The sequence below is a fragment of the Neobacillus sp. Soil_C_43 genome (assembly GCF_057656715.1).
Genome location: NZ_JBDGJV010000018.1, coordinates 1 through 57,671 on the forward strand (window position 1 = coordinate 1; position 57,671 = coordinate 57,671).

Consider the following 57,671-nt stretch of genomic DNA (forward strand, 5'->3'; position numbering starts at 1 on the left):
TTCTTGGTCGAAAACATTGTAACACGGGTCATGATGATGACCTATTTTCTTTTTACACAATTATATGGACTTAATCGGCAACTTTGGACAGTGTTAGCAGAAACCAGAGAAACACTGTCAGAAGGTAAGGCAACTTCGGACAGAGTTGGCGAAAACCAGAGAAACACTGTCAGAAGGTAAGGAAACTTCGGACAGTGTTGGCGGAAAAAAGAGAAACACTGTCAAAAGGCAAGGCAACTTCGGACAGAGTTGGCAGAAACCAGAGAAACACTGTCAGAAGGTAAGGCAACTTTGGACAGTATGGAAGAAATTAATCAAGTCAAAAGTCGGCAATGGAAAAGCTAAGTAATGAATAACAACAATTTTTGCGAAAAAAGCCTTATATGACATACAAAAACACAGAGAAAAAATGTGCCAGGCTTCCTAGCAAGATAAAAATATGAAAAATTTCGTGGAAACCTAAGTATTTCGTTTCTAGGAACTTCGGTTTTGCCCCGTATATTACCCCGCCAATTGTATAAAAAATCCCCCCGAGAATCAGTAATACTAAACCCATTGGATTTAAGCTTCCTGTTAAGGGAGAAAAAACAAAAACAATCATCCAGCCCATGGCAATATACAATGCAGTAGAGATCCAGCGCGGGCAAGTAAACCACACCATTTTAAAAACAACCCCACTAATGGCAACACTGGAGATGATCGAAAATAGAATGGCACCCGTTTTTCCGTTCAAACTGATAAAACAGAAAGGGGTATATGTTCCAGCAATCAGTACAAATATCATTGAGTGGTCGAGCCGTCTCAAAAAAGCAATTACTTTGTCATGAGCAATAACCATATGATAGGTGGCCGAAGCGGAATAAAGGAGGATCATGCTAACCCCAAAGATAATGACTGCTGTAATAGCCAGTGGGGAGGGATCCGTCATTGCGGTTTTGATGACCATTGCAAGGAGTCCAACAAAGGCTAAAATTGCTCCAGCTAAGTGAGTCAGTCCATTAATGGGTTCACGAATATAATTGTTCATATATTAATTCCTCCTAACGCGACATGTAGTTTTAATAACTACTTATAATGATACTCGTGTAATTACACCTAGTCAACAACTATTTCTTTATGTATAATGAAAATATAATGAAGATGAGCGGGGTTTACGGAATGGAACATATTAACCAAATTATTAACCAGCTTGGCTTGGAGACGAACTTAACTTTTGATGAGATTCCAAAGATTGATTTATATATGGACCAGGTCATTCAATTATTTGAAAGTAAATTTAACGAAACAAAACGGAATGAGGACGAAAAGGTTCTCACCAAGACAATGATCAATAACTATGCAAAAGGGAAGTTAATTTTTCCAATTCAAAATAAGAAATATTCCAAAGAGCATCTCATTCTAATTAGTCTGATTTACCAGTTAAAAGGGGCGCTTTCGATCAATGATATTAAAGTTACCCTTGATGGGATTAATAAGATGATTGTAAATGAAGAGTTGGATGTTGAATCTTTTTATACAAGTTATCTTCATTTGACCAGCCAAAACGCGGTTGATTTTAAAGAGGATATCGAGCAAAGGGTAATGGAAGTAAAAGGAGAAATTACGTCGTTACAGAGTGAGGATTCTGCTTATCTTGAACAAGTGTTGATGATTTCTTCGCTTGTTCATATGAGTAATTTATACCGTAGAGTGGCAGAAAAGCTTGTCGATGAATTAGAGGTTGAAAAAAGGCATAAGAAATGACGTGTACAATGGGTACACGTCAGTTTATTTATTTAATCTCTTTCACTCATAAATAGATTATTCCTTGTTATTTGTCATAGTATTTTCACCATTAACTGGGTGCGGTTGGCCGTAGCCTTCAACATTACCCGCATGCTCTCTGTGATATTCTGATCCGGAGCCTTGACGATTATTTTTAGCCTGTTGCTTCTCATTTGCATTCAATTGATGTGACAAAATTTTCACCTCCTAAACACATCTTAGAATGCTTATTATTTGTTAAATTATTCAAAGGTTGAAAAACTTTGATATTTCCGAACTTGATAGAATCAGCACGATTGCCGCCATCATAAACTTTAATATTTTTTCCAGCATGAGTAAAATCTTTAAACGAAATGTTGTTTAGAAGCACATTTCGAGCACGATATTGAACAGCAATTACCGGATTTCCTTGATAGTCGTAATTAGCTTCTCCGATTAAAGTAAAATGGTTAATCACCACATTTTTATAAGCAGAAATCACCATGCCGCGGGGTGTGGAATCTTCGTATAACGTTGAAAAAACAGGTGCAATGGCAGCAAGATTCACTGCCAAAATGTTAAAAGCAGTCAGTGATTCAGCATCGGAAGCTTTATGGTGACCGATATGACGGAAGTTAAAGGAACGGTTATCATTGACAGAGATATGACCCACGATTACCACATTTGAGGCTGCTGAGGAATTTTGATGGGCTTTAATTTCTACACCGCCAAAGCATCTAGCAGATGAATTATTCACTAACAGCACATTTCTTGATCCATCATCCACTTCGATTCCATTTGAATTGGAATAGCCTTTTTTGTGGGCTCGTCCACTAGGGTCGCACATATGCGAATGAGAAATCCAAACATAATCACTATGGTGAGTGGTGATTCCGTCATCACCAAAGCCATAGCCGGTAACATTATCTAGCCAAACGTACTTACTGCCACCACGTGCACGGTATCCATCACCGGCGTAATTGTAAAGGGTGGAGGAGATGTCAAAGCAATGAAGTCCAGGATTGATTCCTTCTACATCCTTTACCCAACCATAGGTCACATTTGCGTATGTTAAGCAGCTCGAATGGTTCCCCCAGGAACTTGTTTTTGTTACTTCCCCGAGCCTTTCAACATTCCAGTCTAAACTTAAGCCCTTAATGAAAAGATGATGGTTGCCCCGCCAATGGTTAGCGTTGGTTACTAATCTTGTACCTTTTGGGGCCTGTTGGTTGAGCTTAATCGTAGTAACCCCTTTACCGGAACCTTCAAGCCATGTCCATGAGGGCAGTTTGATCCCTTTTGTAAGAAAAACTCCAGGTGGGACAATGACTTTTACCCGTCCATTACCAATTGCTTTTTGAAAAGCAGCACTGGAATCTGTGATACCGTCCCCAACTGCACCAAAATCCATGACATTTACTTCACGGGTTATCTGCTTTTTCAATCGCATGTATTCTGTATCAAGCGTATCCTTCCAATCTGGGAATACCATTCCTTCATCATCAACTAAGATTCTCGTGGGTTTTAAAAGACGTGAAGGTTTTGCTAGTAGACGAAATAAGCCTTCTGTTACTTTTTTAAAAAAGGGTGACGGTTGGAAAGGTTTCTTAGTAGCTATAGGGACAACCGCTTTGTTTAAACGCTGATCAAATAATTCTTCTGTTTCGCTGACCGCCTGCTTTATATCCAGTTGTATTCCTGTGATTCGTGCAAGCATCTCAGCATTATTTCGAGGGTCGTGCGATTTATCTAGAGAAATCATTCCTCTCACTCCTAAAAATATCCTTATTTACTAGTATACCCACTGAACAAGGGGAATCACGCTAATAGGTTTAGGTTGGGGTTCGAAGAGAATTATTTTCTCAAGAAGAGAAATTTGAAAGCCCTTCCATTTATGGTTATGGAGGGCTTTTGTTTTTGAGATTATGATGGGTGGATTTTTTTGTTCAATCATTCACAAAATAATTTACTTTAGACGATCAGTCCAGCGACTAGTAGAGAAATCGGAAACAAACTGACGAATACGATCCGTGTGAAACTTACGTTGCCGTATAAAACGACTGTACCTATCTGATTGTCCCATGTGGACCTTCCATTTTTTTTAAGATCGAAATAAGAAAAATAAAAGCAAATGAAATTTATTAAGGGGATTCCAAACCCCATTCCGGCTGCTGTTACAAAGATACTTCGCTTAAGGGCCGTAAAAAAGTCAATATGTTCGCCATTGACCATTCGCAGCCTTGCATGAAGTATGGTCTTACCTAAGGTATTTCCAAAAATAGAGAGAATGGCTGCTTCTACTAAAATATAGAGAACCAGACTGAACATGAAAATGGCGATTCCTGAAGATTCAACGATAAATCTTGGAGAGAAGACGGATACCAATGTAATGAGAAACAATGAAAACAAGGAGAGATCAAAAAATCGTGCCAGGTAACGGACAACGGGTCTTCCATTTGGATAGGTTTCTTTTTTGATTTCCTCCCATTCACCTGCTAAGTTAATCGGAGATTCATCCTTCTCTCCGGACTTCAAGATAGTGTCAGGAAATAGGTTAAGGCTTTTCACCCTTTGCCAACCTTCTAGTTCCTTTGTCCATATAAACGTTTCAGCTGTTAAAATACCTTGTTCTAACAATTTTTTTAATTCAAATATACCTACAGGTCCCTGTTGTTGATGATCTCGAATGTAAAACCATGCATTTCCTTCTGACGGTTCCATTTTATCACCCCGATTAGGTAAATTATACCACGTGAGGTTTGAGGTGAAATTTATTAGGGGAATACAAGTGTGAACAGTTTTTGACAATTTCAGGACGAGGGATAATTTTATCAAAAGGAAAAATACTAACAAATGTTCGGAGGTGGAATTAATGGAGCAACAGGATTTTGAAAAAATTTATCAAGAATATAAGCAGCAAAGTGAACAAGAAGCCATGCTTGAGGCAAATCAGAGTACTTCTGATAGTAAAGAAGCGTTTGTTGCCGTTAGAAAAAATGAGGATGGAGATATTATTGCCTTTAAAACAAACACTGGACGAGAATTGGACTATGTAACAGCATTGGATGAAGCGAAGGCTGGAAATGTGGCGCACGTTGATGTCTTTCATAAATATGGTAGAGATATTATCCGAAGTGAACCTGATGGTATCAAGGAAAATAATCTCGATCAGTTACCTGAATTTTAGAGTAAGTGAAAGAATGAAAGGGGAATCCCATGCATTGGTATGAAAAGTTGAATCAATATTTTCCTGTCGAAGAGATGAAATCACGAGAGCACATGGAGACCCTGCTGAAAGAACGTTCCGAAATCTATCATAAAGATGAAGGGCCTAATCATGTCTTGATGTATGTTGAACTAGATAATTTTATTTTTATCGATTATTTATTTGTATCAAAAAATGCCCGGGGTCAGAGACTGGGGCATAAACTTTTAGAGAAGCTGAAACAAAAAGGAAAACCAATTATCTTAGAAGTAGAACCTGTAAACTATGAGGACAGCGATACGGAGAAAAGGCTCCATTTTTATAAACGGGAAAAATTCGAGCATGCTGTGTCGATTGGTTATGAGAGAAGGTCATTGGCAACGAATGAAATTAACAGGATGGAAATCCTGTACTGGGCACCAAATGATGAAACAGAAGAAATGATTTTTGAAGCGATGAAAAAAACATATGACATGATCCACACCTATAAGGATAAGCATTTCTATGGTGAGTCGTACCAGCCGGTGGAGGATGTACTTTCCTTTGATGAGGAATCGGATAATAAAAATATATTAGAAACACTATAAGACCAGGGCTTTTCTCCGAAAAAGGGGATAAGCTTTTCTTTTTTATTGAAAAAGCTCTGTTTTGTATGATTGTTGATATTCGTGAAATACTTTTCATCTTATTTGGCGGTCTTTTAACAAAATAGCTATAGAGTAAGCAAGCGGTCACATAGAAAGGGTCAACGAACCCGAACTGGTTGAAGGAAAGAGGAAACGGTCACATAGAAAGGGTCTACGAACCCGAACTGGCTGAAGGAAAGAGGAAACGGTCACGTAGAAAGGGTCTACGAACCCGAACTGGTTGAAGGAAAGAGGAAACGGTCACATAGAAAGGGTCTACGCGACCGAACTGGTTGAAGGAAAGAGGAAACAGTCACATAGAAAGGGTCTACGCGACCGAATTGGTTAAAGGAAAGAGGAAACGGTCACATAGAAAGGGTCTACGCGACCGAACTGGTTAAAGGAAAGAGGAAACGGTCACATAGAAAGGGTCTACGCGACCGAACTGGTTGAAGGAAAGAGGAAACGGTCACATAGAAAAAATGAGCCTGGACTCCCAGGCTCATTCAAATTAACGTGCCAATTCATATTGCTTAATTTTATCCTCATAGGTTAAAGTAACCCCAATCTCATCCCAACCGTTAAGAAGCATTTGTTTAGGATACGGAGCGATATCGAAAGTCATCTCGAATCCGGAGTTATCAAACACTCTTTGCTCCTCAAGATTGACCGTTAGCTTGTAGCCCTCGGCTTCAGCATTTTTCATAATGGTTTGTACCTGTGATTCACTTGCTTGAACGGCTAGAATTCCATTTTTCACACAATTATTTTTAAAAATATCGGCGTAGCTTGGTGCGATGATTACCTTAAAGCCAAAATCCTGCACGGCCCATGGTGCATGCTCACGGGATGAGCCGCAACCGAAGTTCTCACCAGCAACCAAGATGGAGGCACCCTGATATTTTGGCAGATTCAAAGGGAAATCAGGCCGTAAATTGCCCGCATCATCAAAGCGCCAATGATAAAAGAGGTATTGACCAAAGCCACTGCGTTCAATTCGCTTCAAAAATTGCTTCGGAATAATTTGATCTGTATCTACATTAGGCCTGTTTAATGGGCAAACAAGTCCTTGGTGAATGCGTAGTGGTTCCATATGCTACATAACCTCCTGAGCAGTGAATTGACGGACATCAACAAAATGACCTGCAACTGCAGCAGCTGCAGCCATTTCTGGACTGACCAAATGGGTCCGTGCGCCATTTCCTTGTCGCCCTTCAAAGTTTCGGTTAGAAGTGGAGGCACAGCGCTCGCCTGCAGGAACGATATCATCATTCATTGCTAAACACATACTGCAGCCGGCCTCTCGCCATTCAAAGCCTGCCTCTTTAAAGATGACATCCAAGCCTTCCTTCTCTGCAGCCAGTTTTATACTAAATGAACCAGGCACGACGATAGCGGTAACAGAAGGGCTAACCTTTCTGTCGCGCACGACTTCAGCCGCTTTTCGTAAGTCGCTTAACCTGGAGTTTGTACACGAACCAATGAAAACATGGTCAATTTTAACGTTGGAGATAGGCTCTCCTGCCGTAAGTCCCATATATTCAAGAGCCCGGTTAATTTCGTCCTGCTCGCTTGGTCTATCAACATCATCTGGGCTTGGAACGTTAGCTGTAACAGGAATGCACATGCCAGGATTTGTTCCCCACGTCACCTGTGGCTCGACTTCCGCTGCATCAATTTCAACCACAGCATCATAAGCTGCGCCTTCGTCTGTCGCAAGTGATTGCCACTTAGCAACAGCTTCTTCAAATGCTTCTCCTTGTGGCACATGGCGGCGTCCTCGTAAATACTCAAACGTAGTTTCATCAGGAGTGATCAGACCCGCTCTCGCACCAGCCTCAATCGACATATTGCAGACAGTCATTCGCTCTTCCATGGATAAGGATCGAATCGCTTCACCTGTGTATTCCATCACATAACCAGTTCCAAATTGGACGCCGAACTTGCCGATGATAGCTAGAATGAGGTCCTTTGCTGTTACACCAACCCCAAGTTTGCCGTTTACTTTTACATTAAGGGTTTTTGGCGGTGCCTGCCAAAGCGTTTGAGTGGCAAGTACATGTTCCACTTCACTTGTACCAATTCCAAAGGCAAGGGCTCCGAATGCACCATGTGTAGAGGTGTGACTATCCCCGCAAACGATTGTTTTTCCAGGCTGGGTGAGGCCAAGCTCAGGACCAATGACATGGACAATACCATTATCGGGATGATGAATATCAGCAAGTGTAATACCGAATTCCTGACAGTTTTCCTGTAAGGTATCGATTTGCTTTTTAGAGATTGGGTCATTAATGACAAGACGTTGTCGGGTAGGAACATTATGGTCCATCGTTGCGTAAGTAAGATCCGGACGGCGGACTTTACGTCCATTTATTCGTAAGCCCTCAAATGCTTGAGGAGAGGTCACTTCATGTACGAGGTGTAAATCGATATATAATAAATCCGGTTTTCCTTCCTCTTGATGGACTACATGCTGTTCCCAAATTTTTTGGATAATATTTTTTGGTGTTTGCATAGCTTCCTTCCTCACGTTCATAGATTTTTGCTATTGAAAAATTTGCAGGAAATCCGCCAGGCAATTGTTAAAGAACAAGCCTGACGGATTCTGATTCACCTATTAAAAATAACAGCTGGCGATACACTTGGATGCGTTCTGTGATTTAATGTAATCTACAATCAGTTTTGTCATTTCTACTGTTCCTACAAGGCGCCCATCTGTCACTTGGAGATCCCCCGTATGGAAGCCAGCATCAAGTACAGACTGAACCGCGTCTTCAATGACCTTCGCTTCATCATCCAATTGGAAGGAATAACGTAGCATGAGAGCAGCTGATAAAATCATCGCAACTGGATTAGCCACTCCTTTTCCAGCGATATCAGGTGCGGAGCCATGAACAGGTTCATAAAGGCCCACCCCATCTTCACGTAAGCTGGCAGATGGAAGCATGCCGAGCGAACCGGTTATGACTGATGCTTCATCACTTAAGATGTCTCCGAATAGATTCTCAGTAACGATGACGTCAAAGTGAGTCGGGTTTGTAATCAATTTCATTGCCGCTGCATCAACTAACACATGTTCAACTGCAACATCCGGATATTGAGCCTTTTTCTCCTCGACCACTTCTCGCCATAACTTACTTGATTCAAGGACATTTGCCTTGTCAACAGAAGTTAAGTGACCGCGCCGCTGCTGTGCAGCTTGGAAGCCTTTATCTACAATTCTTTCAATCTCTTTACGTGTGTAAGCAAGTGTGTCTACTACTACGTTTCCGTTGTCACGGCGTTCACTTGGTGTCCCGAAGTAAAGGCCGCCAGTTAATTCCCGTACAATAAGGAGGTCGCTGCCAGATACCACTTCTTCCTTTAATGGTGATGCATGGAGGAGATTTTTAAATCCCTTGATTGGCCGTAAGTTTGCATATAAATCAAGGGCCTTTCGAATGCCAAGCAAGCCACGTTCTGGTCGTAGATGGGAAGGATTCTGATCCCATTTAGGCCCACCTACTGCTCCAAGTAGTACAGCATCTGCCTGTTTACAGGCATCAACAGTTGATTCTGGAAGGGGAGTGCCGTAAAGATCAATGGCTGCTCCTCCGATTTCATGGGTCTCAAAGCTGAATGAATGATTATATTCTTCTGCTAAGGCACTTAATACTTCTCTTGCTGAATGAATGACTTCCTTACCAATTCCATCACCAGGAAGTAAGACAATATGTTTTTTCATTAGAGCAACCTCCTCATTTTTTGTAAGATAAGGGCATTGAAATACACCCTAGCTTTTAAGTAATAGCTTTGTTAAAATTGCCTGTTGATTTCCGCTCCAGACGCTGCGCTTTCCGTGGGTGTCTCGGCGAGCCTCCTCGGAGAAAAGCGCCTGCGGGGTCTCCCCTGAACCATACTCCCACAGGAGTCTTCGCGTCTTCCGCTCCAATCAACAGGGTTTAAAAATGAACATTGTTCCTTATCCCTGCCTATGAAATAGCTGTTTCTTTCACTAATGCTTTGTGGGTATAAAAAACACGGTTGACTGCGTTTAAGAATGACTTGGCTGATGCTTCTAAGACGTCCTGTGCTGAACCGCGGCCGCTTACTTTGTTGCCGTTAACGGTCATTTTCACGTGAACCTCTGCTAGGGCATCCCGGCCTTGGCCAACTGAACTCAATCTAAAATCAGTAAGATGAATTTCTTCTTTAATGAGGGCTTCTAATGTGTTCATTAGCGCCTCAACACTTCCTGACCCTGTACGCGCGGTTTCTACACGGATTCCTTCTGGAGTAGTTAACGCTACCGTCGCAGTAGGGAGATTGGCTGAACCGTATTGTACTTGGAAAGCAACAAGCTCGTATTTTTTCACATCTACTGATGTTGTTTGGATATCAGTTAAAATTGTAAATAAATCCTCGTCCGTTACTTCTTTTTTCCGGTCGGTTAATTGTTTAAAAGCAGTGAAGGCTTCACCTAGTTTTTCAGGAGAAAGGGTATAACCCATTTGCTCAATTTTGTCTTTAAATGCATGTCTGCCGGAGTGTTTTCCAAGGACTAAATCATTGGATTTAACCCCAACTAATTCAGGTGTAATAATTTCATAGGTTAAGGTGTTTTTTAACACGCCATCCTGGTGAATTCCTGACTCATGGGCGAAGGCATTTTTTCCAACAACCGCTTTGTTAGGAGGAACCAACATGCCTGTAAAACGGCTGACAAGATCGCTCGTACGTTTGATTTCTTTTAATACTAGATTCGTTGTGTAAGGATATTTATCTTTTCGGATGTTTAAGGCTACAGCAATCTCCTCTAGAGAAGCGTTACCAGCCCGTTCACCAATTCCGTTAATCGTGCCCTCTACTTGTGTCACGCCATTCTCTATGGCAGCAAGGCTATTTGCTACCGCCATACCTAGGTCATCGTGACAGTGACAGGATAGGGCTACTTTATGAATATTAGGTACGTTTTCTCTAATGTAGCGGAACATGCGGCCATATTCTTCCGGTGTGGTATAACCAACTGTATCTGGAAGGTTGATGACAGTTGCTCCTGCATCGATAACCTTTGTAATAATCTGAACGAGAAAATCAAGGTCAGAGCGGGAAGCATCCTCTGCAGACCATTCTATCTGCGGGAATCTTTGGCGCGCATATGCGACCATATCGACCGCTGTTTGTGTCACTTGTTCCGGTGTTTTCATTAATTTATATTTCATATGGATAGGGGAGGTAGCAAGAAACACATGCAATCTTGGCTCAGCTGCATCTTTTAAGGCATCCCACGCAATGTCAATGTCTGATTTTGTCGCGCGTGCCAAGCCTGTGACGGATGCGTTTTTAATTGTTTGGGCAATCGCTCGTACTGCTTCAAAATCTCCTTGTGAGGAAGCCGGGAAGCCGGCCTCCATAATATCTACACCAAATCGTTCAAGCTGTCTCGCAATTTCTAACTTTTCGAGCTGGTTTAAATTCACACCTGGGGACTGCTCACCATCGCGTAAGGTTGTATCAAAGATGTTAACGTGAACCATTTACCACCACTTCTTTCTTTGCATTTACTGGCTTTTTAATGAAAGGCATTAATGCACGAAGCTCTCTGCCAACAGTCTCGATTTGGTGATTGTTTTCAGCGCGGTTGATGGCGTTGAATTGTGGGCGATTTGCTTGGTTTTCAAGGATCCAGCCTTTTGCAAACACACCAGTTTGGATATCTTTTAATACTTCCTTCATACGGGCTTTTGTATCTTCATTTACCACGCGTGGTCCTGAAACGAAATCTCCCCATTGTGCTGTGTCAGAAATCGAGTAACGCATGTTTTCGAATCCACCTTCGTATAAAAGGTCCACGATTAATTTCAATTCATGTAAACACTCGAAGTACGCAACTTCAGGCTGGTATCCAGCTTCTACTAGAGTTTCAAAGCCTGCTTTAATTAGGGCAGTTGTACCACCGCAAAGGACAGCCTGTTCTCCGAATAAATCTGTTTCTGTTTCTTCTTGGAAAGTCGTTTCTAACACGCCTGCACGAGCAGAACCAATTCCTTTGGCGTAAGCAAGAGCTACTTCACGCGCTTGACCAGTGTAGTCTTGGTAAACCGCATAAAGGGCAGGAACACCAGCGCCTTCTGTATATGTGCGTCGTACTAAATGTCCTGGACCTTTAGGTGCTACTAGGAATACGTCCACATCTTCTGGAGGAACGATTTGGCTAAAGTGAACGTTAAAGCCGTGGGCAAAAACAAGAGCGTTTCCTGCTTCTAGATTTGGTTTGATACTTTCTTCGTACACTTTAGGCTGCATTTCGTCTGGAAGAAGAACCATGACCACATCTGCAACAGCTGTTGCCTCAGCAACAGAACGAACATCAACACCATCTTCAACTGCCTTATCCCATGATTTACCGCCTCTTAGACCAACCACTACATCAAAGCCGCTTTCTTTTAAGTTCAGGGCATGTGCATGACCTTGTGAACCATATCCGATTACTGCAATCTTTTTCCCTTGTAAAACTGCCTCTTGAATATCTCCGTTATAAAGTACTTTTACCATTATGAATCATCCTTTCAGGAATAGTTTTTATTTTAATAGTGAGTAAGTAGCTAGTTCGTTTACTTGTGGCTGATGACCTCGTTGGAGGGCAGTCAGTCCAGTTCTGGCAATTTCTTTAATGCCGTATGGACGGAGCAGCTCTATCAAGGCATCGATTTTATCAGGACGGCCAGTGATTTGGACGGCTAGACTATCTTTGCTGACATCGATAATTAAGGCACGGAACGGATCAATAATTCCATTGATCTCACTGCGGAGCTGACTGCTGCTGGCTACTTTAATGAGAGCGAGCTCTCTAGCAACAATCGCTTTATCCGTAATATCAGAGACTTTTAATACATCAATTTGCTTGTTTAATTGTTTCGTCACTTGTTCAAGACGTTGGTCGTCTTCGACTTCGACAACTAAGGTCATTTTGGAGACGCCTTCTGTTTCAGTCGGCCCAACAGAGATGCTTGAAATATTGAATTGACGTCTTTGAAGGAGGCCAGTGACCCGGTTTAGTACACCGCTTCGGTCTTGAACAGTGGCTGTTATGATCCGTTTCATGGTTTCACCCCAATCATTTCATGGATTCCTTTGCCTGGTGCAATCATTGGAAACACTTTTTCCTGTTGAAGCACGCGGCAATCAACAAGAACTGGGCCATTGTGTGCAAAAACTTCTGGTAAGACAGTAATGAGTTCTTCCTGAGTGTTCACCTTAACACCGCGAATCGAGTAGCTTTCAGCCAGCTTGACGAAATCAGGCTGGGTATGAAGGATAGATTCAGAAATACGGTTTCCATGGAGTAGTTCTTGCCATTGGCGAACCATTCCGAGTGCCCCGTTATTAACGATGATGATTTTTACAGGAAGGTTTCTTTCATAAATGACCGATAATTCCTGAAGGGTCATTTGGAAACCGCCGTCTCCTACAATTGCAACAACTGTACTTTCTGGTGAGGCAATTTGTGCCCCAATGGCTGCAGGGAAGCCAAAGCCCATGGTTCCAAGTCCACCTGATGTAATCCAGCGATGCGGTTGCTTAAAGGTGTAATACTGTGCAGCCCACATTTGATGCTGACCTACGTCGGTTGCAACAATGGCGTTTCCATTTGTTACCTTATGCACGGCTTCAATGACCCACTGTGGACACATTCCATTTGGATCATGCTTATACCAAAGCGGATATTCCTGTTTATACTGTTGGAGGGTTGCAAGCCATGATTGGTGTTCCGGTTGTTCGACTTCATGCTGTGCTAATTCCATTAACGCCTCGCGTGTATCAGAAACAATTGGAATTTGAGTTGGTATGTTTTTTCCAATTTCGGCAGGATCAATGTCGATATGAGCTACCTTTGCATGTGGTGCAAAGTGTTTCAGATTGCCTGTTAAGCGATCATCAAACCGTGCGCCAAAATTGATAAGTAAATCACAATCATGCAAAGCCATGTTTGCCGCATACGTTCCGTGCATTCCACCCATTCCTAAAGAGAGCGGGCTGTCAGCAGGGAAGGCGCCTAATCCTAATAGCGTGGTGACTACTGGTAAGTCGTATTTTTCAGCAAGTGCAGTCAGTTCAGCTGAAGCCTTTCCGTGAAGAACTCCTGCTCCAGCAAGTACAACAGGTTTCTTTGCTTTAGAAATAGAGTCTGCCAGTTTTTTAATCTGCAAAGGATTTGGTTTGGTAGTTGGCTGGTAGCCTGGTAAATGAATACTCGCTTCTTTTGGTTCTTCTGTTAATACTCCTGCTGAGATATCTTTTGGAATATCGACTAAGACTGGACCTGGTCGGCCGGTAGAAGCAATATGGAAAGCTTCCTTCACGATTCTTGGCAAATCGGCTATGGATTGCACTTGGTAGTTATGTTTGGTGATTGGTGTTGTAATAGCCATCACATCAGCTTCCTGGAAGGCATCTGTTCCGATGACACTTCGTGCAACCTGCCCGGTAAATACCACGAGTGGCAGGGAATCCATCATAGCATCTGTAATTCCAGTAACCAGGTTAGTAGCTCCTGGACCTGAAGTGGCAATGACTACTCCAGGTCTTCCAGTAATCCGGGCATATCCTTCAGCAGCATGAATCATACCTTGCTCGTGGCGGAAAAGGATGTGGTTGATGGTTCCTTTTGCCCGATAGATGGCGTCATAGATTGGAAGGACTGCACCTCCCGGATACCCAAATAACGTATCAACACCTTCCTGCTTCAATAAATCGATTAGAAGGTCGGCACCAGTTTTGGGTTCAGTACTGGTTTGGAATTCCAGCTTTTTTGCTTCTACTTTCACGTCGTAATCCCTCCTTGTGGATATTTGAATATTTGAAAAACTCAGCGTATGGCTGTGGTTTTGTAAAATAAAGTAGGTCGAGTTTCTCAACTCTTTGGAAGATTTGTAGATATATTGCAAAAATGTGTAGATAAAGTTAGAAAATGTGTAGATATCCATCAAAATCGTGTAGATAAGTTCTAAATTTGTGTAGATATCTCTCAAAAATGTGTAGATAAAGATTAAAAGTCCTCAAAAATAGTAAAAAAGGCCCTGTTTTCCCCGAATAGACTGCAATGAAGAACATCAATAGCAGAATAATCGGGGAGAAAAGGCCTTCTTTTTCTCGGTACCACCCGGTTTTACAGCATTCTCACGAATACCGCCTTATGAAGCGACAACAAATAGAATAACGCTTCTTTTGGTAACAGGTGTTAAGAAACAACACCTGATTGAGCCTACTAAGTGTAACCGTTCAGCCCAATACTCAGGGATGATGTCGGAATAAGGTGCATTACTGGGCTTCCAGCAACCCCAGCTCTCTGTAAATGCATATTCTTATTCCTTTTTTCCCGTCATCGATTTATCGTATTTGGTTGTCAAGGATGGAACGAATGGTTTAGTACCTTTACTTCTCTGTGGAAGGGGAGGGGTACTAGAGAATCCCTTTGTCTATCAAACTTTTGCGAAATCTTATATTTTCATAACCCCGCCAGTATTAGCAGAGGTAACAAGCTTTGCATATTTTGCTAGATAGCCAGATTTAATTTTTGGTTCTGGCTTCACCCATGCACTACGTCTTTCAGCTAACACCTCATCATCAACAAGAAGTTCAATGGAACGACCTTCAAGATCGATGAGGATTTTGTCACCATTTTCAACAAGAGCGATAGGACCACCTTCAGCGGCCTCTGGTGAAATATGGCCGATAGAAATTCCTCTGCTGGCGCCTGAGAAACGCCCATCTGTAATGAGGGCAACTTCCTTGGCTAAGCCTCGGCCAGCGATAGCGGAAGTAGGTGCAAGCATCTCTGGCATGCCCGGTCCGCCTTTTGGACCTTCGTAACGAATAACGACAACATGACCTGATTTTACTGTTCCGTTATTAATGTTTTCTTGTGCCTCATCTTGTGACTCAAACACAATTGCTTCACCCAGAAAGGTCTTAATGGATGGATCCACCGCGCCAACCTTGATAACACCACCATCTGGAGCAATGTTTCCATAGAGGATGGAGAGGCCTCCAACAGGGCTATATGGATTATCTTTCGTACGGATGACCATTTCATTAGTGATTGTTGCATCTTTCACATTTTCTTCAAGCGTTTTTCCGGTAATGGTTAAGCAGTCTTTATGTAGCGCACCTTCGAGTTTATAAAGCTCGTTGATAATCGCGCTAACCCCGCCGGCCCTGTGAACGTCATCCATTGAATAATCAGATGCTGGCATAATTTTTGCCAAATAAGGCACTTTTTCAGCAATCTTGTTAATATCACGCAAATCATATTCAATACCGGCTTCATGTGCAATGGCTAATGTGTGTAAAACGGTATTCGTTGAACCACCCATTGCCATATCTAAAGCGAAGGCATTATCAATTGCTTCTCTTGTAATAATGTCACGAGGACGAATATCTTTTTTCACCAAGTCAACTAAATGTTTAGCCGCCTGGCGAATCAATTCATGTCTTTCTTCAGAAGTAGCAACGATCGTTCCATTTCCAGGTACCGTCATTCCTAACACTTCCATGAGGCAGTTCATGGAGTTTGCTGTGAACATTCCAGAGCATGAACCACAAGTAGGGCAGGCTTGAGTTTCAATTTCAAGCAGCTGCTGCTGACTGATTGTTCCGTTATGGTAGGCGCCGACACCTTCAAACACCGAAGTGAGAGAGAGGTTTTTCCCTGTGGAAGGAGATACACCTGCTTCCATTGGACCACCTGAAACAAAAACAGAGGGGACATTCGTTCTTGCGGCAGCCATCAGCATTCCAGGTGTGATTTTGTCACAGTTTGGAATGTAAAACACACCATCAAACCAATGGGCATTAATAACTGTTTCGGCACTGTCGGCAATAATCTCACGGCTTGGGAGGGAATAGCGCATGCCGATATGTCCCATCGCTATTCCGTCATCAACGCCAATCGTATTAAATTCAAAAGGAATTCCACCAGCTTCACGGATGGCCTCTTTTACAATCTCACCGAAATGATTAAGGTGTTTATGTCCGGGAATAATTTCAATAAACGAGTTACAAACTCCGATAAACGGTTTTTCTAAATCACTCGTTTTCACCCCAGTTGCATATAAAAGGCTGCGGTGGGGGGCACGGTCGATTCCCTTTTTAATCATATCGCTTCGCATGTATCTATCTCCTAACTGACAATGGCATGGTTTGCACCTTCAGGGTAACAAGCCACTCCGTCTGTTGTGACAATTCGTCTAAATTCTTTTAATAGTTCGTTCGTAACTTCACCAGGTTTTCCATTTTTGATCACCCGGCGATCTACTTCAATTACAGCAATGACTTCAACGGCTGTTCCTGTTAAGAACACTTCATCAGCCACATATACATCATGTCTAGTAAACGGTGATTCTCTCACTTCGTACCCTTTGGCTCTTGCCACATCAATGATGGCGTTCCGAGTAATTCCTTCTAAAGCTCCTAAGTAAACAGGAGGGGTGTAAATGACACCATTCTTTACAATGAAGATATTGTCGGCAGAGCCTTCAGTTACATAACCTTGGTCATTCAACATGAGGGCTTCCTGAACCCCTACTTGATTGGCTTCTAATTTAACAAGGATATTATTTAAGTAATTAAGCGATTTAATTTGTGGACTTAGTACATCTGGGCGATTCCTTCTGCTAGCTACGGAGGCTATTTTAATTCCATTTTCGTAAAATTCCTTTGGATACATGGTTAGTTCCTCAGCAATAATGATTACGTTTGGATTGGAGCAGGATGAAGGGTCCAGGCCTAAATTTCCTCTACCACGTGAAACAACGACACGAATATAGGCGCTGTCCAGCTGATTTTTTCTAACGGTCTCAACAACTAATTGCGTCATTTCCTCCTGTGTATATGGAATATTCAGCATAATGGATTGAGCTGATTCGTACAGTCTTTTCAGGTGAGCATCGAGTCTAAAGACGTTTCCGCTGTATACGCGAATGCCTTCAAATACTCCATCTCCATATAAAAAACCATGATCATATACTGAAATAACAGCATCCTCTTTCTTGACGAACTCGCCGCCAAGGAATATCCATTGACTTCCCAACCTAACCACTCCTCTTTAGTGATAACGTGAAACTTCAATCATTGGGGGCTTTTTCCCAATGATTGTTAGTTGAACCAATCGGGCATTTACGGGCAGTTATTTTAACTATGCTTCTTGGTTTTATTATTATCATGAAAATTTACTGCCCGTTAATGCGGGATAAACCGCTTTAAATGATTAAATATTTTTTTAAAAAGAATTCCCTTGCCCATCGTCGAAAACGTGATGTGCAAAGGCTGTGTAAATGTTTAGATGATTATTTTCGATAATCATACAACCAAAAGATAACATGGTCAACATTAAAATCTGACAATTCAAAACAGTCAAAATAATTGGTAGCGTTTTCATTCTTGTTCTTATAGGAAAAAGGAGGGAAAAAAATTTTAAAAAAATTTTTTAAATAGAGAGTTGGGGCGAAAAAATATAAGAGGGTCGCGATTGAAATGATTAAAAATATTAATGATAATGATAGAAGAAAACACTTTTAGGATAGTGTTTTCTATTAACCTATTTTAGCGAGGTATTCATATACCTCCTGTAAATTACGAAATCCTTCTATTTGGGCCTGCCGCAAAAAGTAACCCCAAATTTGTGCCGTCATCATCGCATCCCCGAGGGCGTGATGCCGATTTCTTACTTCAATTCCACATTGAGTACAAACCTCTTCAAGGGGTAAAGATTTGATAGAGGGGTTAAAAAGTCGAATTAAGAACGAGGTATCTATAATTCGGTGATTAAATTTTGTTCTTAATAGGTCCCAAGTCATTTTTTGCATAAAGGATTGTTCATGATTTGAATGGTGTGCGATCAAAATATCACTATTAATAAATTGGATAAATTGGATTAAGACATCTGAAGCAGGCGCTGCTACTCGCAACTCCGATTCTTGGATATTAGTTAGAGTAGAAATTTCCTCTGAAAGCGGAAGGTCCGATTGAACTAAGGAATAGAATGTTTCTTTCTCTTTGATTTGGCAACCCACCATCTTCACAGCTCCAATTGAAATCACTTGATCCCCCTTTTCGGGATAAAATCCAGTCGTTTCTAAATCAAACACGACTACTTTCAATTCGTTAAGAGGGGAGTCTAAGGTGCTTTTTTGTTTCATTTCTCTTTGTAACTGTCTAAGAAAAGCGATTTGCTGTGGGGTCGATTGCCCTTGTACCCCTGCATAAATAGTAGGGCTCAGCTTACCCGATATTTGTTTGAAAAATTGGATCATCTCATTCATCCCCACAATAATCTTCCTTCTCTATTAACTTCCTAACGGTATGATAGAGGGTGGCTCCACTCTTTATAATTTCTTTTATCTCTTTCGTTTGATCCTTCGATAAACGGTTGATGGGCAAGTAGTGACCGGAATCATAGTCGCTTGAATGACAAAATAAAAGCCGGTAGTTAAGCAACTGTGAAAATTGATTGATATAGGACTCTCTTTCTTTAGTAGACATCCATGTCGCATGTATTTTTTCTAATCGCGTTAGAGTGGATGTTTCCAACACCTTCTCTTTAATAGCTGCCAACCGTACGGCATTTACATAGGGTAGAAAGCCGAGTTCTTTCAGGTTTAATGAACCAGTATGGGGGCCGTGTGTCTCTACTAAAAGCTGGCCTAACACGTTTATTCCTTTTTTCAGATGCAATGTATTGTTGAGTAATTTTGTATGAAGATGATTTTTGTTAATCGTTTGATAGATTTGGCTTTTTAACACTCTCACATACTCACCTTCACCATAAACTGACCGTGCATCAAGAAAAATCAGCAGATATCTGATGGACTCCCAGGAGGCTTCCAATGTCCAGTTCGCAAGTTGTTCCTGCCATTCGATTATAGATTTACACCAAAAAGGATTACCTGCCATGATTCCCCCGTCACAATAAGGATAGCCAGCTTGATAAAGCCCTTTTGAGATTTCTTTTCCAAGTGTCAAAAAGTAGGGCCTTCCCTCCTCACTTAGATCCTGATAAACGATCCCATGATCCTGGTCGCTCCAAATCGATTGTTCTTGGCGGCCGGCACTGCCCATGACGAAGAAAGAGAAGGGAGAGGGCGGTGGGCCATAGCGAATAGAAACTTGGTTGATGGCTGTTTCTAAAACTTTAGTCAAAATTTGATGATGTAGTTTGTTTAATTGAAAATGATCATGTGAGACTTGTAGTATATGAGACTTTCTATAATTTCCTATGTTTTCGTATGTTGTAGAATCCATTCTTACCACCTCCTTTCAAAAATGAAAAAGGCAGAGGCTGACCCACATGAATGGGAGTCAGTCTCGCCAAATGAAGTAATTAAAAACAAAAGTTTAATATTCTACTTCGAGAATTGTCTAGCTCCAGCGCCTAGCCAGTTTTCATCCTGAATAATCTCCCTTGAGTATCTTGTAACAATCATGGCTTGATAAAGCGATGATTGTTACAGCTCGGGTCAAATAACCTTCGGCAAGTAAAGTCAAAGAGCGACTTTTCTTGCCGAAGAACATTTGCCTGTCGGGGCTGATCAAGGCGCTTCCGCTTTTCTTATTGAGCTTTTACCTTTTGCTCAGTTGTAAGCAATTCTGGATACCCATAGCTGCCATGCTCGCTCATATCGAGGCCGATGATTTCCTCTTCCTCTGTTACACGCAGTCCATTCATAAACTTTTTCATTAGGGCGAGTAAGATAAACGAAACAATGAAGGCGAAGGCTGCACAAGTGAATACGCCAAGTGCTTGAACGCCCAGCTGGTGGAATCCTCCTCCGTAAAATAACCCTGGCTTTCCAACAGTAGCTAATTCTTTTGTTGCAAAGAACCCAGTGGATAGGGTCCCCCATACACCAGCCGTTCCGTGCACAGACAAGGCTGCTATTGGATCATCAATTCCTCTGCTTTCAAAGAATCGAATGCTATAAAAAACTAGAATGCCGGAAATAAAGCCGATTAGAACAGCAGCCCATGTATCAACAAATGCACAAGAGGCTGTAATAGCAACTAAACCAGCTAACGCGCCGTTTAACATCATAGGTACATCAGCTTTACCCAATACTATCCAAGAAATAATCATGGCAGCAACCGTTCCAGCTGCAGCTGCTAGATTTGTATTAATGGCTACGAATCCGAAAAATCCTTTGTCAACGGATAGGGTACTACCTGCATTAAATCCAAACCAGCCTACCCATAAAAGTAATACGCTTAACGCAGTGAAGACTTGGTTATGACCGGAAAGGTTATTGGCTGAACCATCTTTATTAAACTTCCCAATCCGAGGTTTTAAGAGAATAGTAGCCGCAAGAGCTGCCATTGCTCCTGTTAAGTGAACAACCGTTGAACCTGCAAAATCCTGCTTTCCATGTTCAGCTAACCAGCCGCCTCCCCAAATCCAGTGAGCGATTGGAGGGTAGACGATAACCGAGAAAAGTACGGCGAAGACAAGGTAGGCACTCAATTTAGCACGTTCGGCAAATCCGCCAAATGCGATGGTTAATGAAATTCCTGCAAAAGCTAATTGGAATAAAAAGAAAACCGAGCCAGATAATGATAAGCCTTTGATATCATACCCAGAATATAAGAAGTCGGAAAAACCAATGATGGGATTTCCTTTCCCAAAAATCAATCCATACCCTATTGCCCAGAACACAATGGAGCTTATTCCAAAGGTAAGGATGGTTTTCCCAGCAATATGTCCTGCATTCTTCATTCTTGTTGATCCGGTTTCAAGAAGGATGAACCCTCCGATCATTAAAATAACGAGTACAGCACTAACCATTACCCACAAACTGTTCATTAAAAATAAAGTATCCATTTTTCTCCCCCTTTAGAATAATGTTAATTTTTATAACATTTAGTGTAGTTGTATTTTTACATGAATAAGTGGTTGAATCTATAAGTTTGTAAGGTTATCTAACATGGTTTTTGAAGGATGAGCTATTTTTGTAGGTTGATAGGGGAATCTAAGCATAAAAAAACCTTGCTCCTAACAAGGAGTCAAGGCAATAAATAGGAATTTAATTTTTCCGAATACCAAATTGAGCATTCAACTGTCCTTGGATCATCTTCCGGCGAATCGCATCTTGGTTGATTTTCTTTTGATCGCGAAGCATTTCTTTTCTAATTTCATGAGTTTGAATACCGTCTTCGATTTTATTGGCGATTTCCATTAACAATTCAACATCGGAAAAAGAGAATTTTCGGCTGCCTCCTGCTGATCTTTCAGGAAAAATAAGTTTCCGCTCTTCGTAATATCTTATTTGTCTTTCTGAAAGACCAGTAAGATCTCTAACAATTCCAATGGTGATTACCTTCTTATCTTTATAAGACAAATCTTTTCCCATTTTAGCCTCTCACCACACCCGTTCGTGTTATAGTTGGAAAATTCGTAATATACACTACATTATATGTTAGATTTTCTCACACCGGACTGGATTTTGGTACTATAATGCATAATTTATTTTGAAAAGGTCATATGAGTAGAAGTGATACTACTTATTAGTGGGGTATGTTTTTTTATAAAGATTTGCGAGTTCTCTGATGGTAAGGGAATGAAGCTCCTTGGCGGGTGTGCCGCTTTGTTGTTCCGACTCCATTAATTTTTTTATATAAAATTGTTTTAGCCGTTCGAGACCTTTACGTAAATGAGTGGCCAATTTTCCCCCTCCTCATGATTCTAATAATTTTGTAGTTTTCTTAATAGGTCGTTTGCTTGGGAGCCCATGACCTTCATTAGTTCTTCGTATAATTCATCTCTCAACCGATCTAACTGAAGAATCTTTTCAGCTAATTGAATCTCTTGTCTTTGATACATATAGGATCTTCCTTTCTGTGTTTATATTGAAAAACTTATCTGAATTTGTACCCTTTGTCAGTAACTGTGTAAGAAAAGGTAACAGGATTTTTCCTGATGGTGAAAAACAATGGGAGAAACGCTTATAACTATGTAAGATTTCTTAAAAGTAGGAGTGAATAAAGCACTTGATTGGGGAAAAAGGTGTGGAAGGGTAACTAGTCGGAGTGATTAGTGCCCATGATGGATGAAAAAATGATGGAAGGGTAACTAGTCAGGTGACTAGTGCCCGTGAAGGATGAAAAAGAGGTGGAACGGTAATTAGTCCCCAACAACTTTCTGGCGTAAAGGGTGAAGATTAATTCAGCAGGCAACAAAAATAAAGAACTAGGCAACATGCCTAGTTCTTCCTTAATAACCTTAATACTCTCCATCAAATGGAGTGAATGGGATGTTAAATCTTCTTTCAAGAATGCGAACACGTTGATTCACTCGTTGTAGACGACGTTGAAGCTGATTCACATCTCGTTGAAGCTGGTTAATCTCTCTTTCCTGACGCTCATTTTGTCTTTCAAGTTGATTGACTCGACGCTCAAGCTGTTGAGGCTGGCGATTTGGGTCATATTGAATTTGCGTTGCATAAGGGTCGTGTGTTGCATAAAGGTCTTGTGTTACATAAGGATCGTGTGTTACATAAGAAGTCATTTGCTCAGCTGGAACATAGCTATGATACTCAATCGGCATTTGTGGGTGTTGATAATAACCATAAGGGTTCATTGGGCATCTCTCCTAACATGATATATACCCTATAAATTATGCCGGGACCTTAGGGGTGTAACGGCGGATGCCTAATTACAAAAAGACTTTATTACGGTAGTTCATTAGTGTATTACTATAGTAAGAAAATTATAACGATTGAATATAAACACAAAAAAAGTTATAATCATTTATATTCAAAATATTATTATTATTTGGTAAAATTGTTTTTATAAAAAAATAATGGAGGTCTAGAAATGAAGAAATTAAAATTAGTTTCAACAGTTTTCATGGTGGCATTTCTCTTGATTCTATCAGCCTGTGGGACAAGTAAAACAGGAGGCGAAGGTGAGAAAACATTAAGAGTTGTTACCGATGCAGCTTATGCACCTTTTGAATACCAGGATAAGGGAGAAGTTGTAGGCTTTGATATTGATTTTATTAACGCAGTGGCTAAGGAAGCGGGTCTTAAGATTAAGGTGGAACATGTAGGCTGGGATCCATTATTTGTGGAGCTAGACAAGAAGACTGCTGATCTTGGTATCTCTGCCATCACAATTAACGATGAGCGCAAGCAATCCTATGACTTTACTGTGCCGTACTTCTTATCTACCAATAAGATCCTCGTTCCAGAAGGCAGCGATATTAAGAGTGCAGCAGATTTAAAGAATGGTAAAACCATTGCTGTTCAAAACGCAACGACTGGACAAGAAGCAGTTGAAGGGCTTCTAGGTAAAAATAATGAGAAAATTAAAAAGTTTGAAAATAACAATCTAGCGATTCTTGAATTAAAGAGTGGCGGGGCAGACGCCGTTGTTGCGGATAATACCGTTGTTGAACAATATGTGAAAAATAATCCGAAAGATAATTTCGTTGTTATCGAAGATTCAAATGCATTTGCAAAAGAATTTTACGGGTTAATGATGCCAAAGGGAAGCAAGCTTAAGGCAGACCTTGATAAAGCAATTAAGGAAGTTATTGATAACGGAACATACGCAAAGATTTACAAGAAATGGTTTAAGGTAGAGCCAGATACACAGATTCTAAAAGACCAAAAATAATATGAACTGATAAAATTGCGTAACTCTTCAAAACTAGCAGTTACGCAATTTTTGGTTATTTTTGCAACACTGTCTAACAACCGCACTCGATGCATAGGGAGCATCATGTCTGTATAGGGGGATCAAATGATGGATTTTCGTTGGGATATTTTAGCTGAGTACGCTCCTTTTTTTCTAAAGGGGACGTTACTAACTATTGGTCTTTCAATCGCCAGTATAATAATTGGAACGGTCCTGGGGCTATTAATCGGTCTAGGAAAAATGATGAGGAACAAACTCTTAGCATTACCTTTTAGTATTTATATCACCTTTTTTCGTGGTACTCCATTACTCGTGCAAATTCTATTAATACATTTTGCAGTCGTACCTTTATTCACTGGGGGTACCAATGCTATTGCTGCAGCCATTGTCACTCTTTCATTAAATGCTGCAGCCTATATTTCGGAGATTTTCCGTGCTGGCATTCAGTCTATTGATCGAGGGCAGATGGAAGCTGCTCGATCATTAGGGATGACTCACGCCCAATCCATGTGGAATATCATCCTGCCCCAAGCGTTTAAACGAATGATTCCACCTTTAGGAAATGAATTTATTGTACTCATTAAAGAATCGTCACTGGCCGCTTTAATTGCCGCCCCAGAATTAATGTATTGGGGACGAGCGATGCAAGGACAGTATTTCCGGGTTTGGGAGCCATATATAACGGCTGCTGTTATTTATCTTGTGTTAACTCTCTCCTTAAGCTTCCTGTTATCACGTCTTGAAAGGAGGTTGGCAACAGAATGATTGAAGTAAGAAATTTGAAAAAGTCATTTGGAAGTAATGAAGTTCTTAAGGACATCAATGTTACGGTCAAGCCTCAAGAGGTTGTAGTTGTCATTGGACCTTCGGGCTCAGGAAAATCCACTTTCCTTCGTTGTCTAAATATGCTTGAGACCATCACTGGCGGCCATGTATGTATTGAAGGTGTTGACTTAACGGACAAGCAAACGGATATCAACAAAGTCCGAACCGAAGTGGGAATGGTGTTTCAGCAATTTAATCTATTTCCGCATAAAAAGGTGATTGAAAATATTATGCTTGCCCCTATGAAGGTAAGGAATGTGCCAGCAGAAAAGGCAAGGGCAAAAGGATTAGAGCTTTTACGGAAAGTAGGATTAGAAGACAAGGCGGAGGCCTATCCTGATTCTTTATCCGGCGGGCAGAAGCAACGGGTAGCGATTGCCAGGGCGCTCGCAATGGAACCGAAAATTATGCTGTTTGATGAACCAACATCTGCCCTCGATCCGGAAATGGTCGGTGAGGTACTCGAGGTCATGAAGCAGCTGGCTAAAGAAGGGATGACGATGGTCGTGGTCACCCATGAAATGGGCTTTGCTAAAGAAGTGGGCGATCGGGTGATCTTCATGGACGGCGGCTTAGTTGTCGAAGAAAATGTACCAATTGAATTATTCGATTATCCAAAGGAAGAACGGACGAAAGCATTTTTAAGTAAAGTATTATAACTACCACAAAAAGGAGACCAAAACGGTCTCCTTTTCTGCTTATTTATTAGTATTCCATCTTTCCAACTTATGTATATTTCTCGTAAACATCCCCGCAATAAACTTAGGCATTCCAAATTCAACAATCTTCTGTTTTACTAGTTCTTTCATTTCTTCAGCTGTGATATTTGGTAAAGTGAATTTTCCATTCAAATAGCAATGGCTGCAATACTTGGTGCTTTTGGTCCCATTTACTTCGGTTCCCCCTCCAAGTTCATCCTTTGCAAGAGGCATTCCACAGCTTTGACAGTTTTTATAGGTAGTCATTCTTCACATTCCTTTTCTTATTTTTCAAAGTCAAATACGTCAACTATCTTGTCGGCTTTAATCCGGTTTTGACAGAGCTTAAACAATTGGTTGAAAAAGTCATCCACCTCATGCGGAGAGGAAGGAAGTTTGATTTGAATCGTTGTCGATCCAAACATTTGTTTAAAAAAGGCTTTTCTTTGGTCGTTTTTTCCGTCCCGTTTAAACGGCTTATACATCCAAATAAAATGAGGTACTCCATCAATCTCTTGAACTTGCCTAATTTCGGCACAGGTGGTGGACTTGTCATGTGCATAAATTACTAAATAGTAGTTTTCATTGCGATGCCAATCAATGAATAAAAAATAATAGCCTGTATCACTATCAAGGCGGTTTACTTCATATCCAGCTAATGTATTTTTTCCATTTGTCCATTGATGGAATCTCGGTAAAACCCCACCAACTGTTTCAAGCTTCTTTATTTCAAAAGTAAAGAGATTTGCATTTTCAATACAATTAGATAAAACTAATGCTTGTTCCTTTTCCAAAGTGAACTTCTCCTTCTATTCTTTGGTTTTATTATACGTTGCTGGTGGTATAAAAGGGAAGAAGGTCTCATCTGTGTAATTAATCAATTCTTCACATGTTCAGTTACATTTGACTCCAAATTGACATACAACTGACATCTTTTTAAAAAATACCTCTGATAGAATCTTAATAATTGGGACTTATATTCTGAACATACGTCGAATACTATATGGAATAATTGTGCCTCTTTTCCATATGAATGACATAGAGTGGTTGCAATTGGAGGGAAATATGATGACGTTAGAAAAACAATTAAAAGAAAAAACCTATTATAAAATGTTCATTAATGAACATGAGGATGTTCACCCGATTCAGGTGCTGGGTGAAGCATTTCAAGAGGAAGCGCAAAAGGATGTTCCTGATTTATCATCGATTCGCTTTGCCCAGGGTGAAGTGTATTTTCAACATAAAGATTACGAAGCAGCCATTTTTAAATGGGAAAATATCACCGATGAACTTGAACCATGGGCTAAGAAAAATACAGCAGATGCATACAATGAGCTTGGTCTAGTATCTACAGCAGAAGATATTTATACAGCCATAAAATCCGATAATCTTACTTTAAATACAGAGGTCGCTTTACATTTATTTTCACTCTATATCGAACGAGGTAAATTAGAGGCAGCAGTGTCTACCATTAAAAAGACGGTTAATGCCAATCCTGATTATCCAAATGTGACCGAAATTGCCCGCGCCTTTTTTGAGGAACAGCAGGATTGGACCAATGCGATTGAATTAGCAGTAAATGAAGCGAAACGCACAGAATCGGTAGAATGGTTTGATGTGCTAAATACGTATGTCGATAAAGGTGTAACAAAACATCAACAACCAAGTTATTTTTCACAAGCGTTAATTCTCTTGTTTAACCTCGATCAGAAAAGGTTTGAACAGCTTATCACCTCACTGTGGAAAAGTTATCAGAATGAAGAATCCTATTTTACATGGATTACAGAAATCAATCATTTGTTATTAAATCTCGATATTAATCGAGGCAGTAACTGGTCTGTCCTTTCTCAACTTCATAAGGAAACCTATTTAAGCTTAATTGAGGGAAGATACTTCATTAAAATGCTACAAGGTTTTATTCCAGATCTATTAACGAATTGGCTCAGACTTGCTGACCCATCAACTGTAGTTATTTCATCTGCTGCAGTTCTTTCGTGGAATGAACTTTTTCCGGAAAGTATCAGTAGGTCGATTGTGAGTGAGGCCGAAAATTTAATAAGTACAACCGAATTACATTTTGATGAGCAAGATGAGTGTCTATCACTACTTAACAGTATCTTGAGTTGGGCTGAGGCACATGATATGGGTAAAAATAATCGAGTGAAATGGATCGTTGAACAGTTAAGTGATTTTGATACACAGCATATATTCATCGCTGGATTAAGTGGTAGCGGAAAATCGGCTTTTATTAACATGGTGTTAGGAGAAGAGTTACAGGATGGTTCAACATCCTCTATGGTTATGTTTACTGATGCGGAGGAAGAAGAAATTCTGGAAATTACCGATAATGCGTTCACCATCTTACCTGGTTTTACAGATTTCCAAGAACGTATGGATCGACGCAGAAATGCCTTAGAATCTATTATCGAATTTAGGCACCCTAATCAATTTTTACAGGAAAATAGAATTGCATTCATTGATACCCCTGGATTAAAAGGGAACCAGTATGAACAGTTTGAGTTATTAAGAAATCTTCATGTAGCAGACAGAATTCTATTTGTACTTGATGCTAATTCTCCATTTTCGGAGAAGGAACGGACAGTCCTTACCCAAATACAAGAGTTAGCACCTGACATTCCGGTTCATTTTCTGTTGAGTAAGATGGATACGATCGACAATGAGCAGGAAGCTATTCAAATTTTTGATGAAACTAGGTCGCTGATTCATTCATATCTACCGGATGCAAACGTTTTTGCTTTTTCATCTCAATATGATCGAAAACAACAGCTACAGGATTTAACGAAATTTATTCAGTCTATTAAATATACTAGAAATATAGAAGATAAGCGTTTGGCGAAGCTGTTGTATTTTATTCGGACAACGATTTCAAGTCTTTTACAAAAACGGATTGAAGTTGAGAATCAACTAGTAGAATCCATCCGCTGGAATGAAGAAATGTTAATAAAGTTAAATGGGGCCGTAAATCAGCTGAGGGATACTGAAGTTCAGAAAACGAAGGCTATTGTGAGTTCCTATCGTGCGATTAAGGAAACCATTCAGCAGGATATTTCAGCAACTGTTCCGAAAATGCTTCAGGAATGTTCTTCTTTGATTAAGGAAGAAAGTAATTTTAGTAAAATTCACCTTGAGCTTAATGAAGAAATGAATCGACGGATTCAAGAGTATTTAGAACAAACGGTGATGCCGAATTTCTATCTCTCCTTCCAAGAGTGGATTGAGACCTGCCATGAGGAGTTCAATCAAAGTCAGGAATATTTAAATGAGATGGGTGAAGGCTTTAACCAAATGTATGGGGAAGACCGACTCAAGCTGGAGTGTGATTTTAAGATACTGGATGATTGGCGTCGCGATACGGATCGTATGACAAGTCGATTCCAGCTGGAAACCGTCAATATTCTGCTTCGACGGACTCCGTCGCAATTTCTTTTAAAAAGTGCTGGAAAGCTACTAGGAGCCATCTCCCAAAATAAAGCATTGCTCTATAATAAGTATAAATCGTTTGTAGAAAATGAGGATTATTCAGAAGCAATCACGACGATTAATCAGCAGTTCTTCCAATCATTTGAGTTGTTTGAAAAATCCTTGGAACGGGATGTCACGTTATTCTTCAAAAGTCCGGCCATCATTTTAAATGGTTCTGTGGATGAAACACGTAACGAGATTCATGCAAACCAAGAAATGCTGAACAAATTAAATACAAATCCTGAAATGTTCCGCGATCCATTGACGTTATTCGAAGCAAGACTACGTCAATTCGAATGGATGACAGTGGCTGGAAAAGGGATGCAAACGATTTACTAATCATTCAAGGAGATGTCTACGGGCATCTCCTTTTTAGCATGTTCATATATTTATCTATTTTGGAGATATTATTCCTTAATGGATAAAGGTAGGAGGGTATTCGATGAGCGCAAATCACGAACATATTAAGTTAACGGCGGCAGAATTGTCCTATTTGTGGACTTCATATCTTGCGGAGAGTATGTCCATTTGCATGATAAAGTTTTTTTTACAACACATAGATGATGAGGATATTAAAAAAGTTGCCGTGCACTCTTTGGATTTGTCGCAACAACATCAAGAGCATATTCGGGACATTTTTATAAAGGAGGATATAAAAGTTCCACAAGGCTTTTCTGACCAAGATGTAAACTTAAAGGCCAAGCGGTTATTTTCAGATATTTTTTACTTAAAATATATTAGAAATATGGCTAAAGGTGGTCTAATTACATATGGCAGGATATTACAGAATGTCTATCGCCATGATATTCGTTCATTCTATGCCAAGTGCTTAACATCAACCCTTGAGTTAGATACCGAAACTGTGAGGATCCTACTAGAAAAAGGGTTAGTTGTTCGTCCACCAACGATTCCCTATCCCCAAAAAGTTGAGTTTGTTCATAAACAATCCTTTATTTTAGAAGGGCTTGGCAGACGGGAACCACTGACTGGAACAGAGGTTACCAATCTATACGCGAATATCCAGTCTAACCATATTGGTACGAGTATCACTACTGGCTTTAGTCAGGTGGCGGAATCGAAAAAAGTCCGTAATTATTTCCTAAGAGGAAAAGAGATTGCCATGAAGCACATTAAAGTGTTTACCAGTTATTTAGAGATGGATTCCCTTCCTGCTCCTATGTCTTATGACCAGGAGGTAAATGAATCTACTGAATCACCTTTCTCCGATAAATTAATGATGTTTCATTTTAACCTGATGATTTATGCAGGTATTGGAAACTATGGAGTCGCTATTGCTGAAAGTCAGAGAAGTGATATGGTCATTGATTATTCACGTTTAAATGCCGAAATTTTAAAGTATTCGGAGGATGGAGCAAATATTATGATCGCAAATGGATGGTTAGAGCAACCGCCATTAGCTGCCAATCGAAGAGATTTGGCAAAAGGATAAAAGGAAATAGAAAAAGTTTGTGGAAATATAGAAGAGGGGATGAGAGGAATTTTTAGGAGGATACAAGGTGGAGTATATTTTTAAAGTGGTAAAAGATAATGTATATGTGCTAGCAGTGTGGGATGAGAGCTGGGGCTCGTATAATAATTGTTATTTTATAGTAGAAGAACAATCGGTTACGTTGATAGATTCGGGGAAACAACAGCACGCTGTGTTTATAGAGCGGGCATTACACAGCATTGGAAAGTCAGTCGATGATGTGATTCTTTGCTTGGCTACCCACGGGCATGAGGATCATGTACAAGCAGCCTCTATTTTTAAATATGCAAGAAAAGTGATTCATCCAAATGAGAAAGAAACAATAGAATGTCCTGAACCTGATCAATTTTTATATGAATTGCCAAGCGATGGGCATTTCGGAGAGCTTGATTGTCAGTTGGTTGGCTATCATACCCCTGGTTCAGTTGTTTTTTATCATAAACCGTCTAAGATCGTGTTTACGGGAGATTTTTTATGCTTCTTTGGAGACCCCTTATCACCGGATGGTTTAGTCTCTGTGGGACCTGAGCTTCGAGAGGAATGGCTGAAGTATTTACGAAATGGCGGGGTGCCAGACAAACATCTTCCTCCGTTTCTTAGTGGGTTAGAAATCTTGTCTAGATTTAATCCTGAGGCAATGTGTTCTGGTCACGGAGGAGTCCTGACAGGTGAGATAAACGAGTTTATTCTAGCGTTATTGAAAACGGGTGAAAAATTATTGGAGATAGCTCAAATTACTGAATAAACAAGAGGAAAAGGTTCACTCTAAGTACATAAACGATTGACAAAAAGGAGCTAACTGTGAAGCCATTTGAAATTAGTAATATGATTATTGATGATGACTTTTATAATGAAGAATTTGTAACAGCAGACTTTTCCTATCAAAATCATGACTACAGTATTACTTTTAAAAAGGCAGATCTGGAAGTAGTGAATGCCTGGGTATTTAAAGAGGGTACGTCGCTTCCGGCTAATTTATCAGAAGATATGGTTGAGTTAATAAGGGAAGATGTTCAAAAGCAGATCTAGTCGAATAGACTAGGTCTTTTTTTGTCAGTTAAAAACCCATTGCCCAATTCCTCCATAAATGGTAGCCTATTGGTAATCTGCTTTTGAAGGAGGGAAAACAAGTGATTAAAATAACGGGGTCACAAACAGAAGCGAGAGTATTTTCAAATTATCCTCAGGAAACGGCGATTGAGCAAATTCAAGAGCTTTGTAATCAACCATTTTTAAAAGACACAAAGATTAGTATTATGCCAGACTACCATGCAGGAAAAGGATGTGTCATAGGAACAACCATCCAGTTGAAGGATAAAGTTGTCCCGAACCTTGTTGGCGTGGATGTCGGCTGCGGCGTGCTTACGGTCAAGCTTCAGGATAAAAAGGTCGATTTTAACAGGCTGGATCACGTCATTCGCACGTATGTCCCAAGCGGACAGGATCTCCACTCTGATGAAACAGTCGGATTTATTAATACTAGTTTTCCTGCCATTCAAGAATTCAGAGCGGAGCAGATATTAAGTGAAAATAGAAGTCGATATAGCTTAGGAACACTTGGTGGAGGTAACCATTTTATTGAGGTATCTGTTGATTCTGAGGGCTTCCATTACCTAACTATTCATACCGGCAGCCGTTACGTTGGCGCGAAAATTGCTACTCATTATCAAAAAGTGGCGATTTCTAAACTTCGAAAACATGATTTATCGGAAACCATTGAACAACTAAAAGCTGATGGAAGACACAATGAAATCCAATCAGCGATTGAACAATATAAAGAAAAGAATCCAGTCATTCCGAATGATTTAGCTTATTTAGAAGGCGAAGATTTTCATAATTATATGCATGACATGAAGTTGGCCCAAGCATTTGCTAAGGCAAATCGTGAAGAAATCGCACGGGCCATTACCGAAAACATGGGATTTGAAAAGATTGACCAATTTGATACTGTCCACAATTATATTGATACGGAAAATATGATTTTACGAAAAGGGGCGGTTTCAGCACAAAAAGACGAACGCCTCATCATCCCGATTAATATGAGAGATGGTTCGATTATTGCAGTCGGTAAAGGGAACGAAGAATGGAATTATTCAGCACCACATGGAGCGGGCCGCGTCTTGAGCCGTACGAAAGCGATGAAAACTTTAAATATGAAAGATTTTTATAAAACAATGGAGGGTGTTTGGACGACATCCGTATCCGAAGAAACACTAGACGAGGCGCCAATGGCCTATAAGCCAATGCAGGAAATATTAGAGAAGATTGAAGAAACGATTGAGATAGCTGGATTTATTAAACCAGTATATAACTTCAAGGCAAGTGAGAAGTTCACCCCTAATCGATATAAAAAATAATATAGGTGGGTAAAGGGAGGCAGTTTCGGTCTCTCTTTTTCTTTTTGGCTCTGTTAAATTTGCCTGTTGATTTCCGCTCCAGGCACGAGCGGTTCGTGGGTGTTTCGGCGAGCCTCCTCGGCGCTTGCGCCTGCGGGGTCTCCCCTGAACCATACTCCCACAGGAGTCTTCGTGCCTTCCGCTCCAATCAACAGGGTGTATAAATCAAAACTGTTCTTTAACACAGCTTTCTTTTTATAGGCCAAATGAAGGAATTTCTACACAAAATATGGAAATGTACCATATAGGGAAAAACAGGGTGGAGGACAAAATGAAACACAAAATATTGTTAGTTGAAGACGATACGGCCATCAGTGATATGGTAAAAGGCCAATTTACAAAAGAAGGCTATGAGGTGGTACCTGCATTTGACGGGGAAGAAGCCCTTGAGGTATTTTCACGCGACACATTTGATTTGATTTTGCTGGACTTAATGCTGCCTAAGCTTGATGGAATGGAATTTTTGAAAATCATCAGGGAGAAAAGCATAATCCCTGTATTAATCATGTCGGCAAAGGATGGGGATTTAGACAAAGCATTAGGATTAGGCTTTGGGGCAGATGATTATATTGCTAAGCCGTTTTCGATGATTGAGCTGACGGCAAGGGTGAAGGCAGCCATCAGAAGAGCGACACACTATTCTCGTACCGAACAAGAGCAACAGAAAAAGGTACTGACGGCTGGCGATTTAACTCTTGATTTAGAAAATTTCTCCTTACATAAGAATGGCACCGAGATCAAGCTGACATCAAAGGAATTTCATATTTTGAAACTATTTCTCTCACACCCTAGCCGTGTGTACACAAAAGCACAAATTTATAGCTTAATTTGGGAAGATGAGTACTACGGGGATGAAAATGTCATTAACGTCCATATGAGAAGGTTGCGTGAAAAAATTGAGGATGATCCTTCTTCCCCCAACTACATCAAAACCTTATGGGGAATTGGTTACAAGCTCGGGGAGTTTTAAATAATGTTCATATTTCTAGTCATTATCATAATAGGATTAGCTTCCCTAAACTTTTTACAATATCGAACGAAAAAAAATGATCAGTCTAATTTAACGTATCTCCACAAAAAGCTGCAGCGAATCATCAATGAACAAACGGATGAAAAATTGCTACTACATACCGATCGTGAAGATATGAAACAGTTATTAATCCAAATTAATCGTCTTTTGGAACATAATCAGAAAATCATGGCAAGCTACAATAAGACGGAAATATCTATGCGAAAAATGCTCTCTAACATCTCACATGATTTGAAAACACCACTGACAGTTGTGCTTGGCTATATTGAGATTATGTTAAATGACCAAGATAGAAGCAAGGAAGAAACGGCTGAACTTTTGCAAAAGGTACATGGGAAAACGATCGAAGTTCTAGAACTTATTAAAAAGTTCTTTGATTTGGCTAAGCTTGAATCCGGGGATAAAGACATCCCACTAACAAGAGTGAACATGAATGAGATTTGCCGAAAAAATATATTAAACTTTTATGAGGTTCTCACATCAAAGGGGTTTGAGGTAGCAATCGAAATCCCAGAAGAAAATCTGTATGCACTTGGAAACGAAGAGGAGTTAGACCGTATCTTAAATAATTTGATTTCTAATGCCATTCAATATGGATCGGAAGGAAAAATACTCGGACTTACGCTTAGAACGGATGAAAAATCTCTGTTTGTAGATGTATGGGATAAAGGAAAGGGCATTAGTGCACTCCATATGGATTTGGTATTTGAAAGAATATACACCCTTGAAGATTCACGAAACAAATCGTATCAAGGAAGCGGCCTCGGTCTAACGATTACAAAGAGGCTGGTGGAAAAGATGGACGGACAAATATTACTCAACAGCAAGCCTTACGAAAAGACTACCTTTACTGTAAAACTCAATCGAATAACGTACTAAACCTCAAAGGGTGCCTCGAATTCCGGGACATCCTTTTCTTTCTTAAGAATTTCGTAAGATTTGATTAATAAAAAAGAAAACTCTACTGACTAGAATAAAAGTAGTTAAAGACGAAGGGGAGCTGATAGAAATGAGCTACATCATCAAAACGAATCAACTAACAAAAACATATAAAGGCAAAGAAGTTGTATCAAATATCAATATGAAGGTGAAAAGAGGAGAAATTTACGGGTTTCTCGGACCAAATGGTGCTGGTAAAACCACAATTATGAAAATGCTAACCAATCTAGTGAAGCCCACAAGCGGTGAGATTGAAATCTTTGGTGAGAAACTAACGAATACATCTTATGAAGTACTGAAGCGGTTGGGCAGTATTATTGAATATCCTGTTTTCTACGACCGACTAACAGCAAGAGAGAACCTGGAACTCCATTGCGAATATATGGGCTACTACGACAAAAAGGCAATCGATCAAGCGTTAGATTTAGTCAAATTAACAAATATCGAGGATAAACCAGTAAAAGACTTCTCTCTCGGTATGAAGCAGCGCCTTGGAATTGCACGTGCCATTATTACCAAACCGGAATTGTTAATCCTAGATGAACCCATTAACGGAATGGATCCCGTTGGCATTAAAGAACTGCGTAATCTTTTTCAAATGCTCTGCCGTGAATATGGCATGACTCTATTGATTTCTTCACATATCCTCGGTGAAATTGAACAGGTTGCCGATACCATCGGGGTAATTAGTGACGGGAATTTAATAAAAGAGGTTCCAATGTCCGAAATTCAGGAGCAAAATACAGAATATCTTGAGCTTGCCGTTCATGATGTGAAAAAGGCCCTGTATGTATTGGAGGAAGTCCTAAAGTTTACTAATTTTAAAGTAGTAGAAGAGGGACGTTTCCGCATCTATGAAACAGGAATCTCTCAAGCAGAAATTTCTAAAACGCTAATCTTAAATGGAGTCATGATTGAAGAACTTAGTAAGAAGAATCATTCACTAGAAGACTATTTCTTAACAATTATTAATGGAGGCGGTATTAGTGCGTAAATTAATCAGTCTTGAAATAAAAAAGTTTAAGTTAATTTCTTATATTAAAAATGTGTTGATTGCCAATGTGGTTGTTATGGGCGTGCTTTGTATGTTGTATTTTGCTGAAAAAAGTGATGGAAATATCGCCTTTCCTAGCTATGACATGGCCTTCGGGGCATTTGGTAGTATTATTAGAAGCATCTTTATTATTTTTGCATCCGTGCTGATTTCTAGGCTCATTATTGATGAATACAAGAGTAATTCTATTTCCTTGATGTTTATGTATCCGATTAATCGAAAGAAAATCATCATTTCTAAGTTAATTATTGTTGCGTGCTTTACATTTGTAACGATTTTCTTGTCAAACATCTTTGTTGGCAGCATGTTTTATTTAGCCGATTCCTATTTTCATTTTGTACCTAAGGCGTTAACACCGGATGTCTTAGTGAATGGATTTCTAAGCATGACCCTTGGCGCGGTTGCCTCAACAGGAATGGCATTAATTCCATTGTATTTTGGAATGAGGAAAAAGTCAGTTCCAACCACGATAGTATCAGCGATTGTTTTGGTTTCAATCTCAAGCTCTTCTGCAGATAATGTGAATCTTTTTTCGTTCATTGTCGTACCAATCGCCCTTGCTCTTGCTGGGTGCGTGATCGCTTATTTATCCTTTAGAAATATTGAAAAAGTAGATATCAACTAACAAGGGCTTCCTTATTAAATGGTAAGTAGTTGTTTATATTCACTGAGTGCTTCGTTTGTTCAATAAGATACAAAAAACAGCAACTCTATATAGTAGAGCTGCTGTTTTTATAATTCTTATTTCTTTAAATGATAAGGAACAGTAGTAATAATCACGTTTCTCCGGAATAAGAGGTAGGCACGGATCAGTAAACTTGATTGATTATGAAGAATATTGTGCCAGCCTTTCTTAGGGATAAATTGTGGAATAATTACTGTTACTCGGTAGTTCGCTTCACTAGCTTTATGTTCAACAGTATCAACAAATTTGGTAAGGGGATTAATGATACTTCTGTAATGCGAGTGCAACGTCACCAGTCTTACATCTGGTTGCCACTTCTTCCATTTTTCTTCAAAGTTTTTCTCATCTTCTCTTTCAAACGAGACATATACTGCAATAATTTGATCTTGAGAAAGAGATTTAGCATAGTTTATTGAGTTTGCCACTACATTGGTCATGCCGGCAACAGGAACTATTAGTACATTTCCTTCAATAGGCATCAAGGGTTCACAAGTAGTGAGCCTAAGCTGGTCTCCAACTGCTTCATAATGCTTTCTAATTCGGTAGAAAACAAAAAGTATAATTGGTAAAAAAACTAATACTGACCATACTTGCGTGAATTTAGTTAAAAAGAACATCATAGTAACAATGAAGCTAATCATTGCCCCTATTGTATTAATTATTAGTTTTGGAAGCCAACCTTGAGGCTTCTCACGAATCCACTTAACGATCATTCCAGTTTGGGATAACGTAAATGGAATAAACACTCCAACTGCGTAAAGCGGGATTAAATGCTCTGTTTCTGCATGAAAAGTTAAAATTAATATGATTGAAGATATTGCAAGTATGATGATGCCATTTGAGTATCCCAATCGGTCACCTCTAACAAGGAACATCCTTGGAATAAACTTATCTTTCGCAAGATTAACTGCCAGCAATGGGAAAGCAGAATAACCAGTGTTTGCAGCCAGGATTAAAATTAATGCAGTAGTACCTTGAATAAAAAAGTACATGAAATTTCGTCCGAAAGTTTCCTCTGCAATCTGTGATACAACGGTTACCTCTGCCCTTGGAGTAATCCCATAATAGTAAGCTAAATATACAATTCCCGAAAATAATACGGCAAGTAATGCACCCATCATCATTAACGTTTTGGAAGCATTATTAGGAGCGGGATCTTTGAAGTTAGGAATGGCATTGGATATAGCTTCAACCCCCGTTAAGGCTGAACTTCCCGATGCAAACGCCCTTAAAAGAATAAACAAACTGATTCCCGTAACAGGTGTACCAATTGGGGTATGTAATTCAGGAGAAACTCCTCCTGTAAAAATATGATAAAGACCCATACCAATTAATATGAACAACGCTAAAACGAATAAGTATACAGGATAAGCTAAAATTGAAGCAGATTCTGTTACTCCTCTTAAATTTAAAATTGTAATTAAAATCACGAATACAATGGCGATTTCTACATTAAATTTATGTAAGGTGGGAAAGGCAGATGTAATAGCATCAGTACCAGCAGAGACACTTACAGCAACAGTTAAAATGTAGTCTACTAATAAAGAGCCTCCTGCAATTAAGCCATAATTTACACCTAAGTTATTTTTTGAAACAACATATGCACCCCCACCATGAGGATATGCAAAGATGATTTGCCTATAAGACAATATAAGCGCTGTTAAAAGTATTAATACACCAACTGCAATAGGGAGTGAATACCAAAATGCTGTTGCACCTAGTGTAACTAAGACAATCAATATTTGTTCAGGGCCATATGCCACAGAAGATAGAGCATCAGAAGAAAGAATTGCTAATGCTTTCGTTTTGTTTAGTTTCTGTTCTCCTAATTCATGGGATTTTAAAGGACGTCCAATTAAAAATCTTTTTAAAGCTGAAATCATTAATTACTCACCACCTAATTGTGTTAATAAGTTTTATATTACCCCTTTAAAAGGAATTTCCTCAAAAAGAGTAATCTTTTTATAAGGCTCTGTTAAACTTGCCTGTTGATTTCCGCTCCAGGCACGAGCGGTTCGTGGGTGTTTCGGCGAGCCTCCTCGGCGCTTACGCCTGCGGGGTCTCCCCTGAACCATACTCCCACAGGAGTCTTCGTGCCTTCCGCTACAATCAACAGGGTGTTAAAAATCAACATTGTTCTTTAACACAGCTTTTTATAAAAATAAAAAAGTGCCTACAAGTCATAATAAATAGACCTGTAGACACTTCATTTTTCATGTGTTACAAGCTCCACCTTCCTTCTCATATAACGCTTACGAGGTTAGCTGTCGGATTCGGACCTTTGAGTAGCCCTTCCTTAAAAGGATTCACCCCATGGATTAAGTAACAACCCACAAAAATGGTTCCCCCGTACCATCTGGTTTCAGCGACTAAAGAATTTGAAACTGTGATAATAATACTTCTGTAAATAGCAAAAGTAAATGAAAAATATGTAAAATGATTAAAATTTTTTGATAATGGTAATGGTATTAATGATGATATTATTTCATCCTCTAATAAAACTTTAAAACTCTAACCAGGAAATGAGGAGTCATATGTTCAAGGAAAATAGTCCCTTTTTAAGTGATGAATTTTTAGATGAATTAATTAAAGAAATTAATCAACAATTTGGAGGTCCCACAAATGAACAAAATATAGACCCTTCCAAAAACGATATTGGCTAAATGGTGCAGCACTTATTCATTATTTTTCAGCAACTAATTTTAGGAGTAAGTCCGGTCGATTGGTTAAGATTCCATCTGCACCTGCATCTAAGAGTTTCTTCATTTCTTTTGGATCATCGATGGTCCAATAGCTTATGTCTTGTCCGCGTCGGTGTGCCCCGTTAATTAACTTCTGATCGGTCAAATCAAAGCCGCTATCTGCGGCGGGAATTTGAAAGGAATCGGTTTTTGGCTGATAAAGGTTCCTTAGGAAAAATTTATGGAAGACAACGAATTTCTTTACCTCTTGTTTTCCACCGCAAGTGGCTACCCTGTCCTTCGCATACTTGTTAAAAGTATCAAGAATATCTTGGTCAAAAGAAGCCACCAGAATTTTATCCTGCATGTGATATTTCTCGATAAGTGCCCATAGTTTTGCAGCCATTTCTTCAATTCGTTCAGGCGGATTGTTGTCCTTAATCTCCATTTCAATTCTCATATTACCAAACGTCTGAAACATTTCTTCAGCAGTAGGGATATAGACGCCTTTGCCACGGTAGCTATAGTTGCCTTCAAGGTCTTTAAAATGGTAACCAGCATCAAGCTTTTGGATTTCCTCCAATGTCATGTCTGCCACCGATCCATGTCCATTCGTTGTCCGATCGACTGTCGGATCGTGGATAGCAACCAAATATCCATCTTTTGTAATATGGAGATCGGTCTCAATTACATCCACACCCATATTTGCTGCGTTCGTAAACGCCGTCATCGTATTAGATGGAGCGAGTAACTCACCGCCTTGATGGGCAATCACTAACGGCCGGTTATTTTTGAAAAAGCTCTTTTGGCTTATTTGCTTAACCGGTATGAAATTAACGGCTAAAAGGAAAATAAGGATGGCTGGAATTAAATATTTTAAAACTTTTACACTGCGTTTTTTCTTTTTCGTTGTTTTCTCAATTACAACTTGCTGCATGCTGTTGCTCCTTTGTTAATATCCTTTTGTAAAATCAACCCGGTTAATTGACGGGATGTTTCCTGCTAGATATTCCTTTAAGTTAGGGATAAGGATATTTTCAATGACCCGCTTATTATAATGCTCAGTAGAACCGGAAGTGTGCGGGGTAATGATGACGTTCTCCATTTCCCATAATGGGCTCTCTGTTGTGAGCGGTTCTTTTTCAAATACATCTAATCCAGCACCGGCAATAATTCCATCCTTCAATGCCTGAATGAGCTCATCTTCCACCACAATTTCACCTCGACCAATATTAATGAAAAAGGCAGAAGACTTCATTTGTTTAAATTGTTCTGCACTAAATAATCGATGAGTTTCGTTCGTAAGAGGTAACGTCACCACCGCGTAATCACACTTAGGGAGCAATACATCTAATTGGTCTGGTGTATACATTTCATCAACATAGTCTGCTGGCTGTCCTGAGTGCCTGACACCAAGGACGTTCATTCCAAAGGCCTTGGCAATCTTCGCTGTTTCTTTTCCAATCTCACCAACGCCAATAATCCCCACTGTTTTTTCGTGCATTTCTAGTCCCATATGGGCATGGTGCCAAGTTTTTGTTTGCTGGTTTTTGACATATGTATGCAGCTTACGTGTTAGGCCAAGCATCAGGGCGAAAATCGTTTCGGAAATAGGATACGCATGAACACCATTGGCACTGGTAACTGTTATGTTTCTATTGTTTAATTCATCTAGTGGCAAGTTATTCACACCAGCACTCCAGGTTTGCAGCCATTTAAGCTTTGACTCAGGTGAAAGGATTTCTTCCTCTAGTCCCTTCTTCCAGCCAGCAATGACTTCAGCCTCTTTCAAATGGTCTTGCCAGACTTCTTTGTTCTTACCGATGAATAATTCCCAATCTGGTAAAATACTTTCCAGTAGTTGCATATAATCCTGATCTAAATTATGGGTGATGACTAGCTTCCTTTTTTTCATAAAAATCCTCCGTTTATACGATGTTTAGCTAACTTAATGATAACGTAAATAGGCAGAAATATTAACTTCTTTTGAATAATCTTTCTGGTTTCCTTTTTCCAGCTTCTGTGCTATTATTTAGCGATACGAAATAAAATGAATGAATGAGAATCTTCTCGGAGAAGGTTCTTTTTTGATGGAAGGAAGTGGTAGGATGAAGGAGCGTTTGTGGACGAAGTCATTTATTATGCTTATGGTAGGGAACTTGTTTGTGTTTATGTCATTCCAAATGCTTATTCCGACTCTGCCGCCATATATAAAGTCAATTGGAGCATCTGGATTAGAGATTGGGTTAGTAACGGCATTGTTTTCAATTGGTGCAGTCATTAGCCGGCCCTTTATCGGTTTTATGCTTGAATATAAACCGAGAAAAGCACTGGTAATATCCGGCGCAATTATGCTCTTACTCATTACCATTCTTTACCCTATTTCACAAGTAGTTCTGATTTTTCTATTATTCCGCTTGGTCCATGGATTAGCTTGGGGCTGGTCAACTACGGTGAACGGGACGGCAGCAGTCGATGTAATTCCTAATTCACGGCTAGGTGAGGGGATGGGCTATTACGGCCTGTCGATTACGATTGGGATGATTATTGCGCCAAGTCTAGGAATCTTTTTATATAAAATTACTACATTTACTAATCTCATATATATTTCTGCGCTATTAGGGCTTATTGCAATAGTCTTGCTTATGATTGTTCGGTATCAAACTCCTGAAGCTGTCCTACATACGAAAAAAGAAGACTTAAAGTTTTCCTATGTAGGGTCATTAGTTGAAAAATCAAGCTGGTTTCCTGCGTTTATTACTATTATTATCAATCTTGGCTACGGATCAATCGTGACGTTTATTGTCATCTTTGGTCAAGAAAGAGGCATCGATCAAATCTTTTTATTTTATATTTTTAATGCGTTGATGGCTACAGTAGCAAGGCCGATTGCGGGAAAATGGTTTGATGAAAAGGGACCTATCGGACTGGTTCTTTTCTGTACCATCCTTACTTTTATCGGCATGTGGGTACTCTCCTATGCTCATTCAAGCCTCTTAATTGCTGTTGCAGGCGTACTTTTTGGCTTGGGCTTTGGCTGTTTAATCCCTACGCTTCAGTCTTGGGCATTATTAATGACACCAACAAATCGTCGTGGTGTAGCTAATGGAATGATTTTTTCATCCATTGATTTAGGGATCGGGCTGAGCGGCGTTATTTTTGGGGCCCTTGCACAGTTTGTAGATACGGCGTCAATCTTCCGGATTGCGAGTCTTTTTCTACTAGTTGCTATTGCCTTAGTTATTATTATGGAAAAAAAGAAACGGGTTGCGTCACAGGAAAATATCGTTTCTAAGAAAAAGGTCAGAGCCTCCTATTAATGGGGCCTGACCTTTTTTTGCATAATAAGAAAGTATAAAATTCGACTTCGAGAATTGTCCAGCTCCAGCGCCTAGCCCCTCGGGTCAAATAACCTTCTGCAATAAAAGTCAAAGAGCGACTTTTCTTGCAGAAGAACATTTGCCTGTCGGGGCCGACCAAGGCGCTTCCGCTTTTCTTTGCGACTGTACAAATTTCGGTCATATTCTTGTGAAAACTGTCCAAACGATATACATATAAAAAAATGAATATAAGACAACTGCTTTACCAACCTTAAAATATCCAACTGGCACAATTCTTGCAATTTAACAAAATAGAATTCTTTAAAGGGGGTTATTAGGATGGATATGCAAGCTTGTCGTGCCATCGTTACAGGCGGGGCTTCAGGACTTGGAGAAGCGACTGTGCGGAACATTGTAGGCAAAGGCGGAAAAGCGGTTATTTTTGACCAGTCTGAAGAAAATGGGAAGCGGCTCAAAAATGAGTTAGGGGAAGCAGTTTTATTTTTGAAGGCAGATGTCACGAAGGAAGAGGACATCCAGGAAGCGGTTAATAAAGCGGCTGACTTTTTAGGAGAAGTAAATACGGTTGTAAACTGTGCGGGAATTGGGATTGCTGAGAAAGTCATCGGCAGAAATGGAGCTCATAACCTAGCTCTTTTTTCAAAGGTCATCAATGTCAATTTAATCGGGACCTTTAACGTTATCCGTATTGCAGCTGAGAAAATGTCGAGCAACGAAGTGAATGAGTCTAACGAAAGAGGCGTGATTATCAATACTGCCTCTGTGGCTGCCTTTGACGGTCAAATCGGGCAGGCTGCCTATAGTGCATCAAAAGGTGGAATTGTCGGCATGACTTTGCCGATTGCAAGAGAGCTTGCCCGATACGGAATCCGTGTGATGACGATTGCACCGGGGCTTTTCCACACACCAATGTTTGATACTCTTCCTCAAGAAGCGAGAGATTCACTTGGAAAAATGGTGCCGTTCCCACCAAGGCTTGGCTATCCAGCTGAATACGCCCAGCTCGTCAAAAGTATCATTGAAAACCCAATGCTAAACGGTGAAACCATCAGACTAGATGGAGCCATCAGAATGCAGCCGAAATAATAAAGTGATGACGAGAGTACAATAACTATCTTCTCATTTAAAATATAGGTTGTGTTAAAGAACAGTGTTGATTTTTATACACCCTGTTGATTGGAGCGGAAGGCACGAAGACTCCTGTGGGAGTATGGTTCAGGGGAGACCCCGCAGGCGCAAGCGCCGAGGAGGCTCGCCGAAACACCCACGAACCGCTCGTGCCTGGAGCGGAAATCAACAGGAGAGTTTAACAGAGCCAAATTATAAAGATTGCTAGTATTTAGGATATAACCTATTATCTAAAAATTCGACAATAGTTGAGGTATTCCTTGCTTTACCGCTAATGAAAAAGGATTATTATGGATTTCTTCATCTTTGGTTACCCTGTTTAAAGATTCAATGAAAGAATGTCTATTGTAAAAATAGTCAAAAAAATCACTCTTTTTTGGTACAATAAAGCTATGTAAAGAGGGTGGTGACGAAATGCCTGAATTTAAAGATATCATTACGCCAGTGGATTGTAGGGTAACAGAAGTAACGACACTTAAAGAAGCCCTTGATCTTATGCAAGAAAAGAAGTGGAACCTGTTGCCAGTAACTGACTCAAACAGAAGGCTTCTCGGTGTTTTTACTCGTAGCAGTTTATATCAAATGGTCATAGCTGAATGTCCCCTTAACACTCCCATCAAAAAATACATAATAAAACAGGTTGAAACATTAGATATCAATACCCCGTATGAACAGATTGAGAGAATTGTAAAAACCAGTCAGGTTGGAACAGGTGTGATTATCGATGAACAAGACCAAGTGGTTGGTATTTTAACAAAGACAGATATGGTCATGTCACTTTTACAAACCTCACAGGAATTACAAACGATTAAAACATTAAAAAGGACATTGGAAACAGCCATTGACCATGCATTTGACGGGATTGTCATGACGGATGAAAAGAAAAAGATTCAGATGGTCAGTCCTCCTCTTTTAGAATTATTCAATCTTCAAATCGAAGCGGTGCTACACGAACCAGCTGAGAAAGCACTGCCACAGCTTCACTTAGAAAAGGTTTATGAATCCGAAACCGCTGAAGTAAGCGGGTTTTTAGAGATTAATGGCATTAAATATATCGTTCATCGCATCCCGATTGTAGAGGATGGAAGGGTGATTGGGGCAATAGGCAAAGTGGTATTCCGGCAATTAAACGAGGTAAGCGAGCTATTCAAAAAGCTGCAGAAGGCAGAGAATAAGGCAAGCTTTTATCATCAACAATTTCAGAAGTCGGAATCAGCGAGATTCACATGGGACCATCTATTAACCGTTGACCCCTATATGGAAAAATTGAAGAAAAGTGCGGCAAAAGCAGCAAAAGGCCGTTCGACCATTCTGATTCGCGGAGAAAGTGGTACGGGCAAAGAACTATTTGCACACGCCATTCATAAAAGTAGTGCGAGAAGTACGGGAAAGTTCATTGTTGTCAATTGTGCAGCCATTCCTGAGGATTTGCTAGAATCGGAGTTTTTTGGCTATGAAGAAGGGGCTTTTACAGGAGCCAGACAAAAAGGGAAGCTGGGTAAGTTCGATTTGGCCAATGGAGGGACTCTTTTTCTCGATGAGATTGGAGATATGTCGTTAGCGCTCCAGGCAAAGTTATTACGTGTCCTTCAAGAGAGAGAATTTTATCGGGTGGGTGGAACGGTAAGAATTCAGGTGGATGTCAGAATTATCGCCGCTACTAACCGTAACCTTGAAGAAATGGTCAAAGAAGGGACGTTTAGAGAGGATTTATACTACCGCCTCAATGTGATTTCATTAAACGTTCCTCCTCTAAGGGAACGCCTCTATGATGTCGACCATTTAATAGGACAATTCATGATTGAATTTAATCAAATTTTGGGCACAAGCATAATGGGCATAGAGGAAAGGGCAAGAGAAACATTGCTTGGTTACGACTGGCCTGGGAATGTCCGTGAACTAAGAAACGTGATGGAACGGGCCATGACTTTTGCTGAAAGTGGAAAAATTAAAATTGAGGACCTGCCTGATTATGTAACAAAGAAGGTGACCATTTTCGAACCATTGGTGAATGTTTCCTTAGTTGAAAATGCTGAGCTTGAAGCGATTAAAAAGGCACTTGTCCAAGTTCAAGGAAATAAAGTAAAGGCTGCTAGGTTACTAGGGATTAGCCGGTCAGGTTTATATGAAAAAATAAAAAAATATAAATTGCCGACTTAGGAACAACAAGTGGTGAGGGGAGACGTGAATACATTACTTCGTCTCCCTCATTTGATGGTGTCCAGTTTTTGGACATTAGAATGTCTTCTGTGTATGGTTGAAATACAACTAATAGTCGAAGAATCCTGTGTTGGCCTCTGATTCTACTTTTCTGAATATTGGCACAAAAATTGCATATATAACGGTTGAGTCTTTTTATTAAAGGAGGATCCCAATAATGAATATCGGCAGCCTATTAACGCAAAATGCACGCAAATATCCTGAATTACTGGCCATTGAATGTGAAGGTAGAAGCTATACGTATCGTCAATTTAATGAGGAAGTTAATCAACTGGCACACGGTTTAATGGAACAAGGTGTAAAAAAAGGTGACAAGCTTGCATTAATGATGAAGAATTCGGATCACTTTGTGTTTACTTTTTTTGCGGCTGCTAAAATTGGTGCGGTTGCCGTTCCGGTTAACTTCCGACTGACGGCTTCAGAGGTTCAATATATTTTACAGCAGTCAGACGCTGCGGTTGTCGTTTGTGACCAGGAATTTGAGTCAATCATTGCAGAAGCGAAGCAAGGTGCGGGTGTGCGGCTGGTGATTACCGTTGGCGAACCAGAAATAACAGGCTACTTTTCGTATGAAAAAATTCTATCCGCTAACAAAGAGGAACCAAATGTGGAGGTATCTCAGCAGGACGACTTAGAAATCCTCTATACCTCAGGGACAACGGGGCGGCCAAAGGGAGCATTATTTACACATGACCAAATTTTTAAAGTTGGCATTTCTGTTGTCATCAATATGGGAATCCGGCCACATGAGCATATTCTGCATTTAGCACCACTGTTCCACTCAGCACAGCTGAACCTATTCCTGATTTCCGGTGTGGCACTTGGTGCGACCCATATTATCCATCGAGATTTCCATCCAGTAAAAACACTTCAAGCTATCCAAGAGCATAAAATTACCCATCTATTCGCTGTCCCAGCTATGTATAACTTCCTTCTTCAAGTACCAAATGCAGCAGATTATGATCTATCTTCCATAAAGCGAGTCGGGTATGGTGCCGCACCAATGGCACCTGAGTTGGTCAAAAAAAGCATGCAGCTATTTAAAACAGACCAGTTTTACAACCTGTGCGGTTTAACGGAAGCCGGGCCTGGAGGCATTCTTCTCGATCCTGAGGGACATAAGAATCATCTTGGAAAAGGTGGGAAGCCCATTTTCTTAACGGAAACACGGGTGGTGAATGAAGAGGGAATTGATGTGCTGCCTGGCGTGATTGGGGAATTTATTGTCCGCAGTCCGATGGTGATGAAGGAATATTATAAAAAGCCGGAGGAGACGAAGAGCACGCTGAAAAACGGCTGGCTTTATACAGGAGATTTAGCCACGATTGATGAGGAAGGCTATATTACGCTTGTGGACCGGAAGAAAGATATGATCATTTCCGGCGGGGAAAATGTGTATTCGGTGGAAGTTGAAAGCGTTCTCTTTGAGCATCCGGGTATTCTTGATGCTGCGATTATCGGGTTGCCGGATGAAGTTTGGGGTGAGGCGGTCTGCGCCATCGTTGTACCGAAAGAGGGGGCTGTGATTGACGAGCAGGAACTGCGAAGCTTCTGTCGTCAAAAGCTTGCAGGCTATAAGGTGCCAAGACGGATTTTTATCGAGGAACAGCTACCGAGAAACGCCTCTGGAAAAGTATTAAAATATCAGCTGCGGCAGAAGATGCGGACGGAGAGTAATGTGAAGTAGTGTTGGCTGGCGGAAAATTGTAGATAAGTAATGAATTTGTGTAGATAAATGATAAAAGTGTGTAGATAAACTTCAAAAACGTGTAGATAAATTGTAAAAGTGTGTAGATAAACTTCAAAAACGTGTAGAAAAACGATGAACCCCCTCTACTAAACGTGGGCGTTCTCATAATGAAAGAGAGGTTTTTTAAATGAAACATCCATATTTAACAGATGACCATGAAATATTTCGCCAATCATTAAGAAAGTTTTTAGAAAAAGAAGCATATCCCTTTTATGAGCAGTGGGAAGAAGACAGGATGATTCCTCGATCTTTTTGGAAGAAGATGGGGGAGCAGGGCTTCCTATGTCCAGATATCGATGAGAAATATGGTGGCAGTGAGGTCGACTGGGGCTTTGCGGTTGTTATTAATGAAGAATTGGAACGAGTAGGCTCCGGTTTAATTGGAATTGGCCTTCACAATGATATTGTCGTTCCCTACATTACGGCCTACGGAACAGAGGAGCAAAAGCAGCGCTGGCTGCCTAAATGTGTCACCGGTGAAATCATTACCGCTATTGCGATGACCGAGCCAGGTACGGGTTCAGACTTAGCCAATATTAAAACAACTGCCAAGCTGGACGGCGACCACTATATTGTGAATGGTCAAAAGACGTTCATTACAAATGGTATCCAGTCAGACCTTGTCGTTGTTGCTGTGAAGACCGACACACAAGCCGTTCCTAAGCATAAAGGTGTCAGCCTGCTTGTTATCGAACGAGATACTCCTGGTTTTTCAAGAGGAAGAAAGTTAAACAAAGTCGGGCTCCATTGCCAGGATACTGCGGAATTAATCTTTGAGGATTGTCGTGTACCAAAGGAAAACCTGCTTGGTGAGGAAGGCAAAGGCTTTCTTTATTTAATGGAAAAGCTTCAGCAGGAACGACTTCTTGTAGCAATTGGGGCGCAAACAGCATCGGAAGTAATGCTAAAAATGACTATGGATTATGTGAAAAGTAGAGAAGCGTTCGGCAGACCCGTCAGCCAGTTTCAAAATACGCAGTTTAAAATTGTCGAGATGGCCACGGAAATTGAAATGGGCAGAGCGTTCCTTGATCAGTTAATTGCTGAACATATTGAAGGGAAAAACGTGGTGACAAAGGTCTCGATGGCGAAATGGAAGTTAACTGATATTGCTAAAAGGATCGCTGCGGAATGTATGCAGCTCCACGGTGGCTATGGGTATATGGAAGAGTATGAGATTGCGAGACGATTCCGTGATATCCCGGTCTCCAGCATTTATGCCGGTACGAATGAAATAATGAAAACCATTATTGCGAAAAATTTAGGATTATAGAAAGAGGGGACGAGAACGATGCGTGAAGTTGTTATTGTTGAAGGCGTACGTACGCCGGTTGGAAGAAGAAATGGATTGTTAAAGGATATTCGTCCAGATGACCTAGCTGGTTTAGCATTGAAGGAGCTTGTGAACCGGGCAGGTATCAACCCTGCGATTGTTGATGATGTGATTTTAGGCTGTGTCACTCAAGCGGGGGAACAGGCGGGAGATATTGCTAGAGTTGCCGCGTTAATTGCTGGCTTCCCAATCGAAGTTCCTGGAACAACGATTGACCGTCAATGTGGTTCGAGTCAGCAAGCTGTCCACTTTGCAGCACAGGCAATTCTCGCTGGTGATATGGATGTGGTGATTGCTGGTGGAGTGGAAAGCATGTCGCGTGTTCCGATGGGCTCCAACTACAAAGGGGCGGAGGAGCCTTTTAGTCCTACTTTAAAATCTAAATACGAAATGATTCATCAAGGGCTGTCCGCTGAGAGGATCGCTGAAAATTATGGATTTACTCGTGAGGAGCTCGACCAATTCTCGCTTGAGAGCCATCAGAAAGCATTAAAGGCACAAGAGGAAGGGTACTTCGCAAGAGAAATCTTCCCACTTGAAGTGACACTTCCAGATGGCACAACCACCATAGTTAAGGATGATTCTGGTCCAAGAAAAGGAACTTCTTTGGAAGCTTTAGCAGGACTGCGGACTTCCTTTAAGGAAGATGGTGTCATTCATGCGGGTAACTCGAGTCAAATTAGTGATGGGGCAGCTGCCTTATTGTTGATGTCTCGTGAAAAAGCAGAAGAGCTTGGGTTAAAGCCTCGTTTCCGCGTTCATACTCGTGTGGTTGTGGGATCTGATCCAACCTTGATGCTTACAGGGCCAATCCCAGCTACAGAAAAGGCGTTAGAAAAATCGGGCTTAACGATTAATGATATCGATGTATTTGAAGTCAATGAAGCGTTCGCTCCAGTTCCACTTGCTTGGTTGCGAGAGACGGGTGCAGATCCTGCGAAGCTCAATCCAAATGGTGGTGCGATTGCACTCGGCCATCCACTAGGCGGCAGCGGTGCCCGTTTGATGGTGACGATGATGCACGAATTGGAGCGCACGGGCGGCCGTTATGGTTTGCAAACCATGTGCGAAGGTCATGGCATGGCTAATGCTACGATTATTGAGAGATTAGATTAAGTTTTAGGTTGGGAATCTTGGATTCGCTCATAAACTAGTAAAATTCGCTCATATAACTATAGAATTCGCTCATATAATCATCAGGGAACTAGATTCGCGAATAAATGGGCCCAATTCGCGAATAAAAACCAAGAATTCGCGAATAAAATCTCAAAATTCGCGAATAAAAGCCTAAGATTCGCGAATAAGCAGCAATCAGATATAAAATTTCCTGCAAAAAACATAAAAAGGGCAATCGGCCAACACCGGTTGCCTACCAAACTATTAAACGGAGGCGGTTAAATGAGTACAACCATCGGAAAAATCTTTGATTTGACGGTAAAAAAGTTCCCAAATAAGGAAGCCCTATATGATGTCAGGAAAAATACCCGTTATACCTACAAAGAGTGGAATGAACAGGTCAACCGACTAGCACATGCACTAGTCAACGAAGGGGTACAAAAAGGCGACCGGGTTTCCACCTTCCTCTTTAATACCGAAGAACTCGCAACCACCTTTATCGCCTGTGCCAAAATTGGTGCAGTGTTCAACCCAATTAATTTCCGATTAATGCCGGAAGAAGTTGCGTATATTTTATCTGATGCGAGCCCAAAAGTAGTTCTCTTTGAACAAGCATTAGAGCCTGTCATCGCTACTATCGAAAACCGTTTCCCTCAAAGTGCCTTCTGGTTTATTGATGAAGACACACCTGCCTATGCAACCAACTACCAAGAAAAGCTAACCACTAGCTCAACTCAAGAGATCCATGCAGAAGTAACTGAAAATGACCTATATGCGATTATGTATACAAGTGGGACAACCGGTCGGCCAAAGGGCGTCCTCCACCGCCACCGGAACATGGTCGAACAAAGCTTACTAGTTATCGGGGCGACTAAATACGAAGCGATAGATGTTGGACTTGTAACCGCACCAATGTTCCACTGCGCAGAACTCCATTGTGCCATCCTACCGAGAATTCATGTAGGGGCACGAAATGTGGTGCTCCACCAATTCAATCCAAAGAAAGTATTAGAGCTAATCGAACAGGAGAAGATTACAAAGTTCTTCGCGGCACCGACCATGTGGAACATGCTTTTACAAGAAGACCTTAATCAATATGATATTTCAAGTTTAAAGCTAGGTTTATATGGTGCTGCACCTATGGCGCCATCCCTTGTGCATGCCTGCCATGATCGCTTAGGCATTGCCCTTGTCCAAGCCTATGGAATGACAGAAATGGGCCCAGCTATTACTTTTCTATCAGAAACAGATCAGCTAACAAAAGCAGGCTCTGCCGGTCAAGCATGCCTCAATCATGATATCCGTATTGTTCGTACCAAAGAGGATGGCCCTTCCGATCCGGACGATGTGGTTCCTGCAGGTGAAACGGGAGAAATCATTGTCCAAGGACCGTGTATGATGTCAGGGTATTTCAATCGCGAAGAAGCAACAGAGAAAGCCATGTATAAAGGCTGGTACCATTCTGGAGATATCGGCTATTTAGATGAAGATGGCTATCTATGGGTGAATGATCGTGTAGACGATATGATCATTAGCGGCGGGGAGAATATCTATCCACGGGAAGTAGAGGATCTTCTGCATGCCCATGCCGGTGTCCTTGATGTGGCGATTGTTGGCCAGCCCGATGACCGTTGGGGTGAAACAGTTACAGCCTTCGTTGTAAAAAAGGACCCTAATGTGACAGAACAAGAGCTGGATGAATACTGCAAGAACAGTGATAAACTCGCGAATTATAAGCGGCCACGAAAATACGTTTTTTGTGAAGCACTCCCACGAAATGCAAGTGGGAAAATCCAAAAATTTGTGCTTAGAAAGCAGCTGGAGGAGCTATTTGCCCCAGGCTCCAAAAATTCGTAAAAGGAAAGGGTTCTAATCATGCTGGAAGGAATAAAAGTAATAGATTTCACCAACTACTTACCAGGACCATATGCGACCTTACGATTAGCGGATCTTGGTGCGGAAATCATTAAGGTGGAACCGCCGGAAGGAGATCCTGCGCGAAATACAGGAATATCGAAACAGGGTTCAGGGCTTGTTTTTCTGGCGAATAATCGGCAAAAGAAAAGCATCACCTTGAATTTGAAGGAGAAGGACGGAGTAGAAACGGCACTAAAATTAATTGCCCATGCGGATGTCCTTATTGAGAGTTTTAGACCTGGTGTGATGGAGAAACTTGGGCTTGGGTTTAAGGCGGTTCAAAAGGTGAAGCCTGAAATAGTGTATTGCTCCATTTCGGGCTATGGGCAAAAAAGTCTGCTGAGTAAGCTTGGAAACCACGATCTCAATTATATGGCGTTAAGCGGTGTATTGGCTCAATTGAAGGATAAACAGGGTAAGCCTGTTCACCCATCGATTACAATTGGTGATTATCTAGGTGGATTTGCAGCAAATGAACGAATCCTTGCAGGACTTGTCTCACGGTTTTTAACTGGAAAAGGGAGCTATCATTCTATTTCCATTACGGATCAGCTTGTATCTTTACTGGGAAATCATGTGATGGTTGAAAAAGAAACGGGCGAAGCGGACGGCATCAGTGTCTTGAACGGAAGTATTATTTCATATGCCTTATACGAAACGCAGGACGGAAGGTATATGAGTATCGGGGCATTGGAGCCAAAGTTTTGGCAGAATTTTTGTCTAGCACATGGACGAGAAGAATGGATCAAAGCCCATTTTACTAAAACGGAAGACACTAACCCGATTTTTCAAGAAATCACCACTCTTTTTAAAAATAAAACCTTCTATGAATGGATTGAGTTTGCTCAAAAGGTAGATTGCTGTATGGCGCCCGTGTTGGAAGTGGGGGAACTGAACGATCATCCTTATTTTAAAGAAAAAGAATTGATTTTCACCTCCTCCTGGGGGGACTGCCAAGTGAAGATGCATAGTGATTTAAAACAGGAAGTAATCTCGCCGCCTCCTAAAAAAGGCGAGCACAAAGACCAAATCTTAACTAATCTATTTGTATAAAAAGATCTAGACTGTCGAGATGTAATCGGCAGTTTTTTTAATTAAGAAAAAAATTCCAAATTAATGTTGACTTAGAGCTAACTCTAAGTTGTAGCATGTGTATAGGAGGTGTTGGAGAATGGTGTACAGTATATCTGAAGTTGCCGAGCAAACAGGGTTTTCGGCACATACGTTACGATACTATGAAAAAATTGGCCTTTTATCGTCACCGACAAGGCAAGGTGGAAAGAGGCTGTATACCGTAGGGGAGATACGGCTGCTGCAATTCATGAAGGTTCTTAAAAATACAGGAATGTCTTTAGAAGATATTCAAGAGTTCTTGGTAGATGGATGTCTTCTAGAAAATAAGGATGCTGAGCAGGATAGAAGTAAGAAAGTACAAAATCGAAAGAATATTTTAGAAAAGCATTTGCTGACATTGGAGCAACAAAAAAGAGAATTAGAAATGGTCATTCAGCTAACGGAAGAGAAGCTAGCAACTTATCAAGACATGCTAGAGGAGGACCAGAATGAAAAACGGTAAAGTGGTAGGAATGCTAATTGGTTTTGTGTTAGTGACGGGTGCCACCTTCAACCTTGCCAAGTACGCCGTTCAATATTTTTCTGCTGCAAGTGCAGCAGGATGGAGATTTGGGATTGCGGCACTTGTTATGTTTGCTCTTCTAATCATTCAAAAGAAAGTAAAATGGGAAACCATTCTCAGGCACGGGATCACTTATACCATACTTGGGATAGTAGGGATTTTTGGATTTAATGCCTTTTTCTTTTTCGGAATGAATCATACTTCACCATTAAATGGAGCCTTAATTATGGGAACGAATCCACTAGTGACTACTATATTGGCTTATTTTATTTTAAAGGCACCAATCAACAAAAAACAAACCGTAGGAATTTTTTTTGCCTTAGTAGGAGTAACCCTGGTATTGACTAAAGGATCTTGGGAAGTGATTCAAACTCTTTCTTTTTCAAAGGGTGACTTGCTCATCTTAGCGGGGAATGTGTGCTGGGCCTTGTATGGGGTATTAGGGAGAAAGTACTTAAAAACGAGTTCTTCCTTAGAGACTACTACTTACACGATGGTCGTTGGTGCTTTGTGCCTTATCGGATTAGCTGCCTTTTCACCAAGTGCGAATCCAGTCACCACCAATGTACCAATAGCAGCCTGGGGAGCCATTTTATTTATGGCCATCTTCACCAGTGTCTTAGGCTATCTGTGGTGGAACAAAGCAATGGAGATGATAGGAGCGGCTAATACGGCCGTATTCTTTAATTTAGTGCCAGTTGTTACCATGCTTATCTCAATCGCAACAGGAACTCCCGTTGCCATGGTTCAAACAATAGGAACCATCATGGTGATTTCAGGCGTTCTATTATCCTCCGGTTTTTTAAACTTTGGAAAAGTGTATAAAGTGTTAGCGAGGTCTCTTGAATAAGAGATCTTTTTTGCATGGACAACCGGGAAAGTTCACAAATTTTTTTTCAAAAAGCAGTATAATAGAATCATGATTATTTTCAGCTAAGAGACATAATCCAAATTGAGAGGAGGAACCCCTTTGTTTGAAAAAGCATTGCCATTACTAGAAACGCATTTTGGTTACAGCTCCTTCCGTACGGGACAAGAGCAGGCTATTCAATCCGTGTTAAACGGACAAAATACCATTTGTGTCATGCCCACGGGTGGTGGTAAATCGATTTGCTATCAAATCCCTGCGCTTGTCCTACCAGGAACCACGCTTGTCATTTCCCCATTAATCTCTTTAATGAAGGACCAGGTAGATGCCCTCATTCAAGTCGGTATTTCAGCCACATTTATTAATAGCTCATTAAGTTTTAGTGAAGCAAGTGAACGGATTCGTGAAGCTAAACAAGGGAAATACAAACTGCTATACATTGCACCAGAAAGATTAGAATCACAAGATTTTATCGAGGACATAAGAGAAATGGAGATCCCGCTTGTAGCTGTGGACGAAGCCCACTGTATTTCACAATGGGGACATGATTTTCGTCCCAGCTACCGCCATATTCAACAAATGCTGAATACCCTACCGCAAAGACCAAATGTACTTGCGCTAACAGCGACAGCAACACCAAGAGTGCGTGAGGATATTTGCCGTCTTTTAAGCATTGATGAAAGAAATACGATTATTACAGGATTCGAACGGGAAAATCTGTCTTTCGCCGTTATCAAAGGTCAAGATAGACAAAAGTATCTCTTCGACTATTTGAGAAAGAACGATAAAGAAGCCGGAATTATTTATGCCGCGACACGGAAAAATGTAGATCAACTTTATGAAAGACTTACTAAAGAAAATATCAATGTTGCTCGCTACCATGCAGGGATGGGAGATGTGGAGCGAAACCATGAGCAGGAGCGTTTTTTAGAGGACAAGGCAACGGTTATGGTCGCCACTTCTGCCTTCGGAATGGGGATTGACAAATCCAATATTCGATATGTCGTTCATTATCAAATGCCGAAGAATATGGAGAGCTATTATCAAGAAGCCGGCCGTGCAGGACGTGATGGACTGGATAGTGAATGTATTCTGTTATATTCCCCACAAGATGTGCAGGTTCAGCGCTTTCTCATTGACCAATCTAGTGATCGAACACGCATCACACAAGAGTTAGACAAGCTTCAGCAAATGGTAGACTACTGTCATACGGAAGAATGTCTGCAGGAATTTATTATAAAATATTTTGGTGAACATGAGACAGAGCCATGTGGTAGATGTGGTAACTGCTTGGATACAAGAACTAGCATCGATGTAACCAGAGAAGCACAAATGGTCATGTCCTGTGTCATTCGGATGGGGCAACGCTTCGGTAAAACCATCACAGCCCAGGTTTTAACAGGGTCGAAAAATCAAAAGGTGGCGGAAATGGGTTTTAACAGGCTGCCTACTTACGGAATTATGAAGGAGAAGAGCGCAAAAGATGTAAGTGATTTTATTGAATTCTTGATTTCACAAGAGTTAATTGCCATTGAGCAAGGACAATTTCCTACTCTTTTTGTTTCTCCTAAGGGAAAAGAGGTTCTATTAGGAAAGCAACAGGTATACCGGAGAGAAACGGTTCAGGTTAAGCAAGTGTCTAAGAATGATCCGTTATTTGAAGTGTTACGTGAGGTACGAAAACAAATTGCTGAATCGGAAAAAGTACCACCATTTGTTATTTTCTCTGATGCTACCTTAAAGGATATGTGTGTCAAACTTCCGATCACGAACGAGGAGTTTTTACAGGTAAGCGGTGTGGGTGAACTTAAGCTTCAAAAATATGGACTTCGGTTTATTGAGGCAATACTCACATTCGTTGAAGACAATCCGGATTATCAGAGTGAGCATGGATCTGTAGAGAAGGCGCCGAAGAAGCAGGCAAACAGGACCGTCACTGATTCGCATTTGGAAACATTGACATTACATCAAAGTGATTATTCAATAATGGAAATCGTCGAGAAGCGTGATTTAGCGGTTAGTACGGTGGAGAATCACTTAATTCAATGTGCACAGCAGGGGTTAGAGGTCGATTTTTCAAAACATATCCCAGCTGAATACATACCGCTTTTAGAAAAAGCAGTGGAAGAAGCGGGACGTGATCGATTAAAACCCATTAAGGAACTCCTTCCAGAAGAGGTTAGCTACTTTATGATTAAAGGCTATCTATATTTTCTAAGTAAAAATAAATAGGTGAATAAATATTACAAATATTACTGTTGTTAGAATATTTTAAAACATTGTCGATATCTTACTGAATTTGTTGTTATTTCCCCGGGAATTTGTCGATATTTCCTAATAATTGGATAAGATGATAGCGTTCGACAATGTTACTACAAAAATGGCTGACTCTAGAAAGGAGTCAGCCTTATTTTTATTCCTGATATTCATCTAAAAACGGTTTATTTACGTAATAATACATCATTGCCATAAATACCGCTCCGCCAATCAGATTGCCGATTGTAACAGGAACAAGGTTGTGAATCACGCCACCCCATGAAATCGTTCCTGGGTGATTTAGTACTAAGGCAATAGCGAATGTACACATATTAGCAATACTGTGCTCATATCCGGAAATAAAGAAACAGAAGACAAACAGCATCATGGCAAACATCTTTGGTCCATCTCCTTTTAACCCCATTGGAAGGAAAAAGGCCATACAAACAAGCCAGTTACAAAGGATTGCCCGGAAAAACAACTCTGTTGTAGGGACTTGCATTTTAACTTCCACGACATGGAGGAGAAATCCATTAACTGAAGAGCTCGCATAAAGTCCTGTGGTGAAAATAATAAAAGCAAAAAC

Annotated in this window: 54 protein-coding genes and 1 riboswitch (1 of these 55 running past the window's edge); of the genes, 28 read left to right on the top strand and 26 right to left on the bottom strand. The window is 40.5% G+C overall.

Annotation, left to right across the window (positions count from 1 at the left end):
- Positions 1-180: hypothetical protein (locus tag AC3A54_RS20355; RefSeq protein WP_487655962.1), on the top strand; the 180-nt coding region annotated here is incomplete at its 5' end.
- Between the two features lie 199 nt (positions 181-379).
- Here the strand turns inward: AC3A54_RS20355 and trhA are convergent.
- Complete coding sequence (gene trhA / locus AC3A54_RS20360) at positions 380-1,027, bottom strand: PAQR family membrane homeostasis protein TrhA (protein ID WP_487655963.1); 648 nt, start codon at positions 1,025-1,027, stop codon at positions 380-382.
- Between the two features lie 131 nt (positions 1,028-1,158).
- On the opposite strand from trhA, the gene AC3A54_RS20365 reads away from it, so the two are divergent.
- Positions 1,159-1,743, top strand: coding sequence for a DUF1836 domain-containing protein (locus AC3A54_RS20365; RefSeq protein WP_487655964.1), 585 nt, complete (start codon positions 1,159-1,161; stop codon positions 1,741-1,743).
- Positions 1,744-1,800: 57 nt separating this feature from the next.
- Here the strand turns inward: AC3A54_RS20365 and AC3A54_RS20370 are convergent, their stop codons facing one another.
- The 3 genes from AC3A54_RS20370 to AC3A54_RS20380 all read right to left on the bottom strand — a co-directional run bounded on the left by AC3A54_RS20370 (position 1,801) and on the right by AC3A54_RS20380 (position 4,464).
- The gene (locus AC3A54_RS20370) at positions 1,801-1,959 is read right to left on the bottom strand and encodes a hypothetical protein (RefSeq protein WP_487655965.1); all 159 of its coding nucleotides are present in this window, start codon (positions 1,957-1,959) and stop codon (positions 1,801-1,803) included.
- Positions 1,934-3,505 carry a glycosyl hydrolase family 28-related protein gene (locus tag AC3A54_RS20375; protein WP_487655966.1) on the bottom strand — a complete coding sequence of 524 codons (1,572 nt, stop codon included), beginning with the start codon at positions 3,503-3,505 and terminating at the stop codon, positions 1,934-1,936. Before AC3A54_RS20375 ends, AC3A54_RS20370 begins: the two co-directional genes overlap by 26 nt.
- A 209-nt stretch (positions 3,506-3,714) precedes the next feature.
- On the bottom strand, positions 3,715-4,464 hold the full coding sequence (locus tag AC3A54_RS20380) for an RDD family protein (protein ID WP_487655967.1): 750 nt from the start codon (positions 4,462-4,464) through the stop codon (positions 3,715-3,717).
- Between the two features lie 214 nt (positions 4,465-4,678).
- Here AC3A54_RS20380 and AC3A54_RS20385 point away from each other — a divergent pair, with 214 nt between their 5' ends.
- Together AC3A54_RS20385 and AC3A54_RS20390 are read left to right on the top strand one after the other, a co-directional pair.
- Positions 4,679-4,930: a DUF3892 domain-containing protein gene (locus AC3A54_RS20385; protein WP_487656026.1), complete on the top strand. Its 252-nt coding sequence runs from the start codon at positions 4,679-4,681 to the stop codon at positions 4,928-4,930.
- A 29-nt stretch (positions 4,931-4,959) separates the two neighbouring features.
- The gene (locus AC3A54_RS20390) at positions 4,960-5,535 is read left to right on the top strand and encodes a GNAT family N-acetyltransferase (RefSeq protein WP_335545936.1); all 576 of its coding nucleotides are present in this window, start codon (positions 4,960-4,962) and stop codon (positions 5,533-5,535) included.
- A 550-nt stretch (positions 5,536-6,085) separates the two neighbouring features.
- Here the strand turns inward: AC3A54_RS20390 and leuD are convergent.
- The 16 genes from leuD to AC3A54_RS20470 all read right to left on the bottom strand — a co-directional run bounded on the left by leuD (position 6,086) and on the right by AC3A54_RS20470 (position 23,179).
- Positions 6,086-6,667, bottom strand: coding sequence for a 3-isopropylmalate dehydratase small subunit (gene leuD / locus AC3A54_RS20395; protein ID WP_335530178.1), 582 nt, complete (start codon positions 6,665-6,667; stop codon positions 6,086-6,088).
- Positions 6,668-6,670: 3 nt separating this feature from the next.
- Positions 6,671-8,089: a 3-isopropylmalate dehydratase large subunit gene (gene leuC / locus AC3A54_RS20400; RefSeq protein ID WP_487655968.1), complete on the bottom strand. Its 1,419-nt coding sequence runs from the start codon at positions 8,087-8,089 to the stop codon at positions 6,671-6,673.
- A gap of 102 nt (positions 8,090-8,191) precedes the next feature.
- Positions 8,192-9,298, bottom strand: a complete 1,107-nt coding sequence (leuB, locus tag AC3A54_RS20405; RefSeq protein WP_487655969.1) for a 3-isopropylmalate dehydrogenase — start codon at positions 9,296-9,298, stop codon at positions 8,192-8,194.
- Between the two features lie 247 nt (positions 9,299-9,545).
- Entirely contained in the window at positions 9,546-11,090 is a 1,545-nt protein-coding gene (locus tag AC3A54_RS20410) for a 2-isopropylmalate synthase (protein ID WP_487655970.1), read from the bottom strand.
- On the bottom strand, positions 11,077-12,108 hold the full coding sequence (gene ilvC / locus AC3A54_RS20415) for a ketol-acid reductoisomerase (RefSeq protein WP_308080999.1): 1,032 nt from the start codon (positions 12,106-12,108) through the stop codon (positions 11,077-11,079). The genes AC3A54_RS20410 and ilvC overlap by 14 nt, the downstream gene beginning before the upstream one ends.
- Before the next feature lie 27 nt (positions 12,109-12,135).
- Positions 12,136-12,657, bottom strand: a complete 522-nt coding sequence (gene ilvN / locus AC3A54_RS20420) for an acetolactate synthase small subunit (protein WP_309866912.1) — start codon at positions 12,655-12,657, stop codon at positions 12,136-12,138.
- On the bottom strand, positions 12,654-14,381 hold the full coding sequence (gene ilvB, locus AC3A54_RS20425; protein ID WP_309866910.1) for a biosynthetic-type acetolactate synthase large subunit: 1,728 nt from the start codon (positions 14,379-14,381) through the stop codon (positions 12,654-12,656). Before ilvB ends, ilvN begins: the two co-directional genes overlap by 4 nt.
- Positions 14,382-15,053: 672 nt before the next feature.
- On the bottom strand, positions 15,054-16,724 hold the full coding sequence (gene ilvD, locus AC3A54_RS20430; protein WP_487655971.1) for a dihydroxy-acid dehydratase: 1,671 nt from the start codon (positions 16,722-16,724) through the stop codon (positions 15,054-15,056).
- An 11-nt stretch (positions 16,725-16,735) separates the two neighbouring features.
- Entirely contained in the window at positions 16,736-17,644 is a 909-nt protein-coding gene (gene ilvE, locus AC3A54_RS20435) for a branched-chain-amino-acid transaminase (RefSeq protein ID WP_487655972.1), read from the bottom strand.
- A gap of 502 nt (positions 17,645-18,146) precedes the next feature.
- A complete protein-coding gene (locus tag AC3A54_RS20440; RefSeq protein WP_487655973.1) occupies positions 18,147-18,866 on the bottom strand; it encodes an exonuclease domain-containing protein in 720 nt (239 codons plus the stop codon).
- A 1-nt stretch (position 18,867) separates the two neighbouring features.
- Entirely contained in the window at positions 18,868-19,854 is a 987-nt protein-coding gene (locus AC3A54_RS20445; RefSeq protein ID WP_487655974.1) for a DUF294 nucleotidyltransferase-like domain-containing protein, read from the bottom strand.
- 307 nt (positions 19,855-20,161) lie between these two features.
- Positions 20,162-21,424, bottom strand: a complete 1,263-nt coding sequence (locus AC3A54_RS20450) for an ammonium transporter (RefSeq protein WP_487655975.1) — start codon at positions 21,422-21,424, stop codon at positions 20,162-20,164.
- A gap of 202 nt (positions 21,425-21,626) precedes the next feature.
- The gene (locus AC3A54_RS20455; protein ID WP_308080991.1) at positions 21,627-21,953 is read right to left on the bottom strand and encodes a MerR family transcriptional regulator; all 327 of its coding nucleotides are present in this window, start codon (positions 21,951-21,953) and stop codon (positions 21,627-21,629) included.
- Between the two features lie 147 nt (positions 21,954-22,100).
- Entirely contained in the window at positions 22,101-22,265 is a 165-nt protein-coding gene (locus AC3A54_RS20460; RefSeq protein WP_487655976.1) for a hypothetical protein, read from the bottom strand.
- 20 nt (positions 22,266-22,285) lie between these two features.
- Positions 22,286-22,423 (bottom strand): hypothetical protein, encoded by a 138-nt coding sequence (locus tag AC3A54_RS20465; RefSeq protein ID WP_308080990.1) that lies wholly within the window; start codon positions 22,421-22,423, stop codon positions 22,286-22,288.
- A 399-nt stretch (positions 22,424-22,822) separates the two neighbouring features.
- Positions 22,823-23,179, bottom strand: coding sequence for a hypothetical protein (locus AC3A54_RS20470; RefSeq protein WP_335530245.1), 357 nt, complete (start codon positions 23,177-23,179; stop codon positions 22,823-22,825).
- 236 nt (positions 23,180-23,415) lie between these two features.
- Here AC3A54_RS20470 and AC3A54_RS20475 point away from each other — a divergent pair, with 236 nt between their 5' ends.
- The 3 genes from AC3A54_RS20475 (at position 23,416) to AC3A54_RS20485 (ending at position 25,724) form a co-directional block, all read left to right on the top strand.
- Positions 23,416-24,219, top strand: coding sequence for a basic amino acid ABC transporter substrate-binding protein (locus AC3A54_RS20475; protein WP_487655977.1), 804 nt, complete (start codon positions 23,416-23,418; stop codon positions 24,217-24,219).
- Positions 24,220-24,348: 129 nt separating this feature from the next.
- Positions 24,349-25,005, top strand: a complete 657-nt coding sequence (locus AC3A54_RS20480; protein ID WP_335548253.1) for an amino acid ABC transporter permease — start codon at positions 24,349-24,351, stop codon at positions 25,003-25,005.
- The gene (locus tag AC3A54_RS20485; RefSeq protein WP_487655978.1) at positions 25,002-25,724 is read left to right on the top strand and encodes an amino acid ABC transporter ATP-binding protein; all 723 of its coding nucleotides are present in this window, start codon (positions 25,002-25,004) and stop codon (positions 25,722-25,724) included. Before AC3A54_RS20480 ends, AC3A54_RS20485 begins: the two co-directional genes overlap by 4 nt.
- A 39-nt stretch (positions 25,725-25,763) precedes the next feature.
- On the opposite strand, the gene AC3A54_RS20490 is transcribed toward AC3A54_RS20485, so the two are convergent.
- Both AC3A54_RS20490 and AC3A54_RS20495 read right to left on the bottom strand, forming a co-directional pair.
- Entirely contained in the window at positions 25,764-26,030 is a 267-nt protein-coding gene (locus tag AC3A54_RS20490) for a zinc ribbon domain-containing protein (RefSeq protein ID WP_487655979.1), read from the bottom strand.
- Positions 26,031-26,047: 17 nt separating this feature from the next.
- Entirely contained in the window at positions 26,048-26,557 is a 510-nt protein-coding gene (locus AC3A54_RS20495; RefSeq protein WP_487655980.1) for a hypothetical protein, read from the bottom strand.
- A 271-nt stretch (positions 26,558-26,828) separates the two neighbouring features.
- Between AC3A54_RS20495 and AC3A54_RS20500 the strand changes: the two genes are divergently transcribed.
- From AC3A54_RS20500 to AC3A54_RS20540, 9 genes are all read left to right on the top strand, one after another.
- On the top strand, positions 26,829-29,585 hold the full coding sequence (locus AC3A54_RS20500) for a dynamin family protein (protein ID WP_487655981.1): 2,757 nt from the start codon (positions 26,829-26,831) through the stop codon (positions 29,583-29,585).
- Between the two features lie 103 nt (positions 29,586-29,688).
- Complete coding sequence (locus AC3A54_RS20505) at positions 29,689-30,696, top strand: DUF3231 family protein (RefSeq protein WP_487655982.1); 1,008 nt, start codon at positions 29,689-29,691, stop codon at positions 30,694-30,696.
- A 67-nt stretch (positions 30,697-30,763) separates the two neighbouring features.
- Positions 30,764-31,480: an MBL fold metallo-hydrolase gene (locus tag AC3A54_RS20510; RefSeq protein WP_487655983.1), complete on the top strand. Its 717-nt coding sequence runs from the start codon at positions 30,764-30,766 to the stop codon at positions 31,478-31,480.
- A gap of 56 nt (positions 31,481-31,536) precedes the next feature.
- Entirely contained in the window at positions 31,537-31,764 is a 228-nt protein-coding gene (locus AC3A54_RS20515) for a hypothetical protein (protein WP_487655984.1), read from the top strand.
- A 101-nt stretch (positions 31,765-31,865) separates the two neighbouring features.
- Entirely contained in the window at positions 31,866-33,092 is a 1,227-nt protein-coding gene (locus AC3A54_RS20520; protein ID WP_487655985.1) for an RtcB family protein, read from the top strand.
- A gap of 310 nt (positions 33,093-33,402) precedes the next feature.
- Complete coding sequence (locus AC3A54_RS20525) at positions 33,403-34,101, top strand: response regulator transcription factor (protein ID WP_487655986.1); 699 nt, start codon at positions 33,403-33,405, stop codon at positions 34,099-34,101.
- A gap of 3 nt (positions 34,102-34,104) precedes the next feature.
- Positions 34,105-35,040, top strand: a complete 936-nt coding sequence (locus tag AC3A54_RS20530) for an ATP-binding protein (RefSeq protein ID WP_487655987.1) — start codon at positions 34,105-34,107, stop codon at positions 35,038-35,040.
- 130 nt (positions 35,041-35,170) lie between these two features.
- The gene (locus AC3A54_RS20535; RefSeq protein WP_487655988.1) at positions 35,171-36,094 is read left to right on the top strand and encodes an ABC transporter ATP-binding protein; all 924 of its coding nucleotides are present in this window, start codon (positions 35,171-35,173) and stop codon (positions 36,092-36,094) included.
- Positions 36,087-36,779 (top strand): ABC transporter permease, encoded by a 693-nt coding sequence (locus tag AC3A54_RS20540; RefSeq protein ID WP_487655989.1) that lies wholly within the window; start codon positions 36,087-36,089, stop codon positions 36,777-36,779. The genes AC3A54_RS20535 and AC3A54_RS20540 overlap by 8 nt, the downstream gene beginning before the upstream one ends.
- Positions 36,780-36,895: 116 nt before the next feature.
- Here AC3A54_RS20540 and AC3A54_RS20545 read toward each other — a convergent pair whose 3' ends face one another.
- The gene (locus AC3A54_RS20545; RefSeq protein WP_487655990.1) at positions 36,896-38,722 is read right to left on the bottom strand and encodes an APC family permease; all 1,827 of its coding nucleotides are present in this window, start codon (positions 38,720-38,722) and stop codon (positions 36,896-36,898) included.
- 350 nt (positions 38,723-39,072) lie between these two features.
- A riboswitch (cyclic di-AMP (ydaO/yuaA leader) is annotated at positions 39,073-39,217 on the bottom strand.
- Between the two features lie 156 nt (positions 39,218-39,373).
- On the opposite strand from AC3A54_RS20545, the gene AC3A54_RS20550 reads away from it, so the two are divergent.
- Entirely contained in the window at positions 39,374-39,502 is a 129-nt protein-coding gene (locus tag AC3A54_RS20550; RefSeq protein ID WP_335546610.1) for a bacitracin ABC transporter ATP-binding protein, read from the top strand.
- A gap of 19 nt (positions 39,503-39,521) precedes the next feature.
- Here AC3A54_RS20550 and AC3A54_RS20555 read toward each other — a convergent pair whose 3' ends face one another.
- Both AC3A54_RS20555 and AC3A54_RS20560 read right to left on the bottom strand, forming a co-directional pair.
- Positions 39,522-40,457 (bottom strand): glycerophosphodiester phosphodiesterase family protein, encoded by a 936-nt coding sequence (locus tag AC3A54_RS20555; protein ID WP_487655991.1) that lies wholly within the window; start codon positions 40,455-40,457, stop codon positions 39,522-39,524.
- A gap of 15 nt (positions 40,458-40,472) precedes the next feature.
- A complete protein-coding gene (locus AC3A54_RS20560) occupies positions 40,473-41,435 on the bottom strand; it encodes a D-2-hydroxyacid dehydrogenase (RefSeq protein ID WP_487655992.1) in 963 nt (320 codons plus the stop codon).
- 193 nt (positions 41,436-41,628) lie between these two features.
- Between AC3A54_RS20560 and AC3A54_RS20565 the strand changes: the two genes are divergently transcribed.
- From AC3A54_RS20565 to recQ, 11 genes are all read left to right on the top strand, one after another.
- Complete coding sequence (locus AC3A54_RS20565; protein ID WP_487655993.1) at positions 41,629-42,840, top strand: MFS transporter; 1,212 nt, start codon at positions 41,629-41,631, stop codon at positions 42,838-42,840.
- A gap of 339 nt (positions 42,841-43,179) precedes the next feature.
- Complete coding sequence (locus tag AC3A54_RS20570) at positions 43,180-43,947, top strand: 3-hydroxyacyl-CoA dehydrogenase (RefSeq protein WP_487655994.1); 768 nt, start codon at positions 43,180-43,182, stop codon at positions 43,945-43,947.
- A gap of 456 nt (positions 43,948-44,403) precedes the next feature.
- Positions 44,404-46,149 carry a sigma 54-interacting transcriptional regulator gene (locus tag AC3A54_RS20575; RefSeq protein WP_335546599.1) on the top strand — a complete coding sequence of 582 codons (1,746 nt, stop codon included), beginning with the start codon at positions 44,404-44,406 and terminating at the stop codon, positions 46,147-46,149.
- 217 nt (positions 46,150-46,366) lie between these two features.
- A complete protein-coding gene (locus AC3A54_RS20580) occupies positions 46,367-47,896 on the top strand; it encodes an acyl-CoA synthetase (protein WP_487655995.1) in 1,530 nt (509 codons plus the stop codon).
- A gap of 190 nt (positions 47,897-48,086) precedes the next feature.
- Positions 48,087-49,232 (top strand): acyl-CoA dehydrogenase family protein, encoded by a 1,146-nt coding sequence (locus AC3A54_RS20585; protein WP_335546596.1) that lies wholly within the window; start codon positions 48,087-48,089, stop codon positions 49,230-49,232.
- Positions 49,233-49,250: 18 nt separating this feature from the next.
- Positions 49,251-50,408 carry a thiolase family protein gene (locus tag AC3A54_RS20590; protein ID WP_487655996.1) on the top strand — a complete coding sequence of 386 codons (1,158 nt, stop codon included), beginning with the start codon at positions 49,251-49,253 and terminating at the stop codon, positions 50,406-50,408.
- 282 nt (positions 50,409-50,690) lie between these two features.
- The gene (locus AC3A54_RS20595) at positions 50,691-52,265 is read left to right on the top strand and encodes a fatty acid--CoA ligase (RefSeq protein ID WP_487655997.1); all 1,575 of its coding nucleotides are present in this window, start codon (positions 50,691-50,693) and stop codon (positions 52,263-52,265) included.
- A gap of 18 nt (positions 52,266-52,283) precedes the next feature.
- Complete coding sequence (locus tag AC3A54_RS20600) at positions 52,284-53,378, top strand: CaiB/BaiF CoA transferase family protein (protein WP_487655998.1); 1,095 nt, start codon at positions 52,284-52,286, stop codon at positions 53,376-53,378.
- Between the two features lie 121 nt (positions 53,379-53,499).
- Positions 53,500-53,901, top strand: a complete 402-nt coding sequence (locus AC3A54_RS20605; protein ID WP_487656027.1) for a MerR family transcriptional regulator — start codon at positions 53,500-53,502, stop codon at positions 53,899-53,901.
- Positions 53,888-54,811: a DMT family transporter gene (locus AC3A54_RS20610; protein WP_487655999.1), complete on the top strand. Its 924-nt coding sequence runs from the start codon at positions 53,888-53,890 to the stop codon at positions 54,809-54,811. The genes AC3A54_RS20605 and AC3A54_RS20610 overlap by 14 nt, the downstream gene beginning before the upstream one ends.
- Positions 54,812-54,931: 120 nt before the next feature.
- Positions 54,932-57,061, top strand: a complete 2,130-nt coding sequence (gene recQ / locus AC3A54_RS20615; protein WP_487656000.1) for a DNA helicase RecQ — start codon at positions 54,932-54,934, stop codon at positions 57,059-57,061.
- 181 nt (positions 57,062-57,242) lie between these two features.
- Here the strand turns inward: recQ and AC3A54_RS20620 are convergent, their stop codons facing one another.
- A protein-coding gene (locus AC3A54_RS20620; RefSeq protein ID WP_335546582.1) for a formate/nitrite transporter family protein crosses the window boundary here: on the bottom strand, positions 57,243-57,671 show its 3' portion. 360 nt of this gene lie beyond the right edge of the window; the window shows 429 of its 789 coding nt (coding positions 361-789); its start codon lies off the right edge, out of view; it ends in the stop codon at positions 57,243-57,245.

What these genes read in the sequence shown, in the direction of transcription:
- leuD (WP_335530178.1), bottom strand. Translation starts at nt 6,667, where the DNA reads ATGGAACCACTACGCATTCACCAAGGACTTGTTTGCCCATTAAACAGG.
- AC3A54_RS20480 (WP_335548253.1), top strand. Translation starts at nt 24,349, where the DNA reads ATGGATTTTCGTTGGGATATTTTAGCTGAGTACGCTCCTTTTTTTCTA.
- AC3A54_RS20570 (WP_487655994.1), top strand. Translation starts at nt 43,180, where the DNA reads ATGGATATGCAAGCTTGTCGTGCCATCGTTACAGGCGGGGCTTCAGGA.
- AC3A54_RS20475 (WP_487655977.1), top strand. Translation starts at nt 23,416, where the DNA reads ATGAAGAAATTAAAATTAGTTTCAACAGTTTTCATGGTGGCATTTCTC.
- leuB (WP_487655969.1), bottom strand. Translation starts at nt 9,298, where the DNA reads ATGAAAAAACATATTGTCTTACTTCCTGGTGATGGAATTGGTAAGGAA.
- AC3A54_RS20465 (WP_308080990.1), bottom strand. Translation starts at nt 22,423, where the DNA reads ATGTATCAAAGACAAGAGATTCAATTAGCTGAAAAGATTCTTCAGTTA.
- AC3A54_RS20555 (WP_487655991.1), bottom strand. Translation starts at nt 40,457, where the DNA reads ATGCAGCAAGTTGTAATTGAGAAAACAACGAAAAAGAAAAAACGCAGT.
- ilvD (WP_487655971.1), bottom strand. Translation starts at nt 16,724, where the DNA reads ATGCGAAGCGATATGATTAAAAAGGGAATCGACCGTGCCCCCCACCGC.
- ilvC (WP_308080999.1), bottom strand. Translation starts at nt 12,108, where the DNA reads ATGGTAAAAGTACTTTATAACGGAGATATTCAAGAGGCAGTTTTACAA.
- AC3A54_RS20470 (WP_335530245.1), bottom strand. Translation starts at nt 23,179, where the DNA reads ATGAACCCTTATGGTTATTATCAACACCCACAAATGCCGATTGAGTAT.
- AC3A54_RS20565 (WP_487655993.1), top strand. Translation starts at nt 41,629, where the DNA reads ATGAAGGAGCGTTTGTGGACGAAGTCATTTATTATGCTTATGGTAGGG.
- AC3A54_RS20590 (WP_487655996.1), top strand. Translation starts at nt 49,251, where the DNA reads ATGCGTGAAGTTGTTATTGTTGAAGGCGTACGTACGCCGGTTGGAAGA.
- AC3A54_RS20535 (WP_487655988.1), top strand. Translation starts at nt 35,171, where the DNA reads ATGAGCTACATCATCAAAACGAATCAACTAACAAAAACATATAAAGGC.
- AC3A54_RS20385 (WP_487656026.1), top strand. Translation starts at nt 4,679, where the DNA reads ATGCTTGAGGCAAATCAGAGTACTTCTGATAGTAAAGAAGCGTTTGTT.
- AC3A54_RS20390 (WP_335545936.1), top strand. Translation starts at nt 4,960, where the DNA reads ATGCATTGGTATGAAAAGTTGAATCAATATTTTCCTGTCGAAGAGATG.
- AC3A54_RS20490 (WP_487655979.1), bottom strand. Translation starts at nt 26,030, where the DNA reads ATGACTACCTATAAAAACTGTCAAAGCTGTGGAATGCCTCTTGCAAAG.
- AC3A54_RS20365 (WP_487655964.1), top strand. Translation starts at nt 1,159, where the DNA reads ATGGAACATATTAACCAAATTATTAACCAGCTTGGCTTGGAGACGAAC.
- AC3A54_RS20585 (WP_335546596.1), top strand. Translation starts at nt 48,087, where the DNA reads ATGAAACATCCATATTTAACAGATGACCATGAAATATTTCGCCAATCA.
- AC3A54_RS20575 (WP_335546599.1), top strand. Translation starts at nt 44,404, where the DNA reads ATGCCTGAATTTAAAGATATCATTACGCCAGTGGATTGTAGGGTAACA.
- AC3A54_RS20500 (WP_487655981.1), top strand. Translation starts at nt 26,829, where the DNA reads ATGATGACGTTAGAAAAACAATTAAAAGAAAAAACCTATTATAAAATG.
- AC3A54_RS20530 (WP_487655987.1), top strand. Translation starts at nt 34,105, where the DNA reads ATGTTCATATTTCTAGTCATTATCATAATAGGATTAGCTTCCCTAAAC.
- trhA (WP_487655963.1), bottom strand. Translation starts at nt 1,027, where the DNA reads ATGAACAATTATATTCGTGAACCCATTAATGGACTGACTCACTTAGCT.
- AC3A54_RS20550 (WP_335546610.1), top strand. Translation starts at nt 39,374, where the DNA reads ATGTTCAAGGAAAATAGTCCCTTTTTAAGTGATGAATTTTTAGATGAA.
- AC3A54_RS20545 (WP_487655990.1), bottom strand. Translation starts at nt 38,722, where the DNA reads ATGATTTCAGCTTTAAAAAGATTTTTAATTGGACGTCCTTTAAAATCC.
- AC3A54_RS20595 (WP_487655997.1), top strand. Translation starts at nt 50,691, where the DNA reads ATGAGTACAACCATCGGAAAAATCTTTGATTTGACGGTAAAAAAGTTC.
- AC3A54_RS20610 (WP_487655999.1), top strand. Translation starts at nt 53,888, where the DNA reads ATGAAAAACGGTAAAGTGGTAGGAATGCTAATTGGTTTTGTGTTAGTG.
- AC3A54_RS20380 (WP_487655967.1), bottom strand. Translation starts at nt 4,464, where the DNA reads ATGGAACCGTCAGAAGGAAATGCATGGTTTTACATTCGAGATCATCAA.
- AC3A54_RS20375 (WP_487655966.1), bottom strand. Translation starts at nt 3,505, where the DNA reads ATGATTTCTCTAGATAAATCGCACGACCCTCGAAATAATGCTGAGATG.
- AC3A54_RS20450 (WP_487655975.1), bottom strand. Translation starts at nt 21,424, where the DNA reads ATGGATACTTTATTTTTAATGAACAGTTTGTGGGTAATGGTTAGTGCT.
- AC3A54_RS20455 (WP_308080991.1), bottom strand. Translation starts at nt 21,953, where the DNA reads ATGGGAAAAGATTTGTCTTATAAAGATAAGAAGGTAATCACCATTGGA.
- AC3A54_RS20580 (WP_487655995.1), top strand. Translation starts at nt 46,367, where the DNA reads ATGAATATCGGCAGCCTATTAACGCAAAATGCACGCAAATATCCTGAA.
- AC3A54_RS20525 (WP_487655986.1), top strand. Translation starts at nt 33,403, where the DNA reads ATGAAACACAAAATATTGTTAGTTGAAGACGATACGGCCATCAGTGAT.
- AC3A54_RS20600 (WP_487655998.1), top strand. Translation starts at nt 52,284, where the DNA reads ATGCTGGAAGGAATAAAAGTAATAGATTTCACCAACTACTTACCAGGA.
- AC3A54_RS20505 (WP_487655982.1), top strand. Translation starts at nt 29,689, where the DNA reads ATGAGCGCAAATCACGAACATATTAAGTTAACGGCGGCAGAATTGTCC.
- AC3A54_RS20440 (WP_487655973.1), bottom strand. Translation starts at nt 18,866, where the DNA reads ATGATCCAATTTTTCAAACAAATATCGGGTAAGCTGAGCCCTACTATT.
- AC3A54_RS20445 (WP_487655974.1), bottom strand. Translation starts at nt 19,854, where the DNA reads ATGGATTCTACAACATACGAAAACATAGGAAATTATAGAAAGTCTCAT.
- AC3A54_RS20410 (WP_487655970.1), bottom strand. Translation starts at nt 11,090, where the DNA reads ATGGTTCACGTTAACATCTTTGATACAACCTTACGCGATGGTGAGCAG.
- AC3A54_RS20485 (WP_487655978.1), top strand. Translation starts at nt 25,002, where the DNA reads ATGATTGAAGTAAGAAATTTGAAAAAGTCATTTGGAAGTAATGAAGTT.
- ilvN (WP_309866912.1), bottom strand. Translation starts at nt 12,657, where the DNA reads ATGAAACGGATCATAACAGCCACTGTTCAAGACCGAAGCGGTGTACTA.
- AC3A54_RS20560 (WP_487655992.1), bottom strand. Translation starts at nt 41,435, where the DNA reads ATGAAAAAAAGGAAGCTAGTCATCACCCATAATTTAGATCAGGATTAT.
- leuC (WP_487655968.1), bottom strand. Translation starts at nt 8,089, where the DNA reads ATGCAAACACCAAAAAATATTATCCAAAAAATTTGGGAACAGCATGTA.